The organism is Catellatospora sichuanensis, assembly GCF_007483665.1.
GTDB classification, from domain to species: Bacteria; Actinomycetota; Actinomycetes; order Mycobacteriales; family Micromonosporaceae; genus Catellatospora; species Catellatospora sichuanensis.
In genome coordinates this window covers 217073-273884 of sequence record NZ_ML660184.1, presented here as the reverse complement: position 1 = coordinate 273884, position 56812 = coordinate 217073, and the positions used below count along the sequence as shown (strand labels likewise).

The following is a 56812-nucleotide window of genomic DNA, read 5'->3' as shown; positions in this document are numbered from 1 at the left end:
CTTAGTGCGGCTGAAGCGACGGCAACGGCGCTGGATGGTCACAGCCGGGTAACTTCCCCGGATTCCGTGCCCGTGCCCGCGACCGGATACCCTGGTCGATTGAGATGACCAGTCAGCCTGAAACCCAGAGCGCACCCGCCCGCACCTACGAGGTGCGCACGTACGGGTGCCAGATGAACGTGCACGATTCCGAGCGCATCTCGGGCCTGCTCGACGGTGCGGGATACGTGCGGCTGGACCCGGCGGCCGAACCGGGTCGCACCCCGGACGTCGTCGTGTTCAACACCTGCGCGGTGCGCGAGAACGCCGACAACCGCCTCTACGGCAACCTCGGCCACCTGCGCCCGGTCAAGGACAAGCACCCGGGTATGCAGATCGCCGTCGGCGGCTGCCTCGCGCAGAAGGACCAGGGCGAGATCGTCAAGAAGGCGCCCTGGGTCGACGTGGTGTTCGGCACCCACAACATCGGCTCGCTGCCGGTGCTGCTGGAGCGGGCCCGCCACAACGAGCAGGCGCAGGTCGAGCTGCTGGAGTCGCTGGAGGTCTTCCCGTCGACGCTGCCGACCCGGCGCGAGTCGACCTACTCCGGCTGGGTGTCGATCTCGGTCGGCTGCAACAACACCTGCACCTTCTGCATCGTGCCCAGCCTGCGCGGCAAGGAGAAGGACCGCCGCCCCGGCGACGTGCTCGCCGAGGTCGAGGCGCTGGTCGCCGAGGGCGTGCTCGAGGTGACCCTGCTCGGCCAGAACGTGAACACGTACGGTGTCGAGTTCGGCGACCGGCTCGCCTTCGGCAAGCTGCTGCGCGCCACCGGCCGGCTGCGGGACAAGGGGCTGGAGCGGGTGCGCTTCACCAGCCCGCACCCGGCCGCCTTCACCGACGACGTGATCGAGGCGATGGCCGAGACGGACAACGTCTGCCACTCGCTGCACATGCCGCTGCAGTCGGGCTCCGACGCGGTGCTGAAGGCGATGAAGCGCTCGTACCGGTCCGACCGGTACCTGTCGATCATCGATAAGGTGCGCGCGGCCATGCCGGACGCTGCGATCACCACCGACATCATCGTGGGCTTCCCGGGTGAGACCGAGGCCGACTTCGAAGAGACCCTGCGGGTGGTGCGCGAGTCGCGGTTCTCCAGCGCGTTCACCTTCCAGTACTCGATCCGGCCCGGCACGCCCGCGGCGACCATGGACGGCCAGGTGCCCAAGGCGGTGGTGCAGGAGCGCTACGAGCGGCTCGTGGCCACCCTGGAGGAGATCACCTGGGCGGAGAACAGGAAGCTGGTCGGGCGTGAGGTCGAGGTGCTGGTCGCCGTCGGCGAGGGCCGCAAGGACCAGGCCACCGGCCGGATGTCCGGACGGGCCCGGGACGGCCGGCTGGTGCACTTCGCGGTGGCGCCCGAGCAGGCTGCGCTCGTACGGCCGGGCGATGTCGTGCACACCGCGGTCGACTACGCCGCGCCGCACCACCTGAACTGCGACGGGCCGCTGGTGTCGCACCGGCGCACGCGGGCCGGTGACGCGTACGAGGCGGGACGGGTGGCGCGTACCGCCGGGGTGATGCTCGGCCTGCCCACCATCGGCAAGCCTCCCGCACAGCCCACCCCGACCGACTCCGCCTGCGCCACCTGCTGACGGCGCTGCTCCGCGGCGGCACCGGCCCGCGCCGGCCAGCACCCTGAGCCGGTGCGCGTGCCGCGTCGGCACGCGGTTCGGCGCCGGGCTCAGGACAAGATCGCGGTTTGCGGTCGAAACCTGCGGTCGCACCGCAGATCTTGACCCGAAACGGCGATCTTCGTCCGCAGCCGGAGCGCCAGAGCCGTAATGAGCGTTAAGAAGGGCACCTTCTACATCGCATAGCGATAAGAAGGTGCCCTTCCTTCGTTCGAAACGCGGGGGTGAGCTGCGACGATGTTTCGCAAAACGCCGGTAGGTCCGAATCCGGGTAGTCTCGGCGAAATCAAGTAATCTGTCTTGGTTTCTCCTCCATCTCCCCGGGAGACCGCATGCGAACAGGTGTTTGGCTGGTCGGTGGGCGGGGGTCGGTCGCCGTCACCAGCATGGTCGGAGCCGTCGCGCTGCGCGCGGGGCTCGCCGAGCCCACCGGTTGCGTCACGGAACTGCCGCAGCTACGGCACCCTCAACTGCCCCATCTGGCCGACCTGGTGTTCGGTGGGCACGACGTGATCGCGACCCCGATCCTCAAGAAGGCCGACGCGCTCGCCGACGCGGGTGTGCTGCCCGGCCGCCTGGTCACCGCCCTGCAGCCGGAACTGGCCGCGCTCGACGCCGAAGTGCGGCCCGCGCCGCGCGGCGCGACGCAGGCCGAGACCGCCGCGCTCATCGCGGCCGACATCGACGAGTTCCGCCGCCGCCACGAGCTGGGGCGGGTCGTGGTCGTCAACGTGTCGTCCACCGAGCCCGCCGCCGAGCCGCACGAGGCGCACGCCGCGCTCGACGTGCTGCGCGAGGCTCTGCGCGGGCCGGTGCCGGTGCTGCCGCCCAGCTCGCTGTACGCGTACGCGGCGTTCACCGCGGGGTGCTCGTTCGTCGACTTCACCCCGTCCACCGGCGCCAGGCTGCCGGCACTGGCGCAGCTCGCCCACGAGCGCGGCGTGCCGTACGCCGGGCACGACGGCAAGACGGGGGAGACCCTGGTCAAGTCGGTGCTCGCGCCCATGTTCGCGATGCGGCACCTGGCCGTGCGCAGCTGGTCCGGGGCCAACCTGCTCGGCGGCGGCGACGGGGCCAACCTGGCCCAGCCCGCGCCGAACGCCGCCAAGGCCGCCAGCAAGCAGCGGGTGCTCGCCGAGACGCTGGGCTACCAGCCGCAGGGCGACACCCGCATCGAGTACGTCGAGGACCTGGGCGAGTTCAAGACCGCCTGGGACCTGATCACCTTCCGCGGGTTCCTCGGCACCGCGATGCGCATGGAGTTCAGCTGGCACGGCTGCGACTCGGCGCTGGCCGCCCCACTGGTGCTGGACCTGGTCCGGCTCACCGCCGCCGCGCACCGCGCCGGGCGCAGCGGCCCGTTGCCGGAGCTGGCCTTCTTCTTCAAGGACCCGCTCGGCGACGTCGAGCACGGCCTGACCGCCCAGTTCGACGCGCTGGTCCGGATGGTCGAGGGCCTGGCGTGACCGCGCCTTCCGAGGCGCAGCGCGCCGCGGCGCTACCCGCCGCCCGCGCCCTGCGCGCCGCCCAGGGCCAGCGCCGTCCAGCCCGCCCGGCCGACCCGCGCCAGTCGGACGCCCGCCCGGCCCGTGAGCTGGATCTTGTGCAGTCGGTGTCGCCGGAACAACGCGAACTGCACAAGATCCGCCGCGGCCCCGTGCCCGGAGCGGGGGCGAGGCGTCGCCGCGGCCCGTCGACCGCGGACGGGACAGCCGCCGCGAGCGGAGCCGCCGTGCCGTCCGCACGCCGAGCCGACATCGGGAGCGGGGCGGCCGAGCGCGAGACCGGCGCGCAACGCCGGTCTCGCGGCGGGTGGACGGCCGTGCTGCGAGACGTCGCCGAACTGGTGCGAGCACCCGCGGCGCTTTCGGTGCCGGGAGACGTCATCGCGGGAGCGGCCGCCGCCGGAACGCTGAACCGGCGCACGCCGGGGCTGGCCGCCGCGTCGGTGTGCCTGTACTGGGCGGGCATGGCCGCCAACGACTGGGCCGATCGGGACCTCGACGCCGTCGAGCGCCCCGAGCGGCCGATCCCCAGCGGGCGGGTGTCGCCTCGGACCGCGCTCGGGCTGGCCGCCGGGCTCACCGCCGCGGGAGTGGGTCTGGCCGCGTGGGCGGGCGGCCGCCGCGGCCTGGCCACGGCCGTGCCGCTGGCCGCGACCGTGTGGGCGTACGACGTGAAAGCCAAGAACACCGCGGCCGGTCCCGCCGTGATGGCCGCCTGCCGGGGCTTGGACGTGCTGCTCGGCGCGTCGACCGGCCGGGCGGCGAAGGCGGTGCCCGCGGCGCTGACCGTCGCCGCGCACACGTACACGGTCACCGCGCTGTCCCGGCGTGAGGTGTCCGGCGCGGACGCGAACCTGCCGGTGGCGACGCTGGCCGGCACGGTGGCCGTCGCCGCGACCGCGGCCGGTGCCACCCGGGCCAGGGGCTGGCGGGCCGTGCTGCCCGTGGCACTGGCCGGCTGGTATCTCAGCCACTACGGCCGGGCGCAGGCCCGCGCGGCTGCGCAGCCCGACGCGGCCCGGGTCCGCGCCGCCGTCGGCTCGGGCATCACCGGCCTGCCCACGTTGCAGGCCACGCTGGCCGCCCGCACCGGGGCTGGGCTCACCGCCCTCGCCCTCGCCGCGCTCGCGCCGCTGGCCCGGCGCCTGGTCCGGAGGATCTCGGCCACATGAACCTGCGCTTCGGGTACGGCACCAACGGCTTCGCCAACCACCGCCTCGGTGACGCGCTGGCCGTGCTCGCCGACCTCGGCTACGACGGCGTCGCGCTCACCCTCGACCACCACCACCTCGACCCGTACGCCCCGGGCCTGGCCCGCCGGGTCTCCGGCCTGGCCACCCGGCTGATGGAGCTGGGCCTGTCCGTGGTGATCGAGACAGGCGCGCGTTACCTGCTCGACCCGCGCCGCAAGCACGCGCCCACACTGCTGCACGACGAGCGCGAGGTGCGGCTGGACTTCCTGCTGCGCGCGGTGTCCATCGCAGCCGACCTGGGCGCGGAGGCGGTGTCGTGCTGGTCGGGGGTGCGACCGCCGGCCGTCGACGCACAGCTGGCCTGGGACCGCCTGGTCGACGGCTGCGCCCGGCTCACCGAGGCGGCGTCCAAGGCGGGCGTGCCGGTCGGCTTCGAGCCGGAGCCGGGCATGTTCGTGCAGGACCTGGCGGGCTGGCGGACGCTGCACCGGGCGCTGGGCATGCCGCGCGCGTTCGGGCTGACCCTCGACATCGGGCACTGCCGGTGCCTGGAGCCCGAGCCGGTCGCGGACTGCGTCGTGTCGGCCGCGCCGTGGCTGGTCAACGTGCAGATCGAGGACATGCGCCGGGGCGTGCACGAGCACCTGGAGTTCGGCGAGGGTGAGATCGACTTCCCGCCGGTGCTGCGGGCGCTGGCCGACGCCGGATACCGCGGCCTGGTCGGGGTGGAGTTGCCCCGGCACTCGCACGCCGCGCCGGACGTCGCACGGCGCTCGCTGACGTTCCTGCGCGCCGCCGCCGGGCAGTCCGGCGGTACGGCCGACCGCGCCCCCGCGCTGGGACAGCGCGCGCCCGGGCAGCGCCGCCCGGCCGGGGCGGTGCCCGCACCGGAGGTGCTGCGCGCCGCGCTGGCCGCCGTCGACGACGGCGGCTGGCTGGACGAGGCGCTGCGCCGGGTGGCCGCCGACCCGTCCGTGATCAGCCGGCTGTTCCCGGCCGCGGCCCGCCGCTGCGGGCGCGCCGAGGTCCTGCCAGGCTGGACGGCCGACGAGGCGGCCCGCGCGGTGCTGCTGGCCACGCTGCCCGCCGAACGCGCGGTGGTGCAGGCCCGCGCGCTCTACCGGCACGGCGACGCGGCGGAGAAGCGGGCGGTGCTGCGCGCGCTGCCGCTGCTGCCGGTCGGCGCGAGCGCGGTGGAGCTGCTGCACGACGCGATCCGCACCAACGACACCCGGCTGGTCGCCGCCGCGCTGGGCCCGTACGCGGCGCACCTGGACGCGGCCGCCTGGCGGCAGGCGGTGGTCAAGTGCGTGTTCATGGGCATCGCGCTGGCCTGCGTCGACGACCTCGACCACCGGGCCGACAGCGAGCTGGCCGCGATGCTGGCCGGGGTCGCCGACGAGCGCCACGCCGCCGGGCGCGAGCTGCCGGCCGACGCCGCGGCGCTGCTGGCCCGCCTCAAAGCAGAGAAGGGGATCTGATGCGCATCTTCGACCCGCACGTGCACATGACCTCACGCACCACCGACGACTACGAGGCGATGGCGGCCGCCGGGGTGCGCGCCGTGGTGGAGCCGTCGTTCTGGCTCGGCCAGCCCCGCACCAGCCCCGGCTCGTTCGCCGACTACTTCGACGCGCTGATCGGCTGGGAGCCGTTCCGGGCCGGGCAGTTCGGCATCCGCCACCACGCCACCATCGCGCTGAACCCGAAGGAGGCCAACGACCCGCGCTGCCGCGAGGTGCTCGAACTGGTCCCGCGTTACCTGGACAAGGACGCGGTGGTCGCGGTCGGCGAGATCGGCTACGACTCGATGACGCCGCTGGAGGACCTCGCCTTCGCGGCGCAGCTCGGGCTGGCGGTCGAGTTCGACCTGCCGGCGCTGGTGCACACGCCGCACCGGGACAAGGTCCGCGGCACCCAGCGCAGCCTGGACGTGGTGAAGGAGTCCGGCATCGATCCCGGACGCGTGGTGATCGACCACCTCAACGAGGTGACCGTGGAGCTGGTCCGCGACACCGGCTGCTGGCTGGGCTTCTCGATCTACCCGGACACCAAGATGTCCCCGCCGCGCATGGTCGAGCTGCTGCGCCGCCACGGCACCGAGCGCATGCTGGTCAACTCGGCGGCCGACTGGGGCCGCTCCGACCCGCTGCTCACCCGGCGCACCGGCGAGGCGATGCTCGCGGCCGGGTTCACCGAAGACGACGTGGACCGGGTGCTGTGGCGCAACCCGGTCGAGTTCTACGGCCAGTCCGGGCGGTTGGACCTCGCCGACGCCGACTCGCCCGCAGACTTCGCCGGGAACTCGATCAAGCGTGGGGGCGCCTGATGCGGCTGGCTCATGCCGACGGGCAGACGGTGCATCTGAGCTACTGCACCAACGTGCATCCGGCCGAGGACCTCGACGGCATCGTGGCGCAGCTCGACACGTACGGCACGGCGATCCGCCGTGAGCTGGACGCCGACGTGCTGGGGCTGGGCCTGTGGCTGGCCGCACCCGCGGCGTCCGCGCTCGCCGCCGAGCCGCACCTGCGCCGCCGGCTGCGGCGTGAGCTGGACTCGCGCGGGCTGGAGGTGGTCACCCTCAACGGCTTCCCGTACCAGTCCTTCCAGGCCGAGGTCGTCAAGCACGCGGTGTACCACCCGGACTGGACCACCCCGGAACGCCTGCGCTACACCCTCGACCTGGCCGTGGTGCTGGCCGATCTGCTGCCCGACGACGCGGTGCGCGGCTCCATCTCGACGCTCCCGCTGGCCTGGCGCGAGCCCTGGGACACCGAGCGCGCCGGCACGGCCGGGCGGGTGCTGGACGAGCTGGCCGACGGGCTGGCCGCCATCGCCGGCCGCACCGGTCGCACCGTGCAGGTCGGCTTCGAGCCCGAGCCCGGCTGCGTGGTGGAGACCACCGAGCAGGCCGCCCGGCTGTGGGCCGGCATGGACGGCGACTGGCTCGGCGTATGCCTCGACCTCGCGCACCTGGCCTGCGCCTGGGAGGAGCCCGCCGCGGCGCTGTCCCGGCTCGCCCGCGCCGGGCTGCCGGTGATGAAGGTGCAGATCTCCGCCGCGCTGACCGCCGACGACCCGGTCGCGGCGCAGGCCGTGCTGCGCGGCTACGACGAACCCCGTTTCCTGCACCAGACCCGCGGCTCGCGCGGTGAGGCCGCCGACGACCTCGGCGAGGCCCTCGATCGGCTGCTGCCGCGCCCGCGCCGCACCCCGCAGCCGTGGCGGGTGCACTACCACGTGCCGCTGCACGCCGAACCCGCCGCGCCGCTCGGCAGCACCCTGCCCGAGCTGCGGGTGGCGCTGAAGGAGCTGTTCGGCGGGCCGACCGCGGGCTGCGACCACGTCGACGTGGAGACGTACACCTGGAACGTGCTGCCCCCGGCGCAGCGGCCGGTCACCCCCGCGCAGCTGGCCGCAGGGATCGCCGCGGAGCTGGCGTTCGCCCGCGACGAGCTCATCGCGCTCGGGCTGGCCCCGGGCCGGCCCACCGAACCACTCGGCACGATGGAGCTGCAGGAGGTCCGCCCGTGGACACCGTGACCCCGCTGGTCGTGCTCGACGTCGTCGGGCTGACCTCCCGCCTGCTGGAGCACATGCCCCGGTTGCGGGCACTCGCCGACACCGGCTTCGCCGCGCCGCTGGGCACGGTGCTGCCGGCGGTCACCTGCTCGGCCCAGTCGACCCTGCTGACCGGCGTGCTGCCTGCCGAGCACGGCGTGGTCGGCAACGGCTGGTACTTCCGCGACCTGGGCGAGGTGCTGCTGTGGCGGCAGCACCACGCGCTGGTCGGCGGTGAGAAGGTGTGGCAGGCGGCGCGCAAGGCCCGTCCCGGCTACACGGTGGCCAATGTCTGCTGGTGGTACGCCATGGGCGCGGACGTGGACTGGACGGTCACGCCGCGGCCGGTGTACCGGGCCGACGGGCGCAAGGAGCCCGACTGCTACACCGACCCGCCGCAACTGCACGACGCGCTCACCGCCGAACTGGGCACGTTTCCGCTGTTCCAGTTCTGGGGCCCGGGGGCGGGCATCGCCTCCAGTCGCTGGATCGCGGCCGCGGCCCGGCACATCATGGCCGCGCACCAGCCCGACCTGACCCTCGTCTACCTGCCGCACCTCGACTACGACCTGCAGCGCTTCGGCCCGTACGGCCCCGAGGCGGCCGCGGCCGCGGCCGAGCTGGACGGCGTCCTCGAGCCACTGCTCGACGCCGCCGCGGCGCGCGGGGCGACCGTGGTGGCACTGTCGGAGTACGGCATCACCCCGGTGCGCCGACCCGTGGACGTCAACCGGGCGTTGCGCGCCGAGGGGCTGCTGCGCGTGCATACCCAGGCCGGCATGGAATACCTCGACCCGTGGACCTCGCGGGCCTTCGCGGTCGCCGACCACCAGATCGCGCACGTGTACGTCGCCGACCCGGCCGATCGGGCCGTCGTCGCCAAGATCTGCGCGAACCTGCCCGGGGTGGCGCAGGTGCTCGACGACGCGGGCAAGGCCGCCCACGGACTCGACCATCCGCGCTCGGGCGAGCTGGTCCTCGTCGCCGAACCGGACGCCTGGTTCACCTACTACTACTGGCTCGACGACGCCAAAGCCCCGGACTTCGCCCGCCTGGTCGAGATCCACCGCAAGCCCGGCTACGACCCCGCCGAGCTGTTCTTCGACCCGGCCGCCCCCGCCGCCGCCAAGCGCCGTGCCGCCACCGCCCTGCTGCGCAAGAAGGCCGGCATGCGTTACCTGATGAACGTGGTCGGCCTCGACGCGGGCGCGCGCGCCGTCCGCGGCTCACACGGCCGCCTGCCCGCCGACGCCGCCGACGGCCCCCTCCTGATCTGCTCCGACCCCACCCAACACCGCGACGCCTTCGCCGCCACCGACGTCAAACCCCTCCTCCTCCGCCTATCCGGCCTCTGAAGGGCGGGGAGGACCTCGCCGGCCCGGTGCGGCGGTCGCAGTCGGGCCGGCGAGACCTGGCGCCCATTCCCGACGATTGCCGGTGGGATCGATGCAGGGCGCCAGGTGCCATGTGCCCGGCGGGCCCATTGTCCTAAACAGATGGACGCGCCGGGTCGGTGGTGGGGTGTCGGTCAGGCGCAGACCGCGCCGTTGAGGCGGACGTTGCTCGGAGCCGGTGAGGACGGGCCGGTCGCGGTGAAGCCGATCGTCGCCGTGGCGCTCGGGGCCAGCGACGGGCTCCAGCTCGGCGCGGCGGCGGTGAACGTGGTGCCGCTCTGGGTCACCGTCGCGTTCCAGCCGTTGGTCAGAGTGACTCCGCTCGGCACGGTCCAGGTCACCGACCACGGGTTGACGGCGCTGCTCCCGGTGTTGGTCACCCGCACCTCGGCCTGGTAGCCGCCCTGCCAGGAGTTGGTGATCACGACGGCCTTCGTGCAGGCCCCGGTGCCGGGACTCGGCGGCGCGGACGGTGAGGCCGACGGCGAGACCGACGGCGACGGGGGCCGCGAGGGGGACACCGACGGGGACGGCGACGGCGGCCGGGACGGCGAGATCGACGGCGACGGGCCCGGTGTGGTCGGGTTCGGGTTGCCCGACGGCGGGTTCAGGTACGGCTGGAGGATGTTGTACTTGGTCTGGTTGATCGAGTACCAGTCGTCCAGCGCGATGCCGCCGGTGTCACCGGAGTTCGGGTTCCACGACCAGTACGTGAACGACAGCCCGTTCTCGCCGATGTAGCTCATCAGCTTGGTCAGCCACTGCGTGTCCAGCGGGTTGGCCAGCGTGCTGCCGAACTCGCCGACCAGGATCGGGGCGACGTTCTGCTTGGCGATCTTGCCCCAGAAGAAGTCCCAGACCGCGGGCAGGTTGTTCGGGAAGTTCGGGTCGTTGAACCACTTCTGCCGGTCGAACACGGAGATGCCGTAGTCGTGCGGGGCGTAGACGAGCCGGTTGGCGACGTTCAGGCGTACCGGCTTGTCGATCGCGGCGGACAGGTTGCCGCCCCACCAGTCGCAGGCCATCGGGTCGTCGGGGATGTTGTCCCACTCGTTGGCGACGCCACCGGACAGGCAGCTCACCCCCTCGACGAAGATCAGCCAGTTGGGGTTGGTCGCCAGGACCGCGTTGCCGATCCGCTCCGCGGCCAGCCGCCAGTCGCGGGCCTGCACGTCGCAGCCCCAGCAGGCGCCGGTCGCGTTCGGGTCGGTGCCCTCGGCGTGCGGCTCGTTGAACAGGTCGGCCCCGATCACCGTCGAGTTGCCGGCGTACCGCTGGGCGAGCATCTGCCAGTCGGCGATCATGCTGGCTTCGGAGACCGACGCGGTGTACCAGAGCGGGGTCTGCCCGGCCGCGGTCGGCCGGTGCCGGTCCAGGATGACCCGCATGCCCTTGGTGCCCGCGTAGTTGACGACCTTGTCGAGGATCTGCAGCGGCGAGTTGCCGACCAGGTCGGGGTTGGTGAAGTCGTTGATGCCGGTGGCGACCGCCCCGGCTTTGAGCGCGTCCCCGGAGTACGGCACGCGCAGGGTGTTGAAGCCCAGCGAGGCCATCCGGTCGAGCTGGCCCTTCCAGGTGGCGGGCGCGTTGGCCCACAGGCCGTGGAAGGTCTTGTTGTCGGTCTCCATGCCGAACCAGTTGATGCCGGTCAGGCGCACCGTACGGCCGGTACTGTCGACGATGTTGCGGCCGCTGGTGCGCAGGTAACCCGTGCCGGTGTCGGCATTGGCGGGTTCGGCGGAGAAGGTGATCGCCACGAGGGCGGTGGCCGCGGCGGCGAGCACGGCGGCCAGGGCGGCGGTGACCGCGGTCGTGCGAGTCTTCCAACGCATTTCGGATTGCTCCATCCACAACGGACGTGCGTGATCGGGAAATGCGTGCCTGCCCTGGCTCCGGGTACATCGTGCACCGCCGATGGCGTACACAGCAAGGGGCGGCCGCTCGCGCGACCGCCCCTTTGTCGTTCAGCTGTAGGTCAGCTCGACTTCTCGGCCAGGGCCAGGAAGTTCCGCTTGCCGGCCAGGGCCTGCTCGGCCTCCTTGATGCGCTTGGCGTCGCCGGCGGCCTGCGCCCGCTCCAGCCGCGCCTCGGCCTCGGCGACCTGCTCGCGCATCTGCTTGAGCAGCGGGTTCGCCGACGGCTCGGTACGCCGCCAGGCGGCGTCCATCGCGTCGCGCACCTTGTCCTCGACCGCGCGCAGGCGGCGGTCGAGGCCGGCCACGTTCTCGCGGGGGACGCGGCCGGTGTCGTGCCACTGGCCCTGGATGTCGCGCAGCAGGTTCTGCGCGGCCTTCGGGTCGGCGTCCACGTCGATGGCCTCGGCCTGGGTCAGCAGCTCCTGACGCCGGGTCAGCGCGGCCTTCTGCTCGTTGTCGCGGGCCGAGAAGACCTCGCTGCGGCGCGTGAAGAACGCGTCCTGCGCGGCGCGGAACCGGTCCCACAGCTTCTGCTCGGCCTCCTTGGAGGCGCGCGGCGCGGCCTTCCAGTCGGCCATGAGCTCCTTGAGCCGGGCCGCGGTGGCCGCCCAGTCGGTCGACTCGGCCAGCGACTCGGCCTCGGCGACGAGGTCGTCCTTGGCGGTCTGGGCCTGCTTGCGGGCGGCGTCGAGGGTCGCGAAGTGCCCGCCGCGACGGCGGGTGAAGCTGTCCCGGGCGACCGAGAACCGCTTCCACAGGTCACCGTCGGTCTTCTTGTCGACCCCGCGAATGGTCTTCCACTCGTCGAGGATCTCCTTGAACCGGTCGCCGGTCGCCTTCCAGCTGGTGGACTCGGCGGCGAGCTTCTCCGCCTCGTCGACCAGGGCGGTCTTGCGGGCCACGGCCTCGACCCGGGCGGCGTCGCGGGCGGCCTTGGCCTCGCCCGCCTTCTCCTCGGCCAGGGTGGTCAGGCGGTCCAGCCGGGCGGCCAGGCCGTCGATGTCGCCGACGACGTGTGCCTCGTCCAGGCCGGCGCGCAGCCGCTTGACGGTGGTCAGGGTCTGCGAGGCGTCCGCGGCCCCGGACTTGAGGCGGGTCTCGATCAGGTCGACCTCGGTGACGAGATCCTCGTACCGGCGGACGAAGTGCGCCAGCCCCTCTTCCGGGGTGCCGGCCTGCCATGATCCGACGGCGCGCTCGCCCGCGGCCGACTTCACCCAGACCGTGCCGTCCGCGTCCACCCGGCCATACGATGCCCAGTCGCTCATGATGTGCCCATCCTCGTTCTTCCCGACCGAACCTCGCCATCACGTGCGAGGTCGCCGCCACAGCGCAGTTGACCCGTTGTACCGGGGAGAGTAGTTCGTCTCTCCTTCAGCATTGTCACAGGTCCGGCTGGACGCGCGGCGCGCGCCCAGGACAAGGTGACCTTACGGGGTCCGCGCCGACACCGCACCTGCTCCGCCCCGCTGTGCAGAGCACGATCCGATTACGGTTGTCCCGTGCGGGTGAACGAGACAGGTGCGAAAACGGACGCAACGGTGATCGCGGTGGTCGGTCCCACCGCCGCGGGAAAGTCGGCGCTGTCCCTCGCGCTAGCCCACACCCTAGGCGGTGAAGTAGTCAACTGCGACTCGATGCAGTTCTACCGCGGCATGGACATCGGCACCGCCAAACTGACCCTCGCCGAGCGCGCGGGGATCCCGCACCACCTGCTCGACATCTGGCCGGTCACCGAGCCCGCCAGTGTCGCGGAGTACCAGCGCCTGGCCCGCGCGGCGATCGACGGCATCCAGGCCCGCGGCCGGGTGGCGCTGCTGGTCGGCGGGTCCGGCCTCTACCAGCGGGCCGTGCTGGAGGACTTCTCCTTCCCGGGCACCGACCCCGACGTGCGGGCGCGGCTGGAGGCCGAGCTGGCCGAGGAGGGCCCCGGCCCGCTGCACGAGCGGCTGCGTGCGGCCGACCCGGCCGCCGGTGACAAGATCCTGCCGAGCAACGGCCGGCGTATCGTGCGCGCGCTGGAGGTGATCGAGCTCACCGGGCAGCCGTTCACCGCCTCGCTGCCCGACCCGGTGCCGGTGTACCCGGTCCTCCAGCTCGCGGTGGATCGCGCCGACCTCGACGTGCGGGTCGAGCAGCGGGTGGACAAGATGTGGGCCGACGGGCTGGTCGACGAGGTGCGCGGGCTGCTGCCGGAAGGGCTGGCGGGCAGCCTGACCGCGTCGCGGGCGCTCGGCTACCAGCAGGTCCTGGCGTACCTTGACGGTAGGTGCACCGAGCAGCAGGCCCACGACGACACCGTCACCGGCACGCGCCGGTTCGTCCGGCGCCAGCGCTCGTGGCTGCGCCGAGACCCCTCGGTACGCTGGCTCGACGGCGCAGCCCCCGACCTGGTGGCGCAGGCGCTGCGGATGGTGAGGGAGACGCCGTGAAGTTCACCAAGGGGCACGGCACCGGCAACGACTTCGTGATCATCGAGGATCTCGAGGGCACCGTCGAATTGACGCCCGCCCTCGTCGCGGCCCTGTGCGACCGGCGGTTCGGCATCGGCGGCGACGGCGTGCTGCGGGTGCAGCCGTCGAGCGATCCCGGCGCCCGCTTTTTCATGGACTACTGGAACTCCGACGGCTCGCTGTCGGAGATGTGCGGCAACGGCGTGCGTGTCTTCGCGCGCTACCTGTACACCACCGGCCTGGCCGGTGACGAGATCCCGCTGTCCACCCGGGGCGGGCTGCGCACCGCGTACGTCGAAGGAGACCTGGTCCGGGTCGACATGGCCCCGCCCGCGCTGCTCGGCACGTCCACCGCGGTGATCGACGGGGTGAGCTACCCGGGCCTGGCGATCTCCATGGGCAACCCGCACCTGGTCTGCGACGTGCCCGCCGAGGTGGCCGAAGCCGTCGACCTGTCCCGTGCCCCGCAGACCGACCCTGAGCTGTTCCCGGCCGGGGTCAACGTCGAGTTCTCGGTCAAGCTCGCCGAGGACCACCGGCGCATGCGGGTGTACGAGCGCGGTTCCGGCGAGACCATGTCCTGCGGCACCGGCGCGACCGCCGTCGGCGTCGCCGCCCTGCACACCAGCGGCCGCGACACCGGCACGGTCACCGTCGACGTGCCCGGGGGCCGCCTCGAGGTCACCCGCGACGAGCGCACCTCCTGGCTGGCGGGCCCCGCCGTCCTCACCTTCACCGGCGAACTCGACCCCACGTCCCTCGTCCGCCGCCCCTGACTTCCGGCGCGCGCAAGATCGCTGGATTTGCCCGGCAAGTGGGCGAAAGGCGGGTCAAGATACGCCCACCTGCCAGGCAAGTCGGATGATCTTGGCTACGCCTCCGGGGTCGGGGACGGGTCGGAGTCCAGGAGGGAGGCGGTGGTGGACTGCTGGGCCACCGCGCGGACGGCGGCCGCGACCGCGGGGGCGACGCGGGGGTCGAACACGCTCGGCACGATGACGCTGGGGTTGAGCTTCTCCTCGCCGACCACGTCCGCGATGGCCACAGCGGCGGCCAGTGCCATCTCCTCGGTGAACTCCCTGGCCTGCGCATCGAGCATGCCGCGGAACACGCCGGGGAAGGCCAGCACGTTGTTGATCTGGTTGGGCTGGTCGGAGCGCCCGGTGGCGACCACCGCGGCGTGCTTGCGGGCCTCCCGAGGGTCGACCTCCGGGTCGGGGTTGGCCAGCGCGAACACGATCGCGTTCGGGGCCATCCGGGCGATGTCGTCGCCGGTCAGCAGGTTGGGCGCGCTGACGCCGATGAACACGTCGGCGCCCACGATCGCGCCGGGCAGGTCGCCGGAGTAGCCGTCCTTGTTGGTGTGCTCGACCAGCCACTGCCAGTTGGGGCCGAGGTTGGCCATGTCGCGGTGCAGCGCGCCGCGGCGGTCGTACGCGATGACGTCGCCGACGCCCTGGCGCAGCAGCAGCTTCATGATCGCGGTGCCCGCCGCGCCCGCGCCGGAGACGACGACCTTGACGTCGGCGAGCTTCTTGCCGACGACGCGCAGCGCGTTGGTCAGCGCGGCCAGCACGCAGATCGCGGTGCCGTGCTGGTCGTCGTGGAAGACCGGGATGTCGAGCATCTCGCGCAGCCGGGCCTCGATCTCGAAGCAGCGCGGCGCGGCGATGTCCTCCAGGTTGATGCCGCCGTACACCGGGGCGATCGCCTTGACGATCTTGATGATCTCCTCGGTGTCCTGGGTGTCCAGGCAGACCGGCCAGGCGTCGACCCCGCCGAAGCGCTTGAACAGGGCGGCCTTGCCCTCCATCACCGGCAGCGCGGCGGCCGGGCCGAGGTTGCCCAGGCCGAGCACGGCCGAGCCGTCGGTGACGACCGCGACGGTGTTGCGCTTGATGGTCAGCCGGCGGGCGTCCTCGGGGTTGTCGGCAATGGCCTGGCAGACCCGGGCGACACCCGGGGTGTACGCCCGGGACAGCTCGTCACGCGTCTTCAGGTTGACCTTGGAGGTGACCTCGATCTTGCCCCCGAGGTGGAGCAGGAAGGTGCGGTCGGAGACCTTGCGGACCTCCACGCCCTCCATCGCCTCCAGGGTCTTGACGACCTGGTCGGCGTGGGCGCTGTCGGCGGTGTCGCAGGTGACGTCGGCGACCACGCGGACGTGGTCCGAGTCGACCACGTCGACCGCGGTGACGATGGCGCCCGCCTCGCCTACCGCCATGGTGAGCCGGCCGATCGCCGAGGAGTCGGCGATCACCGCCACGCGTACGGTGATGGAGTATCCGGCGCTGGGCAGGCGGGTAGTGGGCACGATGTCGCCTTTCGTGGAGTCAGTCTGTTTTATTTTCCCACTTCGTGGGCACGGCTCCTGCACCGCCTGCTGAACCCTGCGGTAACCCCTGACGACGTTCACCGCGTCGAGCGGGTAACACAGGTGCGCTTCGGGTAGTTCCGTGCCAACCTTGAAGCCGACAGATCGAGAGACGAAGGAGCAGATTTGCCTACTTTCCCCGACATCCTGGTGGCCGAAGAGACCACCGGTGACCTTGAACTCTCGGAGCGGCATTCGCTGCGCCGGGTGGCCGGGCTCTCCACCGAGCTCGCCGATGTCACCGAGGTCGAATACCGGCAGCTGCGGCTGGAACGGGTGGTGCTGGTGGGCGTCTGGACCTCCGGCACCGTCGTGGACGCGGAGAACTCCCTCGCGGAGCTCGCCGCGCTCGCGGAGACCGCCGGCTCGCAGGTGCTCGAAGGCCTGATCCAGCGGCGCAGCCAGCCTGACGCCGCGACATTCATCGGCCGCGGCAAGGTGGACGAGCTGAAGGCGGCGGTGGAGTCGACCGGCGCGGACACCGTGATCTGCGACGGCGAGCTGTCCCCGAGCCAGCTGCGCAACCTGGAGCAGAAGATCAAGGTCAAGGTGGTCGACCGGACCGCGCTGATCCTGGACATCTTCGCCCAGCACGCCAAGAGCAAGGAGGGCAAGGCCCAGGTCGAGCTGGCGCAGCTGCAGTACCTGGTGCCGCGCCTGCGAGGCTGGGGCGAGGCCCTGTCGCGGCAGACCGGTGGTTCCGGTCGCGGCGGCGGCGCGGGCGGCGGCGTGGGTCTGCGCGGTCCCGGTGAGACGAAGCTGGAGACCGACCGCAGGCGTATCCGCACCCGGATCGCCAAGCTCAAGCGGGAGATCACCGCGATGGGGGTCATCCGCGACACCAAGCGGGCCGGCCGGCGCCGCAACACGGTGCCGTCGGTGGCCATCGCCGGGTACACCAACGCGGGCAAGTCCAGCCTGCTCAACCGGCTCACCGGAGCCGGGTTGCTGGTCGAGGACGCGCTGTTCGCGACCCTGGACACGGCGACCCGGCGCACCGAGGCGCGCGACGGCCGGGTGTACACCCTGTCGGACACGGTCGGTTTCGTGCGGCACCTGCCGCACCAGCTGGTCGAGGCGTTCCGCTCCACGCTGGAGGAGGTCGCCTACGCGGACCTGGTGGTGCACGTGGTCGACGGGGCCCACCCGGACCCCGAGGAGCAGGTGCGGGCCGTGCGCGAGGTGCTGGCCGAGGTCGGCGCGGACCGGCTGCCCGAGCTGCTGGTGGTCAACAAGGCCGATGCCGCCCCGCAGGAGATGCTGCTGCGGCTCAAGCGGGAGTGGCCGGACGCGGTGTTCGTGTCGGCCCGGACCGGGCAGGGCATCGAGGAGCTGCGCGAGATCATCGAGTCGAAGCTGCCGGTCCCGGCGGTGGAGGTCGTCGCCTGCGTCCCGTACGACCGGGGCGATCTGGTGGCGAAGGTCCACCGCAGGGGTGAGGTGCTGGCGTCGGGACACACCGCCGCCGGGACCCAGTTGAAGGTCCGCGTGGACCGCGAGCTGGCTGCTGAGCTGGGCGTTTATGTGATTACAGAAAGTGACTGGGTTACCGACGCATCGTGACGTATTAATCGCGTTACACGGGACAGTGCCCAGTCGTGGCAAACTGTCCGGATGCGGTTAACGGGAATCCTGGTGAAGGCAGGTGCGGCCACTTTCGCGGCTGCGCTCGGAGTCGGGCTGCTCAGCGCCCCCGCGGGGGCCGCGCCCAGCCCGGCTCCGAGCGGTGCGGCGGGAGAGAAGGTCGTGCCGGGCACGCCGGCCTGCACCATCGTGTCCCCCGCCAAGGACCCGGGCATGAACGAGCTGTCCGGGCTGGTCCACACGGGAAACGCGTACTACGTGATCAACGACAGTGCCGAGCCCACCGCGAAGATGAAGCTGTTCAAGCTCAACGCGGCCTGCAAGGTGACGAACACGTACAAGTACAACAACACCCCGGTCGATCCGGAGGACATCGCGGTCGCCCCGGACGGGGCGATCTGGATCGCCGACACCGGTGACTCGAAGATCAACAACGAGAACTTCACCGTCTCCCACACCCGCGACCGGGTCGCGCTGTGGAAGTTCGCCGCAGGCAGGATGACCGGCCCCTTCCGGCTGTCCTACCCGGCGAAGAAGTTCGACTCCGAGGCGCTGATCATCGACTCCGAGGGCAAGCCGATCCTCGTCACCAAGGACTGGGACTTCACTGCCGCCGAGGGGAAGACGTACCTCTTCGCGCCGACCGGGCCGCTGGTCGCGGGCGGTGAGCCGACGCCGATGAAGGAACTGGGCTCGCTCACCCTGCCGCGCACGCAGACCGCCAACCCGATGGGCGGCCTGGGCCGCCGGCAGGTGACCGGCGCGGCCAAGAACGCCGACGGCACCAAGGTCGTGCTGCGCACGTACGCCGACGCGTTCGAGTGGGACGTCAAGGGCAACGACATCGTCGGCGCGCTGACCAAGGACAAGCCGCGGGTCACACACCTGCCGGAGGAGCCGTTCGGCGAGGCCATCACGTACGGGCCCGGGGGCAAGTTCGTCACCGTCTCGGAGACCGAGCAGACCCGCACCAAGACGGCAGACCCGCAGAAGCCGGTGATGCTGAGCTACACCCCGTCCGAGAAGGAGTTCTTCGAGCAGGCCCCCGAGAAGGGCCCCGAGAAGGCGGGCAAGGCCTGGTACCTCAGCCTCTTCAGCGACATCAGCCAGCTCTACATGGCGCTGGCCGGGGTCGGCGTGTTCGGGGTGCTGCTGGTGGTGCTCGGCGTGGTCGGCGTGATCAAGGGCCGCAAGCGCAAGGGCCGCAAGGGCGGCGACGTCGACGACGGTCTCGAGCCGGCCGACAACTCGGAAACCACCATGCTGGCGCCGGTCGGCGGCGGCTACCAGTCCGGCTACTACGCGGAGCAGGGCGGCGGCTACGGCCCGGGTCACGGCCAGCAGTACGGCGGCCAGGGCTACGGCCAGCCGGGCGGCTACGACCCGAACTACGGTGGCGGCCAGCAGGTGTACGCGGGCAACGGCTACGAGGGCGGCGGCCAGCAGGGCTACGACCCCGGCTACGGCAACCAGGGCTACGGCAACCAGGGCCAGGGCCAGCCGGGCTACGGCCAGCAGCCGGGTTACGGCCAGCAGTACGGCGGCCACCAGCAGTACCAGGGCCAGCAGTACGGCGGCCAGGTGCCCGGTGACGGCGTCTACCAGCCCGAGCCCGCCTACTACCCGGCGGACGGCGGCCACCCGAACCAGCAGGGCTACGAGCAGTACCGCTGAGGAACAAGGAAGCGGCCCGCCCCCGATCAGGGGCGGGCCGCTTCCTTGTTGCCAGGACTCAGACGCGGCGCATCACGAAGACGACCTTGCCGAGGATGACCGCGGCGTCGCCGGGGATCGGGTCGTAGGCCGGGTTGCGCGGCATCAGCAGCACGTGGCCCTCGCGCAGCCGGTAGACCTTGACCGTGGCCTCGCCGTCGATCATCGCCGCGACGATGTCGCCGTTCTCGGCGTTGGGCTGCTGGCGCACCACGACCCAGTCGCCGTCGCAGATCGCGGCCTCGATCATCGAGTCGCCCTTGACCTGGAGCGAGAAGAGCGTGCCCTGGCCGACCAGCTCGCGCGGCAGCGGCAGCACCTCCTCGATCGACTCCTCGGCCAGGATCGGCCCGCCGGCGGCGATGCGGCCCAGCAGCGGCACGTATGCCGGGGTGGGCCGGGCCAGCAGGGCAGCGGCCTCCTCGTCGGGGTCGACCGGGGTGCGCACGTCCACCGCGCGCGGGCGCGACGGGTCGCGGCGCAGGAAGCCTTTCCGCTCCAGCTCCTTGAGCTGGTAGGCGACCGAGGACGGGGAGACCAGGCCGACGGCCTCGCCGATCTCGCGCACGGTCGGCGGGTAGCCGTGCTGCTCCACCCACTCGCGGATGACGGCGAGGATGCGCTTCTGGCGGCTGCTCAGGTCGGCGGCCTGCAGGTCGGCGGGGGAGGCGCTGGTCGCGGCGACCGCGCGCAGAGGCCCCGCGCCGGCAGGCGCCGCGGGCGACCGGCCGGGCCGGGACGCTCGCTCAGTGGGGGACATGTCGGACCTCCGGTGGATCGTGACAAGTGAACAGCGACTCTCACCGGACACACTAATGCGACATGATGTCAGTTTCAAACATCTGTACGACTCTGTCGACGGTGTCACGCATGTTTCACGAGTGGGTGACGGTGCGTGTTGTTGTCCGCGACACGCCACTCGCAAGGGCGTTTCAACTTGCCTACGCGTCGGTTGGGGCATAGGTTCAACCCCAACATCTTGTGGTGGCACTGAGCCGACCACCCATAGATTGGGGTAAGAGCCCGATCTGGGGGTATGGCCGTACCCCCGCATCCGCACCCACCCCCGGGCGCCCGCGACGACGCGGACGCCGGCGGTGCCGTGCCTGGACGCGGGTCGGGAAACCGCCCAAGAGGACGACGACGTGGGAGGTGACAGCGATGCGATGCCCGTACTGCAGGCACCCGGACTCCCGCGTGGTGGACTCCCGGGAGGCCGACGACGGCCAGCTCATCCGCCGCCGCCGGCACTGCCCCGAATGTGGCAAGCGGTTCACCACGGTCGAGGAGTCGGTGCTGGCAGTGGTCAAGCGCAGCGGGGTGACCGAGCCGTTCAGCCGCGTGAAGATCATGGGCGGCGTGCGCAAGGCCTGCCAGGGCCGGCCGGTCGACGAGGACGCCATCGCGCTGCTGGCGCAGCGGGTGGAGGAGGCGGTCCGCGCGCGGGGGGCGGCGGAGGTGCCCAGCGGGGAGGTCGGGCTGGCCATCCTTGGGCCGCTGCGCGACCTGGACGAGGTGGCCTACCTGCGCTTCGCCAGCGTGTACCAGGATTTCCAGTCCGCCGACGACTTCATCCGGGAGATCGAGGCACTGCGTGCCGCGGTTAAAAACCCGGCGGCTGGGCAAGAGCCAGCCGAACTCACCGCCGACGAGGCCGACAGCGGTATGCCCGCCGGTCACGTCGCGAGCTGAGCGACGGCATCAGAACGTGCAGTTGATTGTTGTTGAGTAGAGAACTGAGGGGGCTGACGATGGGGGAGAACGCCACGGCGAGCGCGAAGCGCACGCGGGCGAACGCCGGAGGTCTGAAGATCGAGCGGGTGTGGACGACCGAGGGCGTGCATCCGTACGACGAGATCACCTGGGAGCGCCGGGACGTCGTGATGACGAACTGGCGTGACGGCTCGATCAATTTCGAGCAGCGCGGGGTCGAGTTCCCCGACTTCTGGAGCGTCAACGCGACGAACATCGTGACGACGAAGTACTTCCGCGGCGCGGTGGACACCCCCGAGCGGGAGTGGAGCCTCAAGCAGCTGGTGGACCGGGTCGCCAAGACCTACCGGGCCGCCGGTGAGAAGCACGGCTACTTCGCCACCCCCGCCGACGCGGAGCTGTTCGAGCACGAGCTGGTCTGGATGCTGGTGCACCAGGTGTTCAGCTTCAACTCGCCGGTCTGGTTCAACGTGGGCACCGCCAGCCCGCAGCAGGTCAGCGCCTGCTTCATCCTGTCCGTGGACGACTCGGTCGACTCCATCATGGACTGGTACAAGGAAGAGGGCCTGATCTTCAAGGGCGGCTCCGGTTCCGGCGTCAACCTCTCCCGCATCCGCGCCAGCAAGGAGCTGCTCTCCTCGGGCGGCACCGCCTCCGGCCCGGTCAGCTTCATGCGCGGCGCCGACGCCTCGGCCGGCACCATCAAGTCCGGCGGCGCCACCCGCCGCGCGGCCAAGATGGTCATCCTCGACGTGGACCACCCGGACATCGAGGAGTTCATCGCGACCAAGGCGCGCGAGGAGGACAAGATCCGCGCGCTGCGCGACGCCGGTTTCGACATGGACCTGGGCGGCCGCGACATCGTCAGCGTGCAGTACCAGAACGCCAACAACTCGGTGCGCGTCTCCGACGAGTTCATGTCCGCGGTCGAGGAGGGCAAGAGCTTCGACCTGCTGGGCCGCCTCGACGGCCGGGTCATCGACACCGTCGACGCCAAGGGCCTGTTCCGCAAGCTGGCCGAGGCCGCCTGGGCCTGCGCCGACCCGGGCATCCAGTACGACGACACCATCAACGACTGGCACACCTGCTCGGAGACCGGCCGCATCACGGCCAGCAACCCGTGCTCGGAGTACCTGCACCTGGACGACACGTCCTGCAACCTGGCCTCGCTGAACCTGCTCAAGTTCCTCGGCACGGACGGCTCGTTCGACGTGGCGCGGTTCTCGAAGTCGGTCGAGTTCGTGATCACCGCGATGGACATCTCCATCTGCTTCGCGGACTTCCCGACCCAGAAGATCACCGAGAACACCCGGGCCTACCGGCAGCTCGGCATCGGCTACGCCAACCTGGGCGCGCTGCTCATGGCGTCGGGCCTGCCGTACGACTCCGAGGGCGGCCGCCAGCTGTCCGCCGCGATCACCGCGCTGATGACCGGCGTGGCCTACCGGCGCTCGGCGGAGCTGGCCGGCGTCGTCGGCGCGTACGACGGATACGCCCGCAACGCCACCCCGCACCAGCGGGTCATGCGCAAGCACGCCTCCGCCGCCGAAGCCCTCAAGCCGCAGGGTCCGGTCGCGACCCTGGTGGCCAAGGAGGCGCAGAAGCAGTGGAAGGCGGGCAACGCCCTCGGTGAGAAGCAGGGCTGGCGCAACTCCCAGGCCAGCGTGCTCGCCCCCACCGGCACCATCGGCTTCATGATGGACTGCGACACCACCGGCGTGGAGCCGGACCTGGCGCTGGTCAAGTTCAAGAAGCTCGTCGGCGGCGGCTCGATGCAGATCGTCAACCAGACCGTGCCGCGCGCCCTGCGCAACCTGGGCTACCAGGAGGAGCAGGTCGAGGCGATCACCGAGTTCATCGCCGAGCACGGCCACGTCGTGGACGCCCCCGGCCTCAAGCCGGAGCACTACGCGGTCTTCGACTGCGCGATGGGCGAGCGCTCGATCGCGCCGATGGGCCACGTGCTGATGATGGCCGCGGTGCAGCCCTTCATCTCCGGCGCGATCAGCAAGACCGTCAACATGCCGGAGTCGGCGACGGTCGAAGAGGTCGAGCAGATGTACTTCGACGGATGGCGCCTGGGCCTCAAGGCCCTGGCCATCTACCGGGACAACTGCAAGGTCGGCCAGCCGCTGTCGGTCTCCAAGAAGGAGGCTCCGGCCGCCACGGCCGTCGCCCCCGTCTCCGCGCCGGTCGTGGAGAAGGTCATCGAGTACCGCCCGGTGCGCAAGCGCCTGCCGAAGAAGCGTCCGTCGCAGACGGTCTCCTTCACCGTCGGCGAGGCCGAGGGCTACCTGACCGCGTCGTCGTACCCCGACGACGGCCTCGGTGAGGTCTTCCTCAAGCTGGGCAAGCAGGGCTCGACCCTGGCCGGTGTCATGGACGCGTTCTCGATCGCCGTCTCCGTCGCGCTGCAGTACGGCGTGCCGCTGCAGACGTACGTCGAGAAGTTCATGAACATGAAGTTCGAGCCCGCCGGCATGACCGACGACCCGGACATCCGCCTGTCGAACTCGGTGATGGACTACATCTTCCGCCGCCTGGCGCTCGACTTCCTGCCCTACGAGCAGCGGGCCGAGCTGGGCGTCTTCACCGCCGCCGAGCGCGCCGCGCGGCTGCGGGCCGAGGAGGAGGGCGTGGAGTGGGTGCCGCAGGCAGCCGCCGCCGCCCCGTCGGCCGTGGTCCCGGCCGCCCCGGTGCGGGTCGGCTCCTCGACCGAGGTGCTGGAGTCCATCACGGGCAAGGCGTCGGACGCGCCGCTGTGCTACACCTGCGGCACCAAGATGCGCCCCGCGGGCAGCTGCTACGTCTGCGAGGGCTGCGGCTCCACCAGCGGCTGCAGCTGAGCACCCCCGGCGGTATGAGCCGGTGACGTGACGAGAGAACGGGATCGGGCCCTGGGCCCGGTCCCGTTCCCCGTTTTCCGGGGCGGCGGGGTCGGTCGGCCGGTCGTAGGGTCGGTGGATGCCGACCCTCCCCGAGATCCCCGGCGCGGTGCTGATCATGAAGGGTGACGACGTAATCGCGGACGTCACCAGCCCCGGCGTGACCGCGCGCACCCGTTTCCAGCTCGCCTCGGTGAGCAAGCAGTTCACCGCCGCGGCCGTGCTGCTGCAGGCCCAACGGGGCCTGCTGCGCCTGGACGACCCCGTCGGGCGGTGGATCGGCGGCTGCCCGCCGTCATGGCAGGACATCACGCTGCACCACCTGCTGGCGCACTCGTCGGGGCTCGGTCACTGGGACGAGTACCCGATGATCGACCTGTTCCGGTGGGTGCCGCCGGCCGAGTTGCTGAAGACGTTCCACGAGGTGCCGCAGCTGTTCGCGCCCGGCGGCGGTTGGCACTACAGCAGCCCCGGGTACGTACTGCTGGCGCACGTGGCGGAGCGGGCCGCGGACACGCCGTACCGGGAATTGCTGGAGCGGGAGATCTTCACCCCGCTGGGGCTCGCGGACACGTTCGTCGGGGAGCCGGGCGACCGGACGGACCTCGCCGTCGGCCTCGGCGAGGACGGCCTGCCGACGCCGTCGTTCGAGCTGGACGTGGTGGGGATGGGGGCGGGCGACCTCTGGTCCACCACCGGCGACGTGGTCCGCTGGATCGACGGGCTGCGGGCCGGGCGGCTGCTCGACGAACACCACCTCGGGCTGATGCTGTCCGAGCAGGCTCCCACCGGTGGCCGTCCGGAGGCCAGCGGGTACGGCTACGGCTGGGTCGTCGGGACCTTCGACGGCCGGGCCTGGTTCCACCACTCCGGCGGCAACGGCGGCTTCCGCACCTACAACGCCTGCGTACCGGCCTCGAACCACCGCATCGTGATCCTCAGCAACGCCGAGACGACCACGGCGGCCATCCTGAACGACGTGCTGATCGCCGCTCTCACCTGACCTCCGACTTAAGTCCGCCGAAGGGTCCTGAGCTTCAGGCGAGCCAGGTGGCGGGGTCGTGGGCGAAGAGGACGCGCTGCGGGTCGAGGGTGGCGAGGCGGTCCAACCAGGGGTGGTACGGCGGGAGCGGGTCGGCGGCCCCGTCGGCGGCGGCCCGGCGGGCGAGCTGTGCGCAGCTGAAGTCGGTGGCCAGGTCATAGGCCTGCCCGGCCAGCACGGTGGTGACGCCGTCGGGACCGCGTACCACCAGGCTCTGGTGCCCGGCGGTGTGGCCGGGCGTCGGGACGGTCCACACGCCGGGGCTGATCTCAGCCTCGCCGTCGAGCTCCCGGTAGTCGACGCCGGGGAAGTCGACCAGGTGGTCGAAGGTGTAGTTCCCGGCGCGCGCGGTCGCCAGCTCGGTTCGCTGCGTGAACACGGGGCGGCCGGGCAGCAGCGGGTTGCCGCCGCAGTGGTCGAAGTGCAGGTGGCAGTTGACGACCAGGGCGATGTCGTCGAGGCGTGCGCCCGCGTCGGCCAGCGCCTGCGGCAGCGGGCGGCGGTGCGGCCGGTAGTGCGCCTCGGTCTCGTCGTCGCCGCGGCCCAGGCCGGTGTCGAACAGGAGGAGCCCGTCCGCGCTGTCCACCAGGTAGGCCAGGGCCGCTTCGACCCTCGGATGTGGACCTCCGGCCTCCTCGGCGGGCCGGATGAAGTAGCCGAGATCGAGTCTGCGTACCGCGTTGTCGCCCGCCATCACGCCATCCTGGCACCGATCACGAATTGTCGGGGGAGCTGCCTAACCTTCGCGCCATGAATTCGTGGCACCACGCGTTGTCGGCCGCCCGCAAGTGGGGCGGCGAGCCGGAGGACTACCTGGCCATCGAGGAGTTCATCGACTCCTCGAAGCAGATCATCGGCGACGTCCGGCACCGCTCGATGTACCACCACACCGCGGGCGTCTACCTGTGCCAGCGCATCTTCGGCGACACGCTGCAGGTGGGGCGCAAGCGCATCCCGGTCCGGCTGATCGCCGAGCGGCACATCCTGGAGGACCTGGGCTGGCTGCCCTCGCCCGCCGACTACATCGCCGGCATGGCGCTCAAGCCGTGGATGTCGGGCGCGCAGCGCAAAGAGGTGCCGTTGTCGACGTTGTTGGGAGAGGACCACCGATGAGCCACACGAGTTTCCTGGGCATCCCGGTCGAGGGTGAGATCACCAGGAGCGACCGGGTGCCGCAGCGCCCGCTGTCGGACCTGCGGCCGCTGCTGACGGCGGTGCTGGACGACGACGCGATCGTGGAGTTCGGCTGGCAGCAGTACACGCCGTATTTCAACGACGGCGACACGTGCGAGTTCGATGCGCACTCGTTCTGGGTGCGTACGGTTTCGGACGCCGCGCGCGACGATCTGCACGTGCTGGGGGTCGGCAAGTACTGCGGCCTGCATCCGACCCTGGGCGGACGCTGCCTGCCGGACCACGGCACGTATCCGCGGGCCGAGTTGCCATACGAAGGCAATGAGCAGGAGCGCTACGAGCGGGTGCGGGCGCTGGCGGACGCCGTCTGGGACGGCGAGTTCGACGACGTGCTGCTGGAGGCGTTCGGCGACCACGCCACGGTGACCGTCCGGCGCACCGGCATCACGGTCGAGTACTACGAACACGAGTGACCGGCGGCGGGTTCGGTCGCTGAGCCGGCGACGCGGTCGCCGCGACGGAGCGCGGGGTCCGGGGCCGGACGGGCAACGGTGTCCGGCCCCGGTGCCTGCCCTCGGCCGGCCCGGCCTCAGGCGCCCATCGCGTCGGCGATGCGCAGGTGCGGGCGGGCCTCGTCGTGGCGGCTCTGCCGCTGGAGGCAGCGGCCCAGCATGAGGTGGGCGTAGTGCTCGGCGGGGTCGTGGTCGAGCACCTTGCGCAGCTGATCCTCGGCCTTGTGCAGCTGGGCCGAGTGGTAGTAGGCGCGGGCCAGCAGCAGCCGGGGCGCCACGTCGTCGGGCGCTTCGTCCACCACGGGTCCCAGGATCTGGGCAGCCGTGATGTAGTCGCCGTAGTCGAAGAACAGCCTTCCGCGCTCGTACTCCTCCAGGATTCCCACGCATCGGACAACTCGCTGGATGGGCCGCGCATTCCCTGGCTAGCATCGCGGGCATGGCTCACTCGATCATCTCCCCGCCGGTCGCCTGAGGCGGACGGCGTCGCACCACTGACGTGACGGCACGGCCGTGCGTCCGGTGGCCCGTCCGCGTACGCGGAATCGTCGGCCATCGAGCAGTGGAGACAGGAAGAGATGGAGTCCGGTTCAGGGCTCGCGCCGTCGCGCGCGGGCCGGACCGCGTCGTACGGGCGCGGCATGTTCTACGTGGCGGTCGCGGCGACCGCCTGGGGCACCGGCGGCGCGGTCGCCGCGGTCCTCTACCGCACCAGCGGCCTCGGGCCGGTCGCGGTGTCCTTCTGGCGGCTGGTGCTCGGCATCGCCGTGCTGGTCGGGCTGCACCTGGCCGTCGGTGAGCGGCTCGGCGCGCGATGGCGTGACGCGCTGGTGCTCGGGGCCGGGCTGGCGGTGTACCAGACGGCGTACTACGGCTCGATCGCGTACGCCGGGCTGGCCGTCGGCACCGTGGTCACGCTCGGGGCCTGCCCTGTGGTGATCGCGCTCGCGGCCCGATGGGTGCTCGGCGAAGCGCTGACCGCGGGCCGGGTCGCCGCGGTGGCGGTGGGGCTGGCGGGGCTGGTGCTGCTGGTGGGAGGCGGCGGGCAGGCCGGGGCCGCACCGGTGCTGGGAGTGGCGTTCGGCTGCTGTCGGCGGCCGGGTACGCCGTGGTGACGATCTACTCGCGGCGGGCCGGGGGTGACCTGTCCGGGGCCACGGTCGCCTCGTTCGGGGTGGCGGCGGGCTGCCTGTTGCCGATCGCGGCGGCGGAGGGGCTGCTGCCGTCGGCGGGCGGTCCGGCGGTGCTGTCGGCGGGCGGTCCGGCGGTGCTGTCGGCGGGCGGGCTCGCGGGGACGGCCGGCTGGCTGCTGTACCTGGGGGCGGTGCCGACGGCGTTGGCGTACCGGCTGTTCTTCGCCGGGGTGGCGGCGGTCCCCGCGACGGTGACGGCGGTGGTGACGCTGGTGGAGCCGGTGGCGGGGGTGCTGATCGCGGTCGGCCTGCTGGGCGAGCGGATCACCCTGGCCGCGGCCGCCGGAGCGGCGCTGATGCTGGCGGCGGTCGCCGGCCTGGCCCGCACCGGATAGCCGCCGACCACCGTGCCCAAACCCGCAGGCCACGACCAACCCCGCGTTAGGAAGGGCACCTTCCTCTACGTATTGCGATGTGAAGGTGCCCTTCCTTTCGTTACTGGTTGACGGTGGCCATGCCGGATTCGGCGTAGCGTTCGCCGGCCACGGCGTCGGGTGGGACGGCTTCGGTGAGGCGTCGGAGTTGGTCTGCGGTGAGGACGAGGTCGGCGGCGGCGGTGTTCTCCTCGAGGTACGGCACGCGTTTGGTGCCGGGGATCGGCAGGACGTCGTCGCCCTGGGCGAGCAGCCAGGCCAGCGCGGCCTGGGCGGGTGTCGCCCCGATCTCGTCGGCGACCTCGCGGACGGCCTGCACCAGGGCCATGTTGTGGGCGAAGTTCTCCTCGGCGAAACGCGGCACGGTGCGCCGGAAGTCGTCGGCGGCCAGATCCGCCGGTGAGGTGATCTTGCCGGTGAGCCAGCCGCGGCCGACGGGGGAGTACGCCACCAGGCCCACCCCGAGCTCGCGGCAGGTCGCCAGCATCTCGTCCTCGACGAAGCGGGTGAACAGGGAGTACTCCATCTGCACCGCGGTGATCGGGAACACGGCGTGGGCGGCCCGCAGCGTCGCAGGGCTGACCTCGGACAACCCGAGGTAGCGGACCTTGCCCTGCTTGACGAAGTCGGCCATGGCCGCGACGGTGTCCTCGATCGGCACGTCGGGGCTGCGCCGGTGCATGTAGTACAGGTCGATGTGGTCGGTGCGCAGGCGGCGCAGCGAGTCCTCCACCGCTTGGCGGGCCCACTGCGGCGACGAGTCGACCCAGCGCCGGACGACGTCGCCCTGCGCGTCCGGCTCGCCGCGGTTGGCGAACTTGGTGGCCAGCACGTACTCGTCGCGCCGGTCGCCGATGGTGCGGCCGATCAGCTCCTCGTTGTGGCCGAACCCGTACATGTCGGCGGTGTCGAAGTGCGTCACCCCGATGTCCAGGGCACGCCGCAGCGTCGCGGCCGACCCCTCGTCGTCGCGCTGCCCGTAGGCGAAGCTCATGCCCATGCAGCCGAGGCCGATGGCGCTGACCTCGGGTCCGTTGCTGCCGATGCGTCGCATAGCGGTCATGACTCCATCTTCTCCCCGGACGGGGCGGGCGCGCCCGCGTAGCCGGGTCCCCGCGGGACGGGGACTCGGCGCGCCCTCGCCCGAGCGGTGCCGTCCTGCGTCCGGACCCGGACACCGACGGGTCCGGATGACAGGGTGCGCCGATACGATGCGCTGACCCCGAGTGCCAGGAGCCCCCATGTCGTATCCGCCCCCGTCCCCGGAACAGCCCGGCTACCCGCAGCAGCCCGGCCAACCCGCCCAGCCCGGATATCCCGCCCAGCCGGGCTATCCCGTGCAGCCCGGATATCCCGCCCAGCCCGGCTACCCGGCGCAGCCGGGGTATCCCGGCCAGCCCGGTTACCCGGGGCAGCCCGTGCCGCCGGCCCCGAAGAAGTCCCGGGCCGGCCTGTGGATCGGCATCGGGCTCGGCGTGCTGCTGCTCTGCTGCGGCGGTGGCGTCGGCGGTTGGTACCTGCTCAAGGACACCGCAGACCAGATCGAGCAGGGCGTCGAGGACGTGCTCGCCTCGGCCAGCGCGCAGGCCGCGGCCAAGCCGATCACCGTGGTCGCGCCGGCCACGCTCGCGGGACGCGTCAAGTCCACCGATCCGCAGCTCCAGACGCTGACGGAGACCATGAAGGGCAGCTTCGAGACGATGCTGCCGTCGTCGACGGCCGCCGTGGCGGCGTTCTACGGCGACCAGGCCAAGCAGGACCTGGTGATGATCTTCGCGGCCGCGGCGCCGATCACCAATCCCGGCCGGGAGCTCGATGCCGCGTTCACGGGCATGGGCACCTCGGGTGTCGTCGCCACCGGGATCGCTCCGGTCGACCCGGGCCCGCTCGGCGGCGAGGCGAAGTGCGGCAGCGCCAAGGCCGAGGCGGTGCCGCTCGTGGTCTGCGCCTGGGCCGACAAGGGCAGCCTGGGCATGGTGGTCTGGTACTTCAAGACCGTGGACGAGGTCAAGGCCGAGTTCGTGCAGATGCGCAGCCAGATCGAGAAGCAGGGCTGACCGGATCGCGTGACGGGGCGGGGGATCCCGCCCCGTCACGCGTTCTGCCAGAGCCCGACCGTGTTGTCCTCGCTGTCGGCGATGTACGCGGTGAAGCCCATCGTGCCGACGGCCTGGCGTTCCTGGAGCACCCGGCCGCCACACGAGACGATCTTGGCCAGGGCGGTGTCGATGTCCTCGACCTCGACCGTGATGACCGGCCCGGTCACCGGCGCCTCGCGCCGGGTCATGCCGCCGTTGATGGCACCGGGCTCGGTGGGGTTGCCCCGGTCGTCCGTGGCGACGGTGCGCACCCAGATGTAGTCGAACTCCGGCATGGCGTCGAGCTGCCAGCCGAAGGCGTCGGTGTAGAACGCGCGGGCCCGCTCGACGTCGTCGGCCGGAAGCTCGAAATGCACCACTTTTCCCGTCATGGCCTCAGGTTAGGCACTCGGTCGGGGCGCGACCGGACTTTCGGCGTACCCCGGCAGCGGCTAGTTTGGTCCGGTGCGGACGACGGTGGTGGCCCTGATGGCGAGCGGAACGCTGCTGGCCGGCTGCTCGGGCGCCGGGGCGTCCGCGCACGAGCCGCCCGCGGTGGTGTCGCCAAGCCCTCCCGCGCCGACCGGCGCCTGCCTGCTGCTGGACTTCCCCCGCATCGAGCAGCGGCTGCACGTGCGCATGGCGGTGGCCGGCGCGGCGAACCACGACAAGACCAGCACGTGCGTGGCCCGGCCGACCGAGGCGGCGCTACCCGAACTGAGCGTGTCGGTCACCCCCAGCAAGGCCGACGTCGCCGTGTTCCGGGCCGCGATGCTGCCCGACGGCGCGAAGGCCGTGACGGCGCTGGGCAAGGTCGCCTACTCGCAGCTCAAACCAGCCGTCAAGGGCCGCGGGCCGTACGTGGAGATCGGCTGGCTGGCCGGCAACGCCCGCCTGCTCGTGCTGAAGGTCACCCTGCCGGAGGGCGGCGACGCCGCGGCCCTGCTGCCCGACGTCGTCGAGCTGGCCAAGGACATCGACCGCGCCGGAGTCTGACCTGCGCGAAAAGAACGAGGCCCCGTCGCGCCATCAGAACGGCGCGAACGGAACCTCGTTCATCAACGACCCGTGTTCGACCCTGCCGCCCACCGCGTTCGGCCGCCGGCGTCACGCGCCACCAAGGAGGTAAGCGAAGCCGACGACTGGCGCGTGACGCCGGCTGAGAGGCCGAACGCCGCGCTCGCCGGAGGCGGGCGCCGGCTACACAGCTGCGGGCGCCAGCGATACTGTGACGAACACTCGCGAGGCGACCTCGCGGGGCAGGCGGACAGGTTCGCCGCCGTGGTCGATCGAGACGCCGTCGCGCTCCTGGGCGACGGTGACCGTCGCGCCCGGGTCGACGCCGGCGGCGTGCAGCTGGCGCAGCACCTCGGAGTCGGTCTGCACGCTCTCGCAGATCCGGCGGACCACGACCTGGCCGGTGAGTCCGGGGAAGGCGAGGTTGCGCTCGGGGGTGTCGCCGCCCTCGGTGTCGCGGGGCTTGATGTCGAGGGCGTCCAGGCCGGGGATCGGGTTGCCGTACGGTGACCGGGTGGGCCGGTTCAGCAGGTCGTAGACGCGCTTCTCCACGGCGTCGCTCATCACGTGCTCCCACCGGCAGGCCTCTTCGTGGGCCTCCTCGTAGGGCATGCCGATGACGTTGACCAGGAGCAGCTCGGCGAGGCGGTGCTTGCGCATGACGGCGACGGCGTGTGCCCGGCCGGACTCGGACAGCTGCAGATGGCGATCGGTCTCCACGACGGTCAGCAGACCGTCGCGCTCCATACGGGCCACGGTCTGGCTGACCGTGGGGCCGCTCTGGTGCAGGCGCTCGGCGATGCGGGCGCGCAGCGGCGGCACGCCCTCCTCCTCGAGCTCGAGGATGGTGCGCAGGTACATCTCGGTGGTGTCAATGAGGTCGGACATGAACGGGTCCTCTCCAAGTCGCTGGCTGCGATTCTATTGCGTGTCACCGCAGCGACACCCGTCGGCGTATGTCTGTTGATCAACCTGTGGCCGCGCCGCTCATGGCAGTTCGGGCAGGCCCGCGTCGTTGAGCGGCCAGAACGGGTTGTATGCCACCTCCCAGGCATGTCCGTCCGGATCGGCGAAGTAGCCCGAATAGCCGCCCCACTCCACCTTCTGGGCGGGTTTCAGCAGTGTCGCACCGGCCGCCACGGCTGTCGCGAGCGCCTCGTCCACCGCGGCCTCGGTGGCGAGGTTCACCGCGCACGTGACGTTGCGGAACCCGGCCGGCTCGTGCGCGGGCTGCAGCGCGTCGGCGGCCAGCTCGGCGCTGGGAAAGAGCGCCAGCAGGGCGCCCGCGGTGCGGAAGAAGCTGATGCCGTCCTGCGAGCGAGCGGACAGCGGCCAGCCCAGCGCCTGGTAGAAGGCGGTGGAGCGGGCCAGGTCGGTGACACCGAGGGTCACCATGCTGATGCGACCGGCGAAAGACATGGCCGGAAGTCTCCCAGCGGGGTGGGACAGTGCGCTACGACACACGCCCGCCGATGGTGTTGACTGGCGAGTGTGCGTACTCCACTGATCACTGTGGCGGAACTGGCCGACCGCCTCCGCTCCGGGCAGCCCACGACCTTGCTGGACGTGCGGTGGCGGCTGTCCGGCCCGCCCGGCCGCGACGACTACGACGCCGGCCACCTGCCGGGTGCGGTCTTCGTCGACCTGGACCGCGACCTGTGCGGGCCGCCCGGTCCGGCCGGCCGCCACCCGCTGCCGCACCCGGAGGCGCTGGAGGGCGCGCTGCGCGCCGCGGGCGTACGCGAAGGCAGGCCGGTCGTCGTCTACGACGCCGGTGACGGCATGGCCGCGGCCCGTGCCTGGTGGACGCTGCGCTGGGCCGGACACGCCGACGTACGCGTGCTCGACGGCGGCTTCGCCGCCTGGTCCGTCGCGGGCGGCGAGGTGACCGACAAGCCGGCCGAGCTGGTCCGGGGCGACGTGGTCGTCGTGCCCGGAGGTATGCCGGTGCTCGACGCCGCCGCCGCGGCCGTGCTCGCCGCGGACGGGGTCCTGCTGGACGCGCGGGTCGGGCCGCGGTTCCGGGGCGAGACCGAGCCGATCGACGCGGTGGCCGGGCACATCCCGGGCGCCCGCAACCTGCCCTACGGGGAGCTGGTCGCCGCCGACGGAACGCTGCGCGCCGACCTCGCCGACGTGTTCGCCGACCTCGGCGACGGGCCGATCGGGGCATACTGCGGCTCCGGCGTGACCGCCGCGCACACCGTGCTGGCCCTGCACGCCGCGGGCCGCACCGACGCCGCGCTCTACGTCGGCTCCTGGAGCAACTGGATCACCGACCCGTCCCGGCCGGTCGGCCGCGTATGAGCGAGCGGAGCGAGGGCGCGGCATGACGGCGACCGTGGTGTGGAGCGACGCGCTGCTCGCCTACGACCTGGGCGACCATCCGCTGAACCCGGTGCGGGTCGAGCTGACCATGGCGCTGGCCCGCGAGCTGGGCGTGCTCGACCGGCCCGGGGTGGAGCTGGTCGCACCGGAACCGGCCACCGAGGCCGAGCTGCTGCGGGTGCACCGCCGGGACTATCTGGACGCGGTGCGGGCCGCGCCGGACGACCCGTTCTTCCGCGGGTACGGCCTCAACACCCCGGACAACCCCGTCTTCGAGCACATGCACGAGTCGTCGGCGCTGGTCTGCGGCGCGACGCTGGCCGCGGCACGGGCCGTGTGGTCGGGCCGGGCACAGCGCGCCGTCAACGTGTCGGGCGGCCTGCACCACGCCATGCCGGCCCGCGCGGCCGGGTTCTGCGTGTACGACGACCCGGCCGTCGCCATCGCCGACCTGCTGGCCCAGGGTGCGGAGCGGATCGCGTACATCGACATCGACGTGCACCACGGCGACGGCGTGCAGGAGATCTTCTACGACGATCCGCGGGTGCTCACGGTGAGCCTGCACGAGGGCCCGCTGACGCTGTTCCCCGGCACCGGATACGTCGAGGAGACCGGCGGCCCGAAGGCGGAGGGCACCGCGGTGAACGTGCCGCTGCCCCCGGGCACCGGCGATACGGGCTGGCTGCGCGCGTACCACGCGGTGGTGCCGTCGGTGGTGCGCGCGTTCCGGCCGCAGCTCATCGTGCTGCAGGCCGGGGCGGACACGCACCGGCTGGACCCGCTGGCGAACCTGCGGCTGACCGTGGACGGGCAGCGGGCGGCTCAGCTGGCCGTGCGGGCGCTGGCCGACGAGCTGTGCGAAGGGCGGCTGGTGGCCACCGGCGGGGGCGGATACGCCCTGGTCGAGGTGGTGCCGCGGGCCTGGACCCACCTGCTGGCGATGGTCACCGGCGAGCCGCTGGACCCGGCCACGCCGCTGCCGGAGTCGTGGCGGCGGTTCGCCGCCGCGCGCGTGCCCGGCCGGGACGTGCCGACCACGCTCACCGACGGTGGCGACGTGACGTTCACCCCGTGGCAGCCCGAGTCCGACGGAGACCGGCTGGACCGAGCGATCATGGCGGCGCGCCGGGCGGTCTTCCCGCTGCACGGGCTCGACCCGCACGACCCGCGGGACTGAGCCGTGACCGGCGCGGATGTGCTGCTTTCCGACGGCACCACGGTCCACCTGCGGCAGATCACGCCGTTGGACGCCGACGCGGTGGTGGCGATGCACTCGCGCTTCTCCGAGCGCACCCGCTACCTGCGCTACTTCTCGCCGTACCCCCGGATTCCCGCCCGCGACCTGCACCGCTTCGTCAACGTCGACCACGTCGACCGGGAGGCGTTCGTGGTCGCCGCGGGCGAGCGCCTGGTCGCGGTGGGCCGCTACGAGCGGCTCGGCGCGTTGTCGCACGAAGCCGAGGTCGCGTTCGTGGTCGAGGACGCCTACCAGGGCCGCGGTGTCGGCTCGGTGCTCCTGGAGTACCTCGCCGCCGCGGCTGCCGAGGCGGGCGTCACCCGGTTCGTCGCCGAGGTGCTCCCGGAGAACGGCGCCATGCTGCGCGTGTTCACCGACGCCGGATACGAGGTCACCCGGCGCTACGCCGACGGCGTGGTGACGCTGACCTTCCCGGTCGCGCCCACCGAGCGCTCCCGCGCCGTGCAGGCCGACCGCGAGCAGCGCACCGAGGCCCGTTCGGTGGCCCGCCTGCTGCGCCCGCGCGCGATCGCCGTCTACGGCGCGAGCGCGTCCGGCCACGGCGTCGGCGCGGCCGTGCTGGCCCACCTGCGCGCCTCGGGCTTCACCGGGCCGGTGCACCACGTGCACCCGGACGGGCCACTGCGCTCGCTCGCCGACCTGGCCCCCGCACCGGTGACCGCGTCGCCCACCGGCGGCAGCCACGGTGCGGGCGCGGCAGCCGCACCCGGTGTGCCGGGGTCGCCCCGTCCCTGGGAGCCGGGATCCGGCCTGGCACATCCGGGCGAGTCGGAGGCCGAACCGATGATCGATCTCGCGGTCGTGGCGACGCCGCCCCTGGCGCTGCCGGACGTGCTGGCCGACGCCGCCGCGGCCGGGGTGCACGGGCTGCTGGTGCTCACCGAGATGGACCCGGCGCAGCGGCGCGACCTGGTGCGGGCCGCGCGGATCGCGGGCATGCGGGTGATCGGCCCCGGCAGCCTCGGCATCGCCGACCACGCGGTACGCCTCAACGCCACGCTCGTGCCGCGGCTGCCCGGCCCCGGCCGGGTCAGCCTGTTCTGCCACTCCGGCACGCTGGGCCTGCTGCTGCTGGCCGAGGCCGAGCGGCGCGGGCTGGGCATGAGCGGCTTCGTCAGCGCGGGCCGCCGGGCCGACGTGTCCGGCAACGACCTGCTGCAGTTCTGGGCCGAGGACCCGCACACCGACGTCGTCGCGATGTACCTGGAGTCGTTCGGCAACCCGCGCAAGTTCGCCCGCATCGTGCGCACCGCGGGACGGCACAAGCCGATCGTGATGCTGGCCGGGCACACCGGCCATGGCGGCTCCGCCCTGGACGACGCCGCGATGCAGGCGCTGCGGGCCCACTCCGGCGTGATCGAGGTCGGCACCGTCGGCGAGCTGTTCGACGTGGCGACGCTGCTGGCGGCCCAGCCGCTGCCGACCGGCGACCGGATCGGCGTGGTGAGCAACGCGTTCGCGCTGTCGGCGCTGGCCTCGGCCGAGATCCGGGCCGCCGGGCTGCGCGTCGGCCGGGCGGGTGCGGTCGGCCCGGCCGCCGGGCCGGACGAGTTCGCCGCCGCGGTGCACGCCGCGCTGCACAGCGACGACACCGATGCGGTGATCGTGGTGGTCGCGCCGCCGCTGCCCACCGGCCCGCTCGCCGCCGACCAGAGCGCGGAGACGGCTTTGCTGGGGCCGTACGCCGACGCGCTGGCCAAGGTCGTCGAGGAGGCGGACAAGCCGGTGCTGGCGAGCTTCCTCGCCGGGCGGGGACCGGCGCAGGTGCCGTCCTACCGGTCGATCGAGGAGGCGGTGCGGGCGCTCGCACAGGTGACCCGGCGCGCCGCCTGGCTGCGCGAGCCGCCCGGCACGCTGCCACCCCCGCCGCCCGGTGCCGATCCGCTCGCGCCAACGGTCGACGCCCTGCTCGACGCGTACGGCGTCACCTTGGTGCCGAGCACCCGGGCGGCCGGCGGGGACGCTGCCGCGGCGGCGACGGCGGCGTACTCGGCCCCGGTGGTGCTGAAGGTCGCGGACCGGCCGAACCGGATCGACTTGGGCGCGGTACGCCTCAACCTCAGCGGCCCAGACGAGGTTCGGCGCGCCTACGCCGATCTGGAGGCTTTGTTCGGTGCCGGCGTGGAGGTGCTGGTGCAGCCGATGGTGTCGCCCGGTGTGGCCTGCGTGATCGAGATCGTCGATGACCCTGCGTTCGGGCCGGTGGTCGGGTTCGGGCTGGCCGGGCCGGTGACCGAGCTGGTGGGTGACCGGGCCTGGCGGGCCGCGCCGCTCACCGATACCGACGCCGCCGCACTGGTCCGGGCGCCCAAGGCGGCCCCGCTGCTGGCCGCCGCCGACGCGTCCGCCCTGGCGGAGCTGCTGGTCCGCCTCGGTCGGCTGGCCGCCGACACCGCGCGCCTACGCCACCTGGTGCTGAACCCGGTCCTGGTGCACGCCTCGGGCGTCTCCGTCCTGCACGCGCGCGGCGAGCTGACCGAAGCCACCCCCCGCCCCGACACCGGCCCCCGCCAGCTGAGGTGAGGATGGCGCCTGCCACCTCGCACCTCCGAGGCAGAAGGTCCCGGCCATGACGCGCGCCATGGCCGGGCGCTCCGTTCGGGACCATCCCGCGGTCGACTGCCGACAGGTCCTACCGTGTCGCCGTGGGAGTGACCACTGCAGTCGGTGTCACCGCCGCGGTCGGGCTCTCCGTCCCGGACGGCGGCGGTGAACCGGTCGCGCAGGCGGCCGGGTCGAACCGGTCGCAGCCGAATTTGTCGCGGTCCGCGTACTCCAGTGTCGCCAGCAGCGCACCCGCGGCGTCGTACACCCGGATCGTGAGCTGCGACCCCAGCGGCACCGCCAGCCCGCCGACGCCGTTGACGAGGGCGGCCTCGGCCGTCTGCGCGCCGCGGACCACCTCGGCGCGGACCGCGGCGGGCGGGGCGACGATCTGCAAGTGATCGCTCTCCACCTGGTACCACGGCAACCGCATGGCGAGCAGGCTGTGCTCCACATCGCCGGCGATGCCGTAACCCGAGGGATGGTCGCGGTAGGAGCCGTCCCCGGTGTCGATCGTGCCGGTGGTGTACGGGCCGCCGCCGTCCGCGGTGACCGCCTGCACGGTGACGATGGCGGCTCGTCCGGTGGTCGTACCCGGCATGTCGATCTCATCACTCCACAGCACCCGGTACGTCACGTCCGGCCCGGTCAGCCTGGTCAGTGTGGCCAGCCCGGCGGCGATCTGCGTGGCGGCGGCGGGCATCGGCCTGCCCCGGCCACCGGCCGGCTGCGGGTCCACCGTGACCGGTTTTCCGGGAGCGGCCGCCGCGCCGCCCTCGGTCTCGTAGAGCACCGTTCCGCCGGTGAGCACCCGGAAGCGCTGCTGCCCGACCAGGTCGGCGATGCCGACATAACCGTCGGGCGCGTCCAGGCGCGTCCAGCTCCGCTTGACTCCGGTGCCGGTGTAGCGGGTCTCCGCCGTCTCGTAGACCGCGCCGACGGGGCCGAGCAACAGGAAGGTCCGCTCGGCGTTCCCGGAGCCCATCGCGAAGCCCGTGCCCAGAGCTGGTTCCATCATGCTGAGCATGCTGTGCTTCAGCTCGTCGGCGCCGTCTCCAGGCTCCCCCTGAAACGCCGCCACCAGCGGTTTGCCGTCCACGCTGGCGACCACCGCGATGCGCCGCGCACCGATGTCCCCGGCGAACAGCACCTTGATCATGGCAGGATCGTCGGGCAGCCGGGATCCGGTGCTGTCGTCGTTCATCGCCAGGTCCGCCGCCATCTGCCGCAGCGACTCGATGTAGGCGTTGTCCGCGGCGAGGCTGCCCCGGGTGGGGGAGTTCAGCAGCGGCAGCAGCGCGGCCGGCGGCGGTCCGGCGACCGGGAGGTACGGCTGCGGCCTGCCGAGCAGCCAGGCGCCCGGTGCGACGACCAGCAGCATGGCGACGGCCGCGATTGCGGCGGTGACGCGACGCCGCCGCCGGTGGTGCCGGCTGACCACCCGGGGGTACGGGTCGGGCTGCGGTGTCACCTGTGCGGCGTGCCGGTCCAAAGTCGCCCGAAGTTCCTCGATCATGTCAGTTGCCCCCGTTCGCGGTGGTGAGAGCGGCCGACGGGCCCGGCTCGATCAGTTCGCGCAGCCGGGCCAGGCCGCGCGAGGAGTGGCTCTTGACCGTGCCCACGGTCACCCCGAGGATCTGCGCGGTCTCCTGCTCCGACCGGTCCTCCCAGTACCGCAGCACCAGCACGGCGCGCATGCGCACGGGCAGGCGGCGCAGCGCGCTCCACAGCTGGTCGCGCTCCTCGACGGCATCGCCGGTGTGGCGCGCCCGGTCCGGCAGGACCGCGGTGACGATCTCGCGGATCGGCCGCCGCCAGTCGTTGGCGAGCTGGTTGACCATGATCCGGCGCACGTACGCCTCCGGGTGGTCCATCCGCCGCCACTTGGGCAGCGCCGCGGCGAGCGCGTTCTGCAGCAGGTCCTCCGCGCGGTCGCGGGAACCGCACAGCAGGTATGCCGTGCGTAACAGCGCGGTGTAGCGCTGCTCCACGAACGCCTGGAAGTCGTCGTCGGGCATCGGGTCGGTCTCCCCTCGTGTGTTCACCCCACCGAACACTCGAGGAGTCCGAAAGGTTGAGCGCGGCAGAGGGTAACGCGGCGCGGCCCCGGCCATGAGGCCGGGGCCGCGCGCTCTAGCTGGGCAAACGTCAGGCGGCGTACACCGACAGGCGCTCGGCGCGCTCGCCGCTGCGCAGCTTCAGCAGCGTGGTCTTCTCGATCTGGCGGATGCGCTCGCGGGACAGGCCGAACTCCTTGCCGACCTCGTCCAGGGTGCGCTGGCGGCCGTCGTCCAGGCCGAAGCGCAGCCGGATCACGGCCTGCTCGCGCTGCGACAGGGTCGACAGCACGATCTCGACCTCGTCGCGCAGCTGACCCTGGGCCAGCGCGTCGGCGGCGTCACCGCGCGGGTCGACGGCGGCGACGAAGTCGCCCAGCGCGCTCTCGCCGTCCTCGCCGACCGCCTGGTCCAGGCTGACCGGCTCGCGGTCGTACGAGATCAGCTCGATGACCTGGTACTCCGGGATCTCCAGCGCGACCGCGATCTGCGCGATCGACGGCTCGCGGCCGAGCGCGGTAGCCAGGTCGCGGCGCACCCGGACCATGCGGTTGACCTGCTCCACCATGTGCACCGGGATGCGGATGGTGCGGGCCTGGTCGGCCATGGCGCGGGTGATGGCCTGGCGGATCCACCAGGTGGCGTACGTGGAGAACTTGTAGCCCTTGGTGTAGTCGAACTTCTCGACGGCGCGGATGAGGCCGAGGTTGCCCTCCTGGATCAGGTCCAGGAACGCCATGCCGCGGCCGGTGTAGCGCTTGGCGATGCTGACCACCAGGCGCAGGTTCGCCTCGAGCAGGTGGTCCTTGGCGGCGTGACCCTCGCGGATCACGGTCTCCAGGTCCCGGTCGTGCTCGATGCCGTCGCGCTCCATCACGTACTCGGCCATCAGGCCGGCCTCGATCCGGCGCGCCAGCGAGACCTCCTGCTCGGCGGTCAGCAGCTTGGTGCGGCCGATCAGGTTGAGGTACGCACGGACGAGGTCGGTCGAGACGCCCCGCTCGTCGGTCTCGTCCAGATCGGCGGGCGCGCTGTCCAGTACGGCCACTGCGTTCATGCTCTCGTCGCTCATCGCTGTCCTCCCCGTGTCGCCTTGTGTACTGGACAGCTTGGTGTATGGCGCGTGAGACGGCGGTGAGACGATTTCGTGAATCTGCCACGATGGGGCGGACAGGGGAGGGACGTGTGGTCGTGAAGCGCCTGATGCGCATGTTCGGGGTCGGCGGACCGTCGGTGCGTACGGAGTTGAAGGTGTCGCGGGCCAAGCCCGGCGGCAAACTCAGCGGCACGGTCGAGGTCACCGGCGGGGATCACCAGGTTTCCATCGGGTACATCGCGTTGACGCTGGTCACCGACGTCGGTGTGCAGGGCGGGCTGGCCGGAAGCCAGTCCACGGGAGAGGTCAGCCGGCAGAAGGTCGTGGAGGGTTTCACGCTGGCCGCGCGGGAGCGTCGGATATTCGACATCACCTGCGACGTGCCACTGGAGACCCCGCTGACCCGGGCCTTCGGGCAGCCGATAGCCGGAATGAACGTCGGTCTGCGCACCGAGCTGGAGGTGGCCCGCGAGGTCGACCGGACCGACCTGGACCCGGTCGAGATCGATCCGATGCCCGCGCAGCAGCACATCCTGGACGCGCTGAGCAAGCTCGGCTTCCAGTTCGTGAAGGCCCACATGGAGAAGGGCCGCCTGCGCGGACTGCCGCAGACGCTGCCCTTCTACCAGGAGATCGAGTTCCTGCCCGGCACGGCGTACGCCGCCCAGCTGCGCAACCTCGAGGTCACCTTCGTCGCCACCGACCGCAAGCTGCACGTCGTGATGGAACTGGACAGAAAGGTCGGCCCCCTGGCCGACCGCGACATCTTCGGCCGTTTCACGGTCGACCCCGCCACCCTCGCCGACACCGACTGGCGCGGCCTCCTCAAAGACTGGCTGACCCAATCCACCGCCCGCAAGGGCCCCCTGTTCTGACCCCGCTTTCGGGCGTTGATCATGAACTTATGGCACGGCTCGACGGAGTGTCACCGCCATAAGTTCATGATCAACTATGCTCGGCCGCCGCGCCGCGCCGCGCCGCGCCGCGCCGCGCCGGCCCGGCTCGCGGTCGGGGTCAGAGGTCGAGGATCAGGGTGTTGGGGCCGACGTTCACGGACTCGACCAGCATGTGGGTGCGGAAGCGTCCCGTTTCGACGGTGGCGCCGCGGGCGCGCAGGGCCGCGACGAAGGCGGTGACCATCGGCTCGGCGACCTCGGCGGGGGCGGCGGCCTGCCAGGTCGGGCGGCGGCCCTTGCGGGCGTCGCCGTAGAGCGTGAACTGGCTGACCACCAGCAGCGGGGCGCCGACGTCGGAGGCGCTGCGCTCGCCGTCGAGCAGGCGCAGCTCGTACACCTTGCGGGCCATCGTCTCGACGGTGGCCTGGGTGTCGCCGTGCGTCACCCCCAGCAGCACCAGCAGTCCGTCCTTGATCTCCCCGACCACCTCGCCGTCCACGGTCACACTCGCCCGGCTCACCGTCTGCACTACCGCGCGCACCGGCGCACCCCTTCCGTCGCGTCGATCATGAAGTCAGGCCGACGACACACCGTCGAACCTTGCCATAAGTTCATGATCAACCAGTCAGTAGGTGGGGAGGAGGAGGCCGCGTTCGACCAGGTGGTCGATGACGGGGAGGAGGGCTTCGGAGAGGGCGTCGACGGGGGCCTCGTGGGCGGTGGCGAGCAGGGCGATCTGGTCGTGGAGGGGGAGATCGCCGTTGGAGCCGCTGACCAGGGCGAGGATGAGGGGGTCGATCTCCTCGACCCAGCGCAGGCCCTCGGGCATGGCCAGGAGCTGGCGGTCGACGATCCAGCCGTCGTCGCCCATGGTGGCCTCCTGGCGCAGCTGGAGGCCGTCGACGCGGCGGTAGCGGGCCGCGAGGAGCTGCTCGCGGTCGCGGACGTCCAGCCAGTCGCGGCGGGCGAACCATTCCGCCACCCGGTCGCCGAGCGGGGCCTGCACCTGCTGGCGCAGGTCCTCGCAGACCACCGACGGGTCGGTCTTGCCGCTGTTGCGGGCGGTGACCAGGCCGAAGCCGATCGCCTCGACGCCGTGCGCGGCGAACCAGTCCAGCCACTCGGCGGCCCGCTGGGCGTCGTGCTTCTCGCTCGCGTCGGCCAGCCACAGGCGTACGTAGTCCAGCGGGTCGCTGACCTCGCGCTGGATCGCCCACAGGTCCATGCCGGTGCCGGCGAACCAGCCCGCGACCCGGTCCTCCCAGTCCTCGCCCTTCACGTGCACCCAGTTGGCCAGGAACTGCAGCGTGCCGCCCTCGGACAGCAGGGTCGGCGCGGCCCCGGCGAGCTCGGCGCAGACGCCGTCACCGGCCCGGCCGGAGTCGCGGTAGACGTGGGTGGCCAGGCCGGGCCCGACCACGAACGGCGGGTTGCTGACCACCAGGTCGAACCGGCGGTCGGCGACCGGCGCCAGCATGTCGCCCTGCAGCAGCTCCCAGCTCAGGCCGTTGAGCGCGGCCGTCGTCGCGGCGAAGCGCAGTGCGCGGGGCGACAGGTCGGTCGCGGTGACGGCGCGCGCGTGGGTGCTGAGGTGCAGCGCCTGCACGCCGCAGCCGGTGCCGAGGTCGAGCGCGGTGCCGACGGGCGTACGCACCGTCGCACCGGCCAGTGTGGTGGACGCGCCGCCGACCCCGAGCACATGGTCGGCGGGCAGCTGACGGCCCGGCTGGGCGGGCAGGTCCGACAGGACCCACCAGTCGCCGTACGGCTCCAGGTCGACGCCCGCCGCGAGCCCTCCCTCGCCCTGCACGACGAGCCCGGCCGCGCGGGCCGCGGCGACCGGCAGCGGGGCCAGCGCGGCGGCGACGGCCGGCTGCGGTTCGGTCTGCCCGCAGATGAACAGCCGGATCAGGGTGTCCAGTGGATCACCCGAACCGGTGATCCGCAGCGCGGCGCGGAAGTCGCTGCGCCCCGCGTCGGCCGACGCCTGCGGCCCCAGCCGCGCCGCGATGCCCGCGGCGGTGAACCCGGCGCTGGTCAGCGCGGTACGCAGATGATCGATGTCAGCGGTCTCCAGCAGCGTCTGCACCCTGACATCGTGCACCAACGTGCGGCGTACGGTGCAGCTACGTGTGCACTAACGTGCTGCGCATGGCACAGGTATGGGCGCACTGGCACACCGTATTGATCACGACGGCGGCGCTGGTACCCCTGACCCTGCTGGTCGTCGCCGGGATGGTCCGGCGCCGATCGCGCGCGGGCGTGTCGCGTGGCCGTGCGTGGCGGTGGTCGCTGGCCGAGGGCGCGATGGTGCTCGGGACACTGCCCTGGGTATGGATGACGCTGACCCCGGTGCAGGTGCCGCCCGGCACGGTGCTGGTGTACCTGGAGCCCCTGAGCGACCTGCGCGCCCAGCTCACCCAGCCGCTGCCGTGGGTGATCACGCAGGTGGGCGGCAACCTGCTGGTGTTCTTCGCGCTGGGTGCGGGCGCGCCGGTGCGTTTCGCGGCGTTCGCCGCGCCCGCGCGGCTGCTGCTGCTGCTCGGGGCGGCCTGCTCGCTGATGATCGAGGTGACCCAACTGCTGTTCGTCACCAACCGGGTGTGCAGCGTGGACGACGTGCTGGTCAACGCCGTCGGTTGCCTGCTCGGCGGCCTGGCGACCCGTCCATGGTGGTCCCGCGCCCGCGTCCCCGTCCCGGCCTGAGCAGCGCGGCGCGGCGCGGCGTTGATCGTCCGAGTTGCCTGGCAACAGGGCGTATGCGCGTTCAAGATACGCACAGGTGCCTGGCAAGTCCGACGATCTTCGGGGTGCGCGGGGACGGAGGGCGCGGTGCGACGGTCGGGGCGGCGGGGGTTCTGGCAGGCTGTAGGCATGACGAAGCTGTGGCTCGCGCAGGAGCCCGCCGCCGACGAGATGTTGCGGCACGATCCGCTCGCCCTGATCACCGCCATGCTGCTCGACCAGCAGATCCCGCTGGAGAAGGCGTTCGTGGGGCCCTACCGGCTGGCTGGGCGGATGGGCGTGGAGCGGCTCGACGCGACGCAGATCGCCGAGTACGACCCGGCCGCGTTCGCGGAGCTGTTCGCGACCCCGCTGGCGATCCACCGTTTCCCCGGCTCGATGGCCGAGCGCACGCAGAAACTCGCCCGCGCCATCGTCGACGAGTACGACGGCGACGCCGCCACCATCTGGACCGGGGCCAAGGACGGCAAGGACCTGTTCAAGCGGCTGTCCGCGCTGCCGGGCTTCGGCAAGATGAAGGCGCAGATCTTCATCGCGCTGCTGGGCAAGCAGTTCGACGTGCAGCCGGAGGGCTGGCGCGAGGTCGCGGGGGTGTACGGCGAGGAGGGCTCGCTGCGCTCGGTCGCCGACATCCGCGACGCGGCCTCCCTGGCCAAGGTCCGCGAGTTCAAGAAGCAGATGAAGGCCGACGCAAAAGCTGACAAACCCTGACCTCCTCCACCGCAGACGTCAGGAAGGGCACCTTCTACAACGCATAGCGTCAAGAAGGTGCCCTTCCTTCGGACACCGCCGGGTCAGACCTTGTCCAGCTCCGGTTCGGCTGCGGCGGGGGAGTCCGTCGGGGCGGGAGCGGCTGGGTCGCGGGGGGCTCGCATGCCCAGGGCGGCGAGCGCGCCGAGCAGGCAGATCGCGGCGGTGCCGAGGAAGATCTCGCGGTATTCGGCGCGCAGCGCGCCGTCGAGGGCGGCCTGGTACGCCGCCAGCGCGCGCCGGAACTCGTCCTCGGTCATACCGAACGGCAGCGGTGTGGGCAGGTCCTTGGTGAACTCCTGGAAGCGGTGCAGGCCCCAGGCGGTCAGCGCGGCAACGCCGAGCAGCATGCCCATCATCCGGGCGACCACCACCGCGGCCGAGGCCACGCCGTGCTGGACGGCCGGCACGATGCGCAGCACCAGTGCCGACAGCGGGGCGATGACCAGGCCCAGGCCGAGCCCGGCCAGCACCAGGTCGGTGTCGAGCCGGGGCAGGCTGAGCGGGCCGAGTTCGTGCCGGGCGGCGAGCAGGTCGGCGGGCCAGCCGGCGATCAGCAGGTAAGCCCCGGCGGATCCGGCCAGGCCGACGACGGTGAGCAGGCGTTCGCCGAAGCGGCGCAGCACCAGGCCGCCGAGCACCGCGCCGATCGGCAGCGCGACCAGGAACCGGGTGAGCAGCAGCGTGCTGTCGAGGGTGTCCAGCCGGAGCAGGGTGTGCCCGACCAGTTCCACGTCGACCAGGGTGACCATGAGCGCGGCGCCCGCGCAGGCGCTGGCGGCCAGCGTGGCCAGCAGCGGTCCCATGGCGACGCCGGCCGGGTCGAGCAGGCGGGTGCGGGCGCGCCACTCCCAGGCGACGAACGCGGCCAGTGCCACGCCCGCCCCGGCGAGTACGGCGGGTCCCCAGCTGGGCAGCACGGCGTGCGCGGGGTCGGGGTTGTACAAGCCGACCACGCACAGCCCGAGGGTGAGCGCGAGCAGCAGGCCGCCGACCACGTCGACGCGACGCGGGGGAGTTTCGGGGTCGGGGCGGTGCGGGGGCACCAGCAGCCAGACCGCGACGCCGATGAGCACGGCCAGCGGGATGTTGATCCAGAAGATGCCGCGCCAGCCGATCCAGAGCGCCACGGCCGCGCCGAACAGCGGGCCGAGCACCGCGCCCAGTTCCTGCGCGGCGCCGACCCAGCCGAGGGCGGTGGGCCGGGTGGCGGGCGGGAACAGGTCGGCGATCAGCGCCATGGTCACGGGCAGCAGCGCGCCACCGGCCATGCCCTGCAGTGCCCGGCCGGCGACCAGCGGGACCAGGTCGGTCGCGGTGGCGGTGACGACGGAGCCGACGGCGAACGCGGCCAGGCAGGCGAGGATCAGCAGGCGGCGGCCGTACCGGTCGGACAGGCTGCCCAGCAGCGGCATCGCCGCGACGTAGCCGAGCAGGTAGCCGGTGACCAGCGGGGTGGCCCGCTCCAGGTGGTTGATCGGGATGCCGAGGTCGTTGACAATGTCGATCAGCACCGAGACCAGCACGTACGCGTCGAGCGCACCGAGCAGCACGGCCAGCCCGCCCATGCCGACGGCGAGGCGGTGCCGCGGGGCGGCCGCAGCCGCCCCGCCGCCCGTGGCGCCGTGATCAGGGCGCACTGATCGTCACCGGGTCGTTGTACTTGGTGAACGTCACGGTGACCGTGCCGGCCGGGTCGCTGCCCTTCGCCGGGATGGTGAACTCGCCCTTGACCAGCTGCTTCGAGGTCGCGTCGAGCCAGACGTGCCCGGTGACGCCGGCCCCGACGCCCGGGATCAGCGTGGCCAGCGCGACCGGGTCGGGCTCGACCTGGATCTTGTAGGTCTCCTTGCCGTCGACCGTCTCCTTGGCCTGGGTGGTCGCGGTCTTCACAGAGCTGAGCAGCTTCGCGACGCCGCGGTTCGGGTCGAGGATGGCCGAGGGGTCGTACACGGTGGCCGCGGCGGCGAGCGGCAGCTTCTGGTAGCCGCCGGTGGCGCCCTGCAGCCAGAGGTCGGAGCCGACGATGACGAACTTCGCCTCGATCGCGGTGCCGAACTGCTCGATGGCGGCGGTGCCCTGAGCGGAGCCCTCCTGGGTGAGGTCACCCTCGGCGCGCTTGAGGCTCAGTCCGCTGATCTTGCCGTTGACGTCGATGACGAAGTGCGCGGACTTGACCGCGGCCATCGCCTTGGCCCCGTCGAGCAGCAGGGTCTGCGCGGCGGGCAGGTCGGCGGGCGGAGCCGGGTCGTCCGCCTTCGAGGTGCACCCGGTGAGGGTGAGGGCCAGTGCGGCGAGCGCGGCGAGCGCGTACGAGGTGCGGGACATACGCGCATGTTAGTGCGGGCCGCCACGCGGAGCCCGACACGCCGCTTGCAGGCCTGTTGACCTGCCCTTTCGTATACCAGTTTCGCGCCGGCCCCCGCAGGCGTCCGGACCGGATTCCGTCGTTCGGTCCATAGCAGACCGGACGAACCTTCTGAAATACGGAGCAAGCGATCGGCCGATCGGTAGCATCACGGAGGGTGAGCTAACGATTTCATTTGGTAATCGTTATGGCACCGCTCTCCTCCTTCCGGGCGGAGTGCGTGGGCCGCTCGTCCCAGGTGGATGCCTACCGGCGCCACCGTGTCCTGCCTGAGGAGAACCAATGACGATGCTCAGCGAGCCTGACGCATTGACCGGGCCGTCCGTCCACTGCGACCTGCCCGGGCCCCGTTCGGCCGAACTGCTGGAGCGCCAGCAGCGCCGCGAGTCCAACGCGCGTACCTATCCCCGCAACATCCCCATCGCCATCGCCGAGGGTTCCGGCAGCTTCGTGCGCGATGTCGACGGCAATGTGTTCATCGACTTCCTGACCGGCGCGGGCGTGCTGTCGCTCGGCCACAACCACCCCGAGCTGGTCCGGGTCGTCACGTCCCAGCTGGGCCGGCTGACCCACGCGCTGGACTTCCCGACCCCCGCCAAGGACGAGTTCATCGAGGCCCAGCTGTCCATGCTGGCCCCTGGCCTGCGCGAACGCATGCGCGTGCACTTCTGCGGCCCGACCGGCGCCAACGCCATCGAGGCCGCGATCAAGCTGTGCAAGACCGCCACCGGCCGCGGCGACATCATCTCGTTCCAGGGCGGCTACCACGGCGGCAGCTCCGCCGCGATGGCCATGTCCGGGCTGGTCTCGCAGAAGCGCCCGATCGCCAACGGCATGCCCGGCGTGCACTTCTTCCCGTACTCGTACTGCGGCCGGTGCCCGCTGGGCCTGCGCCCGGACTCCTGCGAGACCAACTGCGCGGGGCTGCTGGAGAAGTCGCTGCTCGACCCGAACGGCGGCGTGGCCCGGCCCGCCGCGGTGATCCTGGAGCTGGTACAGGGCGAGGGCGGGGTCATCCCGGCCACCCGTGACTTCGTCCGGCGGGTGCGGGCGCTGACCCGGTCGCTGGACATCCCGCTGATCGTCGACGAGGTGCAGACCGGGTGCGGCCGCACCGGCACCTGGTTCGCGTTCGAGCAGTACGACATCGAGCCCGACGTGATCGTCGCGTCGAAGGCGCTGTCCGGCATCGGCACGCCCGTCGCGCTCATCATGTACGACGAGCGCCTGGACGTCTGGCAGCCAGGCGCGCACACCGGCACGTTCCGGGGCAACCAGCTCGCCTTCGCCGCGGGGGCGGAGGCGGTCCGGATCCTGCACCGCGACCAGATCCTGGCCAACGTGCGCGAGCGCGGGGCGCAGGTGGCCGAGCGGTTCGCCGAGCTGCAGACCCACCCGGTGGTGCGCGAGGTGCGCGGCCGGGGCCTGATGTGGGGCGTGGAACTGGCCGACCCCGGCGACGGGCGCTCGGCCGGGCAGCTGGCCCGCCAGGTGCAGGCCCGAGCGCTGCGCCGGGGCCTGATCGTCGAACTCGGCGGGCGCGACGACTGCGTCATCCGGATCCTGCCGCCGCTGAACGTGACCGCCGAGGTCATCGACATCGCCTGCGGCATCGTCATCGACGCCATCGAGGAGTCGTGCCGCCCGGGTGCCGAAGCCGACGAGTCGGCGATCGCGCGTGCGGGAGCGGACGGCATGGGCTGACCGGCGGGGCGCCGCCAGGCGCCCCGTCCGAATGCGGCCGACCGGCGCGCCGCCCCGCGGCGGCGCGCCGCACCGGCTCCCGCATTCCCGAACGCGGCCCCGCCTCGCGCGGCCCGCCCGTTCCACTCAGCCGTCCTTGTCGTCCGCGGAGGGAGAAGCCCATGAGCACACGCGTCCTCGATGTCAATGATCTTCCCGAGTTCCCTGACGTCGAACCCGGTCGCAACGGCGGTCTGGTGCTGACCTGCCCGGGCTACGAGCACACGCCGCGCTGGCAGCCGGGCGAGCGGCTGCCGCAGCTGTTCGAGCAGCAGTGCGACCGGCTGCGCCGGTACGGCCGGGGCGAGCAGCTCGCCGTCGACACCGGCGAGGAGGCGCTCACCTACGACGAGGTCGACGCGCGCGCCAACCGGCTCGCCCGGCACCTGATCAGCCGCGGCGCCCGGCCCGGCGACCGGATCGCGCTGCTGTTCGACCAGCCCGTGCACTCGTACGTCGGCATGCTCGCCATCGGGAAGATCCACGCCGCGTACGTGCCGCTGGACACCGGCTTCCCCGCCGACCGGCTGGCCTACATCGTCGGCGACTCCGGGGCCCGCCTGGTGCTGTCGGCGTCCCACCTGCGCGAGCACCTGGCCGAGGTCGCCGACGCCGAGGTGCTCTGCCTCGACGAGATCACCGCGGAACTGGCGGCCGCCGCCGAGGACCGGCTGGCCCCCGAGGAGCGCGGCGAGCCCGTCGACGAGCTGGCGTACATCATCTACACCTCCGGCTCCACCGGCCGGCCCAAGGGCGTCGCCGTCGAGCACGCCGCCATCTGCAACTTCGTCCGGGTCGCCGCCGAGCTCTACGGGGTGCGCCCGGAGGACCGGATGTACCAGGGCATGACCATCGCCTTCGACTTCTCGGTCGAGGAGATCTGGGTGTCCTGGATGGTCGGCGCGACCCTGGTGCCCAAACCCGGCGGGGCGAGCCTGCTCGGCCGGGACCTGTGGGAGTTCCTCACCGCGCGCGAGGTCACCGCGATGTGCTGCGTGCCGACGCTGCTGGCCACGCTCGACGAGGACCTGCCCGAGCTGAGCTTCCTACTGGTCTCCGGCGAGGCCTGCCCGCAGGACCTGGTCACCCGCTGGCACCGCCCGAACCGCCGCTTCCTCAACGTGTACGGGCCCACCGAGGCGACCGTCACCGCGACCTGGACGCCGGTGCACCCGGACAAGCCGATCACGCTGGGCCTGCCGCTGCCGACCTACGCCACGGTCGTCCTCGACCCCGACGCGCCCCGCGCCCTGCCCCCGGGCGAGCTGGGCGAGATCGGCATCGCGGGCATCGGCCTCGCCGTCGGCTACGTCAACCGCGACGACCTGACCGAGCGCGCGTTCATCCCCGACTTCCTGAACATCGCCAACAACCCGTCCGGGCGCATCTACCGCACCGGCGACCTGGGCCGGGTCAACGAGGCCGGCGAGATCGAATACCTCGGGCGCATCGACACGCAGGTGAAGATCCGCGGCTACCGCATCGAGCTGACCGAGATCGAGTCGGTGCTGCTGCAGATGCCCGGCATCGCCCAGGCCGTCGTCGACACGCACCGCCCCGAGCCGGGCGTGACCGAACTGGTCGGCTACTACAGCCTGCGCAAGGACACGGTCGCGCTGGACCGCCAGCAGATCTACTCCTGGCTGCGGGAACGGCTGCCGGGATACATGATCCCGTCGTATCTGGAGCAGCTCGACGCGATCCCGATGCTGCCCAGCGACAAGGCCGACCGCAAGAGCCTGCCCCCGCCGACCAACCGGCGGCTGGCCGCCCCGCCCACCGAGGCCGCGCCCACCACCGCGGTCGAGCAGGGGTACGCCGAGGTGCTGGCCGAGGTCGTCCGGGTGGACCGGGTCGGCGTGGAGAGCCACTTCTTCGAGGAGGTGGGCGCGGACTCGCTGCTCATGGCACGGTTCTGCGCCCGGGTGCGGCAGCGCGCCGACCTGCCCTCGGTGTCCATGCGCGACGTGTACGTGTACCCCACCGTGCGCGCGCTGGCCGCCGCGGTGGCCCCGGTCGCCGAATCCACCCAGCCGCGCACCGCACCCGCCCCGGCCCGGCAGACCCGCCGGGCCAGCTCGCTGCAGTACGCGGCCTGCGGCCTGGTGCAGCTGCTGCTCGGGCTGGGCAGCGCGGTGATGGCCGGCTACCTGCTCATCTTCGCGTTCCGCTTCATGGCCGCCGCCAACGGCTACCTCGACCTGTACCTGCGCTCGGCGGCCTTCAGCGTGGTCGGCTTCCTGATCCTGGCCATCTACCCGATCGCGATGAAGTGGCTGCTCATCGGGCGGTGGAAGGAGCAGGAGATACCCCTGTGGGGGCTGAAGTACCTGCGCTTCTGGTACGTGCGCATGTGCATGGGCGCGAGCCGCCTGCTGATGTTCTACGGCACCCCGCTCTACCCGTGGTACCTGCGCCTGCTCGGCGCGAAGATCGGCCGCAACGTGGTGATCCTGTCGCCGGTCATGCCGATCTGCACCGACCTGCTGACCATCGGCGACAACACGGTCGTCCGCAAGGACTGCTACTTCCTCGGCTACCGCGCCCAGTCCGGCTACATCCAGACCGGCCGGATCACCATCGGCAGCGACGTGATCGTCGGCGAGCACACCGCGCTGGACATCGACTCCACCATCGGCGATGGCGCCCGGCTCGGGCACTCCTCGACGCTGCCCCCGGGATACGCGGTGCCCGCCGGTGAGAGCTGGCAGGGTATGCCGGCCCAGCCCGGACACCCCGGCCTGCCGGCGGTGCCCGCGCGCAGCTGCGGCTGGCTGCGCAAGACCGTCTACTCCGGTGTCAAGATCTTCAACCAGGTGCTCACCCGCGGCCCGCTGGTGTTCGGCGCGCTGGTCGCGCTGGTCACCCAGGTGCCGATGCTGCGCGGTCTGGTCGACGGCAAGTCGTTCTCCATCAGCAGCATGATCTACCTGGACCTGGTGCTGGCCTCGGCGGTGCTCTTCGTGATCGCGCTGCTGGTCGGCCTGGCCAGCATCGTCGTCATCCCGCGCGTACTCAACCTGCTGTGGAAGCCGGACACGGTCTACCCCCTCTACAGCTTCCGCTACTGGCTCGCGTCGACGATCTCCGGGATGACCAACTCCGCGCTGTTCATGCGCCTGTTCGGCGACAGCTCGTACGTCGTGAACTACCTGCGCTGGATCGGCGTCGACCTGCAGCAGGTCGTGCAGACCGGGTCCAACTTCGGCATCGAGTTCCGGTTCGACTCGCCGTTCCTGTGCACCATCGGCACCGGCACGATGGTGTCCGACGGCCTGTCCATGGTGAACGCCGACTACTCGCCCACCTCGTTCAAGATGTCGCGGGTCGCCATCGGCGCCCGGTCCTTCGTCGGCAACGACGTCACCTTCCCGGCGGACCACGCCGTCGGCCAGAACGTGCTCTACGCGACCAAGGCGACGGTGCCCACCGACGGCCCCATCCGCTACGACACCGGCCTGCTCGGCTCGCCGTCGTTCCCGATCGCCCGGGTCGTCACGCGGGAAGCCGGCTGCGAGGCGCCCACCGGCGACGCGCTGCGCCGGCAGCTGACCCTGAAGAACCGGTACAACCTGCGCTCGATGGCCTGGTTCCTGTTCGTGAGCTGGTTCTCGGCCGCCGTCGGCCTGGTGGTGCTCGCCGCCGCGCTGGACCTGTACTCCGAGTGGAGCGTGCTGGTCATCCCGGCCGCGATGGTGGTCCTGATGGTGTTCCAGCTGTGCTACAGCGTGCTGGTGGAGCGGCTGGTCGGCGGGTTCCGCCGGCTGCGCTCGCGGCGCTGCTCCATCTACGACCCGTACTACTGGTGGCACGAGCGGCTCTGGAAGCTGGAGGCGCCGGTGCCGTTCGCGGGCACCCCGTTCCGCCCGATGATGTGGCGCCTGCTGGGCGTGCGCATGGGCAAGCGGGTGTACGACGACGGCGCGTACATGTCCGAGCGGACCATGATGACCATCGGTGACGACGCCTGCCTCAACGCCGGAGTGGTGATCCAGTGCCACTCCCAGGAGGACGGCATGTTCCGGTCCGAGCCGACCGTCATCGGCTCCGGAGCCACCCTCGGCGTCAAGGCGTTTGTGCACTACGGCGTCACCGTCGGCGAGAACGCGGTGCTCGGCGCGCACTCCTTCCTGATGAAGGGCGAGCAGATCCCCGACGGCGAGGACTGGACCGGCAACCCGGCCCGGCAGGTGCTCGAGCCGCTGCCCGCCGCCTCGCGCCGGACCAGGCCCACGCCCTGCGTCTCCGGCCCGCGGGCCGGCTCCCGGGCCGCGGCCCGGGCCCTGCTCACCGAGCTGCGGGCGACCCCCGCGCCGCGGCGGCGGCGTCCGGCAGGCGTGGCGGTGTCGCTGTTCGCGCTGGCCGCATGCCGGCGGCGGGAGAAGGACCTGGCGCAGTTCCTCAGCGCGGCCGAGCGGGCCGAGGCCGACAGCATGCGCTCGAGCGAGCGCCGCAGCTCCTTCATCGTCACCCGGGCACTGGTCCGCATGATCCTGTCGATCGAGTGGCACGGCGAGGTCGCGCCGCGCAACTGGAGCCTGCACTACGGCGGATTCGGCAAGCTCACCGTCTCCGGGCCGCTGCTCGGCATCGACGTGAGCGTCTCGCACACCGACTCGGCGATCGCGGTGGCCGTCTCGGACGCGTACGACATCGGGGTGGATCTGGAACCGGCCGGCCGGGAGGGCGCGTCGCTGCCCTGGACCGTGCTGTCCGCCGCCGAGCACGCCCGCCTGGTGGAGGCCGACGACCAGGGGGAGCAGCTGCTGCGGATGTGGACGCTGAAGGAGGCGTTCACCCGCTGCGCCGGGGACGACGGTGAGGTCAGCTTCGAGCAGTTGGACACCCTGCTGGAACCGCTGCAGGTGGTCGGCACCGCGCCGAGCGGGCGCCAGCGCTACTGGTTCCACCAGGAGCAGTGGGGCGCCGACGCCGAGCAGCACTGGGTGACCGTCGCGGTGCGGCGGCGGCCCACGGGCCGGCGCGGGCGCAGGCCCGCCGGGCGGGGCGTACGGCCCGCGGTCGCCAAGTCGGTGGGACGCACACCACGTCCCGCCACCCGCTCCGGCGCGAGCCAGGACGTGATGATGCAGATCCTGGCCGGCGGCCGGGTCACCGCCCGCACCGTCGCGTCGCCGAACACCGCGTCGGCCGGGGACGCCTAGACTGCACGGTCATGGGCGTCACACACCACGGGCGCACCGAGCGCCTCGACCTCGCCGACCCGACCCTGCGCGACTGGACCTGCACGGTGCTGGCCGCCGATGCCGAACAGGGCATCGTGCTGGACCGCTCGGCCTTCTACCCGGGCGGCGGCGGCCAGCCGCCGGACCACGGCGTGCTGCTCTGGCAGGGCGTGCAGACCCGGATCACCGGCACCCGCAAGGGTGACGACCTGTGGCTGATCCCGGCCGAGGGCGACCCGCTGCCGCCCGTCGGCACGCAGGTCGCCGGAGCGGTCGAGGACACCCGGCGCACCCTGCTCATGCGCACCCACTCCGGGCTGCACGTGCTGTGCGGCGTGGTGTTCCGGGACTTCGGGGCGCTGGTCACCGGCGGCAACATGGAGCCGGGCGAGGCGCGGATGGACTTCAACCTGCCCGAGGTGCCCGCCGACTTCAAGGCGCGGCTGGAGGAGCTGGTCAACACCGAGGTCGGCGCGGACCGCCAGGTCGTGACGCGGGTGCTGGGCCGCGACGAGGCACTGGCGCTGCCCGACATCATCCGCACCCAGTCCAACCTGATCCCCGCCGACGAGCAGGAGATCCGGATCGTCGACATCGTCGGCCTGGACGTGCAGGCCGACGGCGGCACCCACGTCGCCTCGACCGCCCAGATCGGCAAACTCCAGGTAGTCAAGGTCGAATCCAAGGGCAAAGCCAACCGCCGCGTCCGCGTCCGCCTGATCTGACCGCCCACCGCGCCGCGTCGCTCTTGATCATTCGACTTGCCCGGCACCTGTGCGTATCTTGACCGCGCTTTCGCCCATGTGCCGGGCAAGTCGAGCGATCTTGGCCGGAGCGGCGGGTGGGCCGCGTCAGAGCGTGCTTCGGACCGGCTAGGCGGGGCGGTCGGGATCGGCGGTGGTCGGGGCGTCGTCGATGGTGCCCTCGTAGACCGGGCCGGCGGGCTGGGCGGGTAGGGCATTGGCGGGCAGCGTCTGGCGGCGGTGGCGCTTGAAGCGGTGCTCGTCCTTGGGCGGGCGGTCGTTCGCCAGGATCACGGCCATCCAGGGCAGCAGCACCATGCCCAGGCCGCACAGCGGCAGCCACAGCCACAGCAGCGGCACCTGCAGCATGGCCAGCACCGAGCCAAGGATCAGGCAGGCCGCGCGCAGCAGCATCATCGCGATGTAGCGCCGCTCGCGCCGCCGCAGCTCGACCTCCGGGCTCTCCGCCGCATCGGTGATCAGCGCCGGCCGGTCCGCCTGCCGTTTCACGAGGCCTCCTGGTCGCCGGGGAACCTCTCCATCCTGCCCCCATCCGCCCGCGGTGCCGACAGCGGGCCGCGCCCGCATCGGCTCGGCCGTCCGGCGGCCCTTCATCCAAGATCGTCCGACTTGCCTGGCACATGGGCGAAAGTGTGGTCAAGATGCGCACAGGTGCCGGGCAAGTCAGACGATCTTGGGCGCCGTGCGGCGGGCGTGTGGTCAGGACGACGGCAGGGGCGGGCGGGCGCCGACGATGCCCACCGCGCGGGCGCCCAGCCGGCAGCCGGCCAGCAGCGCGTCGTGCTGCCCGGCCCCGGCGGCCCAGGCCGCCAGCAGGCCCGCGGCGAACGCGTCGCCCGCGCCGGTGGCGTCCACGATCGGCACCGGGTCGCCGGTGACGTGCACCACGCCGGTCGGGCCGGCCCACAGCGCCCCGTGCGCGCCGAGCTTCACCACCACGTCGGCGCCGATCGCGTACGACAGCCGCAGCGCCTGGTCTGCCGGGTCCCCGGGGCCGGCCAGCGCCGTGGCCTCGTCGGCGTTGGCCAGCAGCAGGTCCACCCCGCGCACCCAGTCCAGGAACGGGTGCCCGGTGACCCCGTCCTCGATCAGTTCCGTGGTGACCGCGTGCAGCGGCGCGGCCGAGGCGGCGTCGACGCAGGTGCGCAGGCCGGCGGCGCGGGCCGAGGCGAGCGCGTACCGCCCGGTGGGCCGGGACGGCTGGTCCAGCAGGGTGTATCCGGACAGGTGCAGCAGCGACGCGCCCTGGGCGATCGCGGCGTCCACGTCGCTGGAGGCCAGCAGCAGGTTCGCGCCCCGATCACTGATCATCGTGCGCTCGCCGCCGTGCGTCAGCACCACGATGCTGCCGGTGCTGGCCCCGGGGCGCACGCTCACCTGGGTGCGTACGCCCGCCTGGTGCAGCTCGGCCAGCCGGTCGCGGCCGGCCTGGTCGTCGCCGACCGCGCCCACGAAGGTCACCGGCGCGCCCAGCGCGGCCAGCCACGCGGCGGTGTTCGCGGCCTGGCCGCCCCCGGCGACGTGCACCGTCGCGGGGGTGTCCGAGCCCTGCGCCAGCGGCGCCCGCAGCACCGCCAGCACGTCGGTGACCAGGTCTCCGACGGAGAGGATCACTGGTTGCCGGCCGCGACGGCGATCTGCGCGGCCAGCGCGGCGTTGCGCAGGATGATGCGTACGTTGACCGCCAGGCTCCGCCCCTCCGTCGCCGCGTGGAAGTGCGACAGCAGCACCGGCGTCACCCGCTTGCCGGTCACCCCGTC

The 56812-nt window shown here is 72.2% G+C and carries 49 protein-coding genes (1 of these 49 only partly in view); 29 read left to right on the top strand and 20 right to left on the bottom strand.

Annotated elements, in window-relative coordinates:
* The first annotated feature begins 104 nt into the window (after window positions 1-104).
* From miaB to FLL47_RS03200, 7 genes are all read left to right on the top strand, one after another.
* Window positions 105-1634, top strand: a complete 1530-nt coding sequence (gene miaB / locus FLL47_RS03230) for a tRNA (N6-isopentenyl adenosine(37)-C2)-methylthiotransferase MiaB (RefSeq protein ID WP_144118887.1) — start codon at window positions 105-107, stop codon at window positions 1632-1634.
* A gap of 371 nt (window positions 1635-2005) precedes the next feature.
* On the top strand, window positions 2006-3139 hold the full coding sequence (locus FLL47_RS03225) for an inositol-3-phosphate synthase (RefSeq protein ID WP_144118886.1): 1134 nt from the start codon (window positions 2006-2008) through the stop codon (window positions 3137-3139).
* 356 nt (window positions 3140-3495) lie between these two features.
* Window positions 3496-4350 carry an SCO3242 family prenyltransferase gene (locus FLL47_RS03220; protein WP_144119024.1) on the top strand — a complete coding sequence of 285 codons (855 nt, stop codon included), beginning with the start codon at window positions 3496-3498 and terminating at the stop codon, window positions 4348-4350.
* Window positions 4347-5852 carry an EboA domain-containing protein gene (locus tag FLL47_RS44970; RefSeq protein WP_144118885.1) on the top strand — a complete coding sequence of 502 codons (1506 nt, stop codon included), beginning with the start codon at window positions 4347-4349 and terminating at the stop codon, window positions 5850-5852. Before FLL47_RS03220 ends, FLL47_RS44970 begins: the two co-directional genes overlap by 4 nt.
* A complete protein-coding gene (locus FLL47_RS03210) occupies window positions 5852-6700 on the top strand; it encodes a TatD family hydrolase (RefSeq protein WP_144118884.1) in 849 nt (282 codons plus the stop codon). Before FLL47_RS44970 ends, FLL47_RS03210 begins: the two co-directional genes overlap by 1 nt.
* The gene (eboE, locus tag FLL47_RS03205) at window positions 6700-7917 is read left to right on the top strand and encodes a metabolite traffic protein EboE (protein WP_144118883.1); all 1218 of its coding nucleotides are present in this window, start codon (window positions 6700-6702) and stop codon (window positions 7915-7917) included. The genes FLL47_RS03210 and eboE overlap by 1 nt, the downstream gene beginning before the upstream one ends.
* Window positions 7918-7970: 53 nt before the next feature.
* Window positions 7971-9290 (top strand): alkaline phosphatase family protein, encoded by a 1320-nt coding sequence (locus FLL47_RS03200; protein ID WP_246157495.1) that lies wholly within the window; start codon window positions 7971-7973, stop codon window positions 9288-9290.
* A 173-nt stretch (window positions 9291-9463) separates the two neighbouring features.
* Here the strand turns inward: FLL47_RS03200 and FLL47_RS03195 are convergent, their stop codons facing one another.
* Window positions 9464-11161, bottom strand: a complete 1698-nt coding sequence (locus FLL47_RS03195) for a cellulase family glycosylhydrolase (RefSeq protein WP_144118881.1) — start codon at window positions 11159-11161, stop codon at window positions 9464-9466.
* Between the two features lie 143 nt (window positions 11162-11304).
* Complete coding sequence (locus FLL47_RS03190; protein WP_144118880.1) at window positions 11305-12513, bottom strand: DUF349 domain-containing protein; 1209 nt, start codon at window positions 12511-12513, stop codon at window positions 11305-11307.
* Between the two features lie 234 nt (window positions 12514-12747).
* On the opposite strand from FLL47_RS03190, the gene miaA reads away from it, so the two are divergent.
* Window positions 12748-13677 (top strand): tRNA (adenosine(37)-N6)-dimethylallyltransferase MiaA, encoded by a 930-nt coding sequence (miaA, locus tag FLL47_RS03185; RefSeq protein WP_246157466.1) that lies wholly within the window; start codon window positions 12748-12750, stop codon window positions 13675-13677.
* Window positions 13674-14474 (top strand): diaminopimelate epimerase, encoded by an 801-nt coding sequence (gene dapF / locus FLL47_RS03180; protein ID WP_144118878.1) that lies wholly within the window; start codon window positions 13674-13676, stop codon window positions 14472-14474. The genes miaA and dapF overlap by 4 nt, the downstream gene beginning before the upstream one ends.
* A 95-nt stretch (window positions 14475-14569) precedes the next feature.
* Here dapF and FLL47_RS03175 read toward each other — a convergent pair whose 3' ends face one another.
* A complete protein-coding gene (locus FLL47_RS03175; RefSeq protein ID WP_144118877.1) occupies window positions 14570-16012 on the bottom strand; it encodes a malic enzyme-like NAD(P)-binding protein in 1443 nt (480 codons plus the stop codon).
* A 186-nt stretch (window positions 16013-16198) separates the two neighbouring features.
* Here FLL47_RS03175 and hflX point away from each other — a divergent pair, with 186 nt between their 5' ends.
* On the top strand, window positions 16199-17635 hold the full coding sequence (hflX, locus tag FLL47_RS03170) for a GTPase HflX (protein ID WP_144118876.1): 1437 nt from the start codon (window positions 16199-16201) through the stop codon (window positions 17633-17635).
* A gap of 51 nt (window positions 17636-17686) precedes the next feature.
* Window positions 17687-19330, top strand: a complete 1644-nt coding sequence (locus FLL47_RS03165) for a hypothetical protein (RefSeq protein WP_144118875.1) — start codon at window positions 17687-17689, stop codon at window positions 19328-19330.
* Between the two features lie 58 nt (window positions 19331-19388).
* Here the strand turns inward: FLL47_RS03165 and lexA are convergent, their stop codons facing one another.
* Complete coding sequence (gene lexA, locus FLL47_RS03160; protein WP_144118874.1) at window positions 19389-20129, bottom strand: transcriptional repressor LexA; 741 nt, start codon at window positions 20127-20129, stop codon at window positions 19389-19391.
* A gap of 401 nt (window positions 20130-20530) precedes the next feature.
* On the opposite strand from lexA, the gene nrdR reads away from it, so the two are divergent.
* From nrdR to FLL47_RS03145, 3 genes are all read left to right on the top strand, one after another.
* Window positions 20531-21061, top strand: coding sequence for a transcriptional regulator NrdR (gene nrdR, locus FLL47_RS03155; RefSeq protein ID WP_144118873.1), 531 nt, complete (start codon window positions 20531-20533; stop codon window positions 21059-21061).
* Window positions 21062-21120: 59 nt separating this feature from the next.
* Window positions 21121-23928 (top strand): vitamin B12-dependent ribonucleotide reductase, encoded by a 2808-nt coding sequence (locus FLL47_RS03150; protein WP_144118872.1) that lies wholly within the window; start codon window positions 21121-21123, stop codon window positions 23926-23928.
* A gap of 118 nt (window positions 23929-24046) precedes the next feature.
* Window positions 24047-24970 carry a serine hydrolase domain-containing protein gene (locus tag FLL47_RS03145; protein WP_144118871.1) on the top strand — a complete coding sequence of 308 codons (924 nt, stop codon included), beginning with the start codon at window positions 24047-24049 and terminating at the stop codon, window positions 24968-24970.
* 34 nt (window positions 24971-25004) lie between these two features.
* On the opposite strand, the gene FLL47_RS03140 is transcribed toward FLL47_RS03145, so the two are convergent.
* Entirely contained in the window at window positions 25005-25703 is a 699-nt protein-coding gene (locus FLL47_RS03140; protein WP_144118870.1) for an MBL fold metallo-hydrolase, read from the bottom strand.
* A 56-nt stretch (window positions 25704-25759) separates the two neighbouring features.
* Between FLL47_RS03140 and FLL47_RS03135 the strand changes: the two genes are divergently transcribed.
* Window positions 25760-26122, top strand: coding sequence for a DUF6915 family protein (locus FLL47_RS03135; RefSeq protein WP_144118869.1), 363 nt, complete (start codon window positions 25760-25762; stop codon window positions 26120-26122).
* Window positions 26119-26616: a hypothetical protein gene (locus FLL47_RS03130; RefSeq protein WP_144118868.1), complete on the top strand. Its 498-nt coding sequence runs from the start codon at window positions 26119-26121 to the stop codon at window positions 26614-26616. The genes FLL47_RS03135 and FLL47_RS03130 overlap by 4 nt, the downstream gene beginning before the upstream one ends.
* Before the next feature lie 116 nt (window positions 26617-26732).
* Here FLL47_RS03130 and FLL47_RS03125 read toward each other — a convergent pair whose 3' ends face one another.
* The gene (locus FLL47_RS03125) at window positions 26733-27041 is read right to left on the bottom strand and encodes a tetratricopeptide repeat protein (RefSeq protein WP_144118867.1); all 309 of its coding nucleotides are present in this window, start codon (window positions 27039-27041) and stop codon (window positions 26733-26735) included.
* 192 nt (window positions 27042-27233) lie between these two features.
* Here FLL47_RS03125 and FLL47_RS43535 point away from each other — a divergent pair, with 192 nt between their 5' ends.
* Together FLL47_RS43535 and FLL47_RS43530 are read left to right on the top strand one after the other, a co-directional pair.
* Complete coding sequence (locus FLL47_RS43535; protein WP_222105946.1) at window positions 27234-27770, top strand: EamA family transporter; 537 nt, start codon at window positions 27234-27236, stop codon at window positions 27768-27770.
* Window positions 27767-28183 carry an EamA family transporter gene (locus FLL47_RS43530; protein ID WP_222105945.1) on the top strand — a complete coding sequence of 139 codons (417 nt, stop codon included), beginning with the start codon at window positions 27767-27769 and terminating at the stop codon, window positions 28181-28183. Before FLL47_RS43535 ends, FLL47_RS43530 begins: the two co-directional genes overlap by 4 nt.
* Window positions 28184-28283: 100 nt before the next feature.
* Here the strand turns inward: FLL47_RS43530 and FLL47_RS03115 are convergent, their stop codons facing one another.
* Window positions 28284-29285 carry an aldo/keto reductase gene (locus FLL47_RS03115; protein WP_342780292.1) on the bottom strand — a complete coding sequence of 334 codons (1002 nt, stop codon included), beginning with the start codon at window positions 29283-29285 and terminating at the stop codon, window positions 28284-28286.
* Window positions 29286-29463: 178 nt separating this feature from the next.
* Between FLL47_RS03115 and FLL47_RS03110 the strand changes: the two genes are divergently transcribed.
* Complete coding sequence (locus FLL47_RS03110; protein WP_144118866.1) at window positions 29464-30279, top strand: hypothetical protein; 816 nt, start codon at window positions 29464-29466, stop codon at window positions 30277-30279.
* 35 nt (window positions 30280-30314) lie between these two features.
* On the opposite strand, the gene FLL47_RS03105 is transcribed toward FLL47_RS03110, so the two are convergent.
* Complete coding sequence (locus FLL47_RS03105) at window positions 30315-30692, bottom strand: VOC family protein (protein ID WP_144118865.1); 378 nt, start codon at window positions 30690-30692, stop codon at window positions 30315-30317.
* Window positions 30693-30765: 73 nt separating this feature from the next.
* On the opposite strand from FLL47_RS03105, the gene FLL47_RS03100 reads away from it, so the two are divergent.
* Complete coding sequence (locus FLL47_RS03100) at window positions 30766-31296, top strand: hypothetical protein (protein ID WP_144118864.1); 531 nt, start codon at window positions 30766-30768, stop codon at window positions 31294-31296.
* 204 nt (window positions 31297-31500) lie between these two features.
* On the opposite strand, the gene FLL47_RS03095 is transcribed toward FLL47_RS03100, so the two are convergent.
* Window positions 31501-32205, bottom strand: coding sequence for an iron-dependent transcriptional repressor DtxR (locus tag FLL47_RS03095; RefSeq protein ID WP_144118863.1), 705 nt, complete (start codon window positions 32203-32205; stop codon window positions 31501-31503).
* Window positions 32206-32304: 99 nt separating this feature from the next.
* A complete protein-coding gene (locus tag FLL47_RS03090) occupies window positions 32305-32736 on the bottom strand; it encodes a VOC family protein (RefSeq protein ID WP_144118862.1) in 432 nt (143 codons plus the stop codon).
* A gap of 63 nt (window positions 32737-32799) precedes the next feature.
* On the opposite strand from FLL47_RS03090, the gene FLL47_RS03085 reads away from it, so the two are divergent.
* The 3 genes from FLL47_RS03085 to FLL47_RS03075 are packed head-to-tail and all read left to right on the top strand — an operon-like array spanning window position 32800 to window position 37426.
* Window positions 32800-33624, top strand: a complete 825-nt coding sequence (locus FLL47_RS03085; RefSeq protein WP_144118861.1) for a sulfurtransferase — start codon at window positions 32800-32802, stop codon at window positions 33622-33624.
* A gap of 22 nt (window positions 33625-33646) precedes the next feature.
* Entirely contained in the window at window positions 33647-34822 is a 1176-nt protein-coding gene (locus FLL47_RS03080; RefSeq protein ID WP_144118860.1) for an acetoin utilization protein AcuC, read from the top strand.
* Window positions 34823-34825: 3 nt separating this feature from the next.
* The gene (locus tag FLL47_RS03075; protein ID WP_144118859.1) at window positions 34826-37426 is read left to right on the top strand and encodes a GNAT family N-acetyltransferase; all 2601 of its coding nucleotides are present in this window, start codon (window positions 34826-34828) and stop codon (window positions 37424-37426) included.
* A gap of 109 nt (window positions 37427-37535) precedes the next feature.
* Here FLL47_RS03075 and FLL47_RS03070 read toward each other — a convergent pair whose 3' ends face one another.
* The 3 genes from FLL47_RS03070 to sigB all read right to left on the bottom strand — a co-directional run bounded on the left by FLL47_RS03070 (window position 37536) and on the right by sigB (window position 40576).
* Window positions 37536-38963 (bottom strand): hypothetical protein, encoded by a 1428-nt coding sequence (locus FLL47_RS03070; protein WP_144118858.1) that lies wholly within the window; start codon window positions 38961-38963, stop codon window positions 37536-37538.
* A gap of 1 nt (window position 38964) precedes the next feature.
* Window positions 38965-39492, bottom strand: coding sequence for a SigE family RNA polymerase sigma factor (locus FLL47_RS03065; RefSeq protein WP_342780291.1), 528 nt, complete (start codon window positions 39490-39492; stop codon window positions 38965-38967).
* Window positions 39493-39595: 103 nt separating this feature from the next.
* Window positions 39596-40576: an RNA polymerase sigma factor SigB gene (sigB, locus tag FLL47_RS03060; protein WP_239165452.1), complete on the bottom strand. Its 981-nt coding sequence runs from the start codon at window positions 40574-40576 to the stop codon at window positions 39596-39598.
* A 113-nt stretch (window positions 40577-40689) separates the two neighbouring features.
* On the opposite strand from sigB, the gene FLL47_RS03055 reads away from it, so the two are divergent.
* Complete coding sequence (locus tag FLL47_RS03055; protein ID WP_144118857.1) at window positions 40690-41475, top strand: sporulation protein; 786 nt, start codon at window positions 40690-40692, stop codon at window positions 41473-41475.
* 139 nt (window positions 41476-41614) lie between these two features.
* Here FLL47_RS03055 and dtd read toward each other — a convergent pair whose 3' ends face one another.
* Together dtd and FLL47_RS03045 are read right to left on the bottom strand one after the other, a co-directional pair.
* Window positions 41615-42037, bottom strand: coding sequence for a D-aminoacyl-tRNA deacylase (dtd, locus tag FLL47_RS03050; protein ID WP_120318632.1), 423 nt, complete (start codon window positions 42035-42037; stop codon window positions 41615-41617).
* A gap of 84 nt (window positions 42038-42121) precedes the next feature.
* Window positions 42122-43585: a DUF7782 domain-containing protein gene (locus tag FLL47_RS03045; RefSeq protein ID WP_144118856.1), complete on the bottom strand. Its 1464-nt coding sequence runs from the start codon at window positions 43583-43585 to the stop codon at window positions 42122-42124.
* 62 nt (window positions 43586-43647) lie between these two features.
* Between FLL47_RS03045 and FLL47_RS03040 the strand changes: the two genes are divergently transcribed.
* Window positions 43648-44202 (top strand): VanZ family protein, encoded by a 555-nt coding sequence (locus FLL47_RS03040; protein ID WP_144118855.1) that lies wholly within the window; start codon window positions 43648-43650, stop codon window positions 44200-44202.
* A 168-nt stretch (window positions 44203-44370) separates the two neighbouring features.
* Window positions 44371-44952, top strand: coding sequence for an HhH-GPD-type base excision DNA repair protein (locus tag FLL47_RS03035; RefSeq protein WP_144118854.1), 582 nt, complete (start codon window positions 44371-44373; stop codon window positions 44950-44952).
* A gap of 83 nt (window positions 44953-45035) precedes the next feature.
* On the opposite strand, the gene FLL47_RS03030 is transcribed toward FLL47_RS03035, so the two are convergent.
* Together FLL47_RS03030 and FLL47_RS03025 are read right to left on the bottom strand one after the other, a co-directional pair.
* A complete protein-coding gene (locus FLL47_RS03030) occupies window positions 45036-46631 on the bottom strand; it encodes an MFS transporter (RefSeq protein ID WP_246157464.1) in 1596 nt (531 codons plus the stop codon).
* Entirely contained in the window at window positions 46621-47319 is a 699-nt protein-coding gene (locus FLL47_RS03025; protein ID WP_144118853.1) for an LppX_LprAFG lipoprotein, read from the bottom strand. The genes FLL47_RS03030 and FLL47_RS03025 overlap by 11 nt, the downstream gene beginning before the upstream one ends.
* A gap of 322 nt (window positions 47320-47641) precedes the next feature.
* Between FLL47_RS03025 and FLL47_RS03020 the strand changes: the two genes are divergently transcribed.
* From FLL47_RS03020 to FLL47_RS03010, 3 genes are all read left to right on the top strand, one after another.
* Window positions 47642-49063 carry an aspartate aminotransferase family protein gene (locus FLL47_RS03020; RefSeq protein ID WP_144118852.1) on the top strand — a complete coding sequence of 474 codons (1422 nt, stop codon included), beginning with the start codon at window positions 47642-47644 and terminating at the stop codon, window positions 49061-49063.
* A 161-nt stretch (window positions 49064-49224) separates the two neighbouring features.
* Window positions 49225-54267, top strand: a complete 5043-nt coding sequence (locus FLL47_RS03015) for a Pls/PosA family non-ribosomal peptide synthetase (RefSeq protein ID WP_222105944.1) — start codon at window positions 49225-49227, stop codon at window positions 54265-54267.
* 11 nt (window positions 54268-54278) lie between these two features.
* Window positions 54279-55013: an alanyl-tRNA editing protein gene (locus tag FLL47_RS03010; RefSeq protein WP_144118851.1), complete on the top strand. Its 735-nt coding sequence runs from the start codon at window positions 54279-54281 to the stop codon at window positions 55011-55013.
* A 147-nt stretch (window positions 55014-55160) separates the two neighbouring features.
* On the opposite strand, the gene FLL47_RS03005 is transcribed toward FLL47_RS03010, so the two are convergent.
* The 3 genes from FLL47_RS03005 to FLL47_RS02995 form a co-directional block, all read right to left on the bottom strand.
* Window positions 55161-55541, bottom strand: a complete 381-nt coding sequence (locus FLL47_RS03005) for a DUF3099 domain-containing protein (protein ID WP_144118850.1) — start codon at window positions 55539-55541, stop codon at window positions 55161-55163.
* A gap of 210 nt (window positions 55542-55751) precedes the next feature.
* Window positions 55752-56666, bottom strand: coding sequence for a carbohydrate kinase family protein (locus FLL47_RS03000; RefSeq protein WP_144118849.1), 915 nt, complete (start codon window positions 56664-56666; stop codon window positions 55752-55754).
* Window positions 56663-56812: the 3' portion of a pseudouridine-5'-phosphate glycosidase gene (locus tag FLL47_RS02995; RefSeq protein ID WP_144119019.1), read on the bottom strand. Its footprint extends 762 nt past the window's final position; the window shows 150 of its 912 coding nt (coding positions 763-912); the start codon falls outside the window, past its right edge; its stop codon occupies window positions 56663-56665. Before FLL47_RS02995 ends, FLL47_RS03000 begins: the two co-directional genes overlap by 4 nt.

What these genes read in the sequence shown, in the direction of transcription:
- FLL47_RS44970 (WP_144118885.1), top strand. Translation starts at nt 4,347, where the DNA reads ATGAACCTGCGCTTCGGGTACGGCACCAACGGCTTCGCCAACCACCGC.
- FLL47_RS03130 (WP_144118868.1), top strand. Translation starts at nt 26,119, where the DNA reads ATGAGCCACACGAGTTTCCTGGGCATCCCGGTCGAGGGTGAGATCACC.
- FLL47_RS03025 (WP_144118853.1), bottom strand. Translation starts at nt 47,319, where the DNA reads ATGTCCCGCACCTCGTACGCGCTCGCCGCGCTCGCCGCACTGGCCCTC.
- FLL47_RS03015 (WP_222105944.1), top strand. Translation starts at nt 49,225, where the DNA reads ATGAGCACACGCGTCCTCGATGTCAATGATCTTCCCGAGTTCCCTGAC.
- FLL47_RS03135 (WP_144118869.1), top strand. Translation starts at nt 25,760, where the DNA reads ATGAATTCGTGGCACCACGCGTTGTCGGCCGCCCGCAAGTGGGGCGGC.
- nrdR (WP_144118873.1), top strand. Translation starts at nt 20,531, where the DNA reads ATGCGATGCCCGTACTGCAGGCACCCGGACTCCCGCGTGGTGGACTCC.
- FLL47_RS03150 (WP_144118872.1), top strand. Translation starts at nt 21,121, where the DNA reads ATGGGGGAGAACGCCACGGCGAGCGCGAAGCGCACGCGGGCGAACGCC.
- FLL47_RS03010 (WP_144118851.1), top strand. Translation starts at nt 54,279, where the DNA reads ATGGGCGTCACACACCACGGGCGCACCGAGCGCCTCGACCTCGCCGAC.
- FLL47_RS03090 (WP_144118862.1), bottom strand. Translation starts at nt 32,736, where the DNA reads ATGTCTTTCGCCGGTCGCATCAGCATGGTGACCCTCGGTGTCACCGAC.
- FLL47_RS03035 (WP_144118854.1), top strand. Translation starts at nt 44,371, where the DNA reads ATGACGAAGCTGTGGCTCGCGCAGGAGCCCGCCGCCGACGAGATGTTG.
- FLL47_RS03040 (WP_144118855.1), top strand. Translation starts at nt 43,648, where the DNA reads ATGGCACAGGTATGGGCGCACTGGCACACCGTATTGATCACGACGGCG.
- eboE (WP_144118883.1), top strand. Translation starts at nt 6,700, where the DNA reads ATGCGGCTGGCTCATGCCGACGGGCAGACGGTGCATCTGAGCTACTGC.
- lexA (WP_144118874.1), bottom strand. Translation starts at nt 20,129, where the DNA reads ATGTCCCCCACTGAGCGAGCGTCCCGGCCCGGCCGGTCGCCCGCGGCG.
- sigB (WP_239165452.1), bottom strand. Translation starts at nt 40,576, where the DNA reads ATGAGCGACGAGAGCATGAACGCAGTGGCCGTACTGGACAGCGCGCCC.
- miaB (WP_144118887.1), top strand. Translation starts at nt 105, where the DNA reads ATGACCAGTCAGCCTGAAACCCAGAGCGCACCCGCCCGCACCTACGAG.
- FLL47_RS03145 (WP_144118871.1), top strand. Translation starts at nt 24,047, where the DNA reads ATGCCGACCCTCCCCGAGATCCCCGGCGCGGTGCTGATCATGAAGGGT.
- FLL47_RS03210 (WP_144118884.1), top strand. Translation starts at nt 5,852, where the DNA reads ATGCGCATCTTCGACCCGCACGTGCACATGACCTCACGCACCACCGAC.
- FLL47_RS03020 (WP_144118852.1), top strand. Translation starts at nt 47,642, where the DNA reads ATGACGATGCTCAGCGAGCCTGACGCATTGACCGGGCCGTCCGTCCAC.
- FLL47_RS03115 (WP_342780292.1), bottom strand. Translation starts at nt 29,285, where the DNA reads ATGACCGCTATGCGACGCATCGGCAGCAACGGACCCGAGGTCAGCGCC.
- FLL47_RS03200 (WP_246157495.1), top strand. Translation starts at nt 7,971, where the DNA reads ATGCCCCGGTTGCGGGCACTCGCCGACACCGGCTTCGCCGCGCCGCTG.
- FLL47_RS03110 (WP_144118866.1), top strand. Translation starts at nt 29,464, where the DNA reads ATGTCGTATCCGCCCCCGTCCCCGGAACAGCCCGGCTACCCGCAGCAG.
- FLL47_RS03080 (WP_144118860.1), top strand. Translation starts at nt 33,647, where the DNA reads ATGACGGCGACCGTGGTGTGGAGCGACGCGCTGCTCGCCTACGACCTG.
- FLL47_RS03105 (WP_144118865.1), bottom strand. Translation starts at nt 30,692, where the DNA reads ATGACGGGAAAAGTGGTGCATTTCGAGCTTCCGGCCGACGACGTCGAG.
- FLL47_RS03165 (WP_144118875.1), top strand. Translation starts at nt 17,687, where the DNA reads ATGCGGTTAACGGGAATCCTGGTGAAGGCAGGTGCGGCCACTTTCGCG.
- FLL47_RS03140 (WP_144118870.1), bottom strand. Translation starts at nt 25,703, where the DNA reads ATGGCGGGCGACAACGCGGTACGCAGACTCGATCTCGGCTACTTCATC.
- FLL47_RS03195 (WP_144118881.1), bottom strand. Translation starts at nt 11,161, where the DNA reads ATGCGTTGGAAGACTCGCACGACCGCGGTCACCGCCGCCCTGGCCGCC.
- FLL47_RS03225 (WP_144118886.1), top strand. Translation starts at nt 2,006, where the DNA reads ATGCGAACAGGTGTTTGGCTGGTCGGTGGGCGGGGGTCGGTCGCCGTC.
- FLL47_RS43535 (WP_222105946.1), top strand. Translation starts at nt 27,234, where the DNA reads ATGGAGTCCGGTTCAGGGCTCGCGCCGTCGCGCGCGGGCCGGACCGCG.
- FLL47_RS03070 (WP_144118858.1), bottom strand. Translation starts at nt 38,963, where the DNA reads ATGATCGAGGAACTTCGGGCGACTTTGGACCGGCACGCCGCACAGGTG.
- FLL47_RS03095 (WP_144118863.1), bottom strand. Translation starts at nt 32,205, where the DNA reads ATGTCCGACCTCATTGACACCACCGAGATGTACCTGCGCACCATCCTC.
- FLL47_RS03190 (WP_144118880.1), bottom strand. Translation starts at nt 12,513, where the DNA reads ATGAGCGACTGGGCATCGTATGGCCGGGTGGACGCGGACGGCACGGTC.